Source organism: Methylobacterium haplocladii (genome assembly GCF_007992175.1).
GTDB lineage: Bacteria > Pseudomonadota > Alphaproteobacteria > Rhizobiales > Beijerinckiaceae > Methylobacterium > Methylobacterium haplocladii.
Genome location: NZ_BJZT01000028.1, coordinates 56886 through 111822, shown reverse-complemented (window position 1 = coordinate 111822; position 54937 = coordinate 56886). Strand labels below are relative to the sequence as shown.

Genomic DNA, 54937 nt, shown 5'->3' with positions numbered 1-54937 from the left:
AGGCCAGCAACCTGCTCTCGCCGGTCTACGGCCGCAACGACATGTACGGCGGCAGCAACCTGCCCGACCCGATCACCAACGGCCCGTTCATCGGCGCCCGTGGCGGCGCAATCCGCAACGTCGATTTCTCTGCGATCGACGCGATCGACCCGACCTCGTACGTCTCGCGCACGGGCCGTTCGCCCTACTAAGACGAAGCGTCTTCGGATTTGGAAACGGGCCCCTTTTCGGGGCCCGTTTTCGTTCGGGGTCAGGACGTGCGGTCGGCCTTAGGCCGCCCCACCCGCATCGAGTTCACGAACGATCGCATCGCCCATTTCTGCGGTGCTGATCGCGGCATCGCCCGCCTTGGCGATGTCGCGGGTGCGGGCGCCGGAGGCGAGGGTGCGCGTGATCGCGGCCTCGATCCGGTCGGCGGCGTCGCCGAGGCCGAAGGAGTACCGCAGGCACATGGCGAGCGAGCCGATCATCGCGATCGGGTTGGCGAAGCCCTTGCCGGCGATGTCGGGAGCCGAGCCGTGGACGGGCTCGTAGAGCGCCTTACGCGTACCCTTGGCATCGACGGCACCGAGGGAGGCGGAGGGCAGCATCCCGAGGGAACCGGTCAGCATCGCGGCGATGTCCGAGAGCACGTCTCCGAACAGGTTGTCCATGACCAGCACGTCGAACTGCTTCGGGCGGCGCACCAGCTGCATGGCGCAATTATCGGCGAGCACATGCTCCAGGGCGATGTCGGAATGGTGCTCGCGATGGATGCGGGTGACGACCTCCTTCCAGAGGACGCCGGTCTTCATGACGTTGTTCTTCTCGGCCGAGGCGACGCGGCCGGAGCGCTTGCGGGCGAGGTCGAAGGCGACGTGGGCGATCCGCTCGATCTCGGCGGTGGTGTAGACCTGCGTGTCCACGGCGCGCTTCGAGCCGTCCTCCAGCGTGGTGATTGCCTTCGGCTCCCCGAAATAGACGCCGCCGGTGAGCTCGCGCACGATCATGATGTCGAGGCCCTCGACGAGTTCGGGCTTCAACGCCGAGGCCTCGGCGAGCGCCGGATAGCAGATCGCCGGGCGCAGGTTGGCGAACAGGCCGAGATCCTTGCGCAGGCGCAGCAGGCCGGCCTCGGGACGGAGCTCGTAGTCGACGCCCGCCCATTTCGGGCCGCCGACGGCGCCGAGCAGGATCGCGTCGGCCGCGTCGGCCTTGGCGAGCGTCGCGTCGGAGAGCGGCGTACCGTGTGTATCGATCGCCGCGCCGCCGACGAGGTCGGTCTCGGTCTCGAACGTCGCGAGGCCGGCTTTGCCGAGCCATCCCACCACCTTCTCGACCTCGGCCATGACCTCGGGGCCGATGCCGTCGCCGGGCAGGAGAAGGAGCTTGTAGGTGGTCATGGTCGCTCCGGCGTGATGGCGCCCGTGCTCAGGTCGGCCGGGCCAGTATCTGGCGGCTGTAATGAGCCGATCCCGGTGCTGGCAAGTCCGGAGACGAAGGATCAGTTGAGAGCCGGCCGCCGCAGGGACCGGCGCTCGCCGTCGATCAGGCCCGGCTGCGGCATGTGCCCGAGATCACCGCCGGCGATGCCGAGGTCGAACGTCCGAAACGTGCCACGGCCCGCTGCCTTGGCGGCATAGAGGGCGGTATCGGCCCGGATGAACAGGTCGGACGGTGTGCAGGGCCTGCCGACGGGGGCGATTCCGACGGAGGCCCCGATCCGGAAGGCGTGGGCGCCGGACTGCATCGGCTGGCTCAAGGAAGCGACGATCGCCTCCGCCAGCGCCTCGGCCACCCCCTCACGGAGGCTGCAGCCGATCAGCACGGCGAACTCGTCGCCACCGATCCGCGCAACGAGTTCGGCCCCGGCGCACACCGCGCGTAGCCGGCGGGCGGCCTCCTGCAGGCAGGCGTCGCCGAGTGCGTGGCCGAAGCCGTCGTTGATGCGCTTGAAGCCGTCGAGATCGATCAGCAGCAGTGCGCCGATGGGCGCGCGGTCGCGGGGATCCGTGCCGAGGTAGGCGAGCCGGGCCTCGAAGCTCGCGCGGTTGGCAAGCCCCGTCATCACGTCGAAGTCGGCCAGATAGCGGGTCCGTTCGAGCAGCAGGGTCTGTTCGGTGATGTCCTGCTTCATGCCGAACAGCCGCACGGGCACGCCGTCCCGGCACTCCGTCGCGGCGGTCAGCCGGATCCAGCGGCGGCGGCCCTTCAGCGTGATGATCTCGGCATCGAGCCGAAAGTCGCGGCGTCCGGCGATGGCTGCAGAGCGGGTCCGTTCGAGCACCGCGCGCGAGCCCGGCGTGTAGCAGTCTAGCGTCGTCCGGCGGGCGAGGCGCGTGCCCCGTGGGATCTCGAAGAGGTCGTAGACCTGATCGGTCCAGGTCAGGCTTTCGTCGTGCAACGCGCATTCCCAGATGCCGACCCGGGCACCGGCAGCCGCGCGCTCGAACGTACCGCGACCCTGGACGAGTTCCTCGGCCTGCGCGCGCATCGTGGCGGCCTGAACGTCGAGACGGTGCCTGAGACGCGCGATGATGACGTCGTCGCGTCGCCGTGCGGCCACCGGTGCGAGCTCCGCCGCCAGATCTTCGAGCGCCCTGACATGGACGGGCGACAGCCAGCGCGGCTGCGCGTGGAACAGGCTCAGCACGCCGAACGGGCAACCCGTCTCCGACAAGAGCGGGATGCCGGCGAAGAAGCGGATGCGCGGCCTGTCCGCGGCGCGTCCGGCCGCATCGTCTTCCAGATCGATGTCCGGGACGACCACCGTCCCGGCAGCGGCCAGCGCCTGCAGGCGGCAGGCGGCGGGATTATCGGACCAGGGAATCGGCGCGCCGGCATGGAACTCGGCCGGTCGGCCCTCGTCGTCGCTGAAGCGGACCATCGCCGCGCGTACGCAGAAGCTGCGGCGGATGCGTTCGAGCAGCGATGCGAGCGGGTCCGGGCTGCCGACACTCATCAATCGAACGACGCGCGTCCTTGCCGAGCCGAACCGGAAGGTGGCCCGGTTCGTGAGATATCAGAGGTTTAGGTCCGAAGCGTTAACGCCTGCTTAACCTTCGCCCGTGCAGCCGCGGTTCGAGTACCGAGCAGGCCGGCGGCGAAACACTAAGAGACGCTCGCGAGACCCGGCGACGGTCTACGCCTTGCGGGCGACGGTGAACCGCGCCGCCTCGCGCAGGATGGACGCGCGCTCGCCCCAGGGAGCCACCGCCTCCTCACAGATGCCGACGAGGCGGTCGCACTCGGCGCGGGCGCCGTCGAGGCCGAGGCGGTCGACGAGGGTCGCCTTGCCGGCATCCTTGTCCTTGCCGGTGGCCTTGCCCATCGCTTCGGGAGAGGCCTCGCGGTCGAGGATGTCGTCGGCCACCTGGAAGGCCTGCCCCAACGCCTTGCCGTAGCGCAGAAGCGCCGCGCGCTGCGCGCGGTCGGCATGGCCGACGATGGCGCCGGCCTCGACCGAGAAGGCGAGGATCGCGCCGGTCTTCATCGCCTGCATGCGCAGCGTATCGTCGATGTCGAGGGAGACGGCGCCGAAGCGGCCTTCCGCCGAGAGGTCGAGGAGCTGGCCGCCGACCATGCCGCCGAGGCCCGACGACTTGGCGAGGCCGAGCACGAGGTCGGCGCGGATCGCGGGATCGGGCTGCCACTGCGCGTCGGCGGTGATCTCGAAGGCCAGCGTCTGAAGTGCGTCGCCGACGAGGATCGCGGTGGCCTCGTCATAGGCCTTGTGCACGGTCGGCTTGCCGCGGCGCAGGTCGTCGTCGTCCATGGCCGGCAGGTCGTCGTGGACCAGCGAGTAGCAATGCACCAGCTCGACGCCGGCACCGGCAGCCATGGCGCCCTCTTCGGAGCCGCCGAGCATGCGTGCGGTCTCGATCGCCAGGAACGGCCGCAGGCGCTTGCCGCCCCCGAGTACGGCGTGGCGCATCGCCTCCATCAGGCGGGGAGGGCGGGCAATCTCGCCAGCGCGCAGCGTCTCGTCGAGGAGCGCCACCAGAAAGCGCTCGACATCGTCGGCGACCGTGGCGAGCCTGTGGGAAAACGGCTCGGCCGACGCGTTCGCCTTGACCGGGGCGTCGGAACGCTGCGTTGAGGTCATCGGGACAGGCCTGGTTCGGGGATTGGCGCGTGCGGCGTGCTTAGGGCGGAACGCGAGGAGGAAACCTGCAGGCCGGATCCGCAGGAGCGCAGCCTGCGGCGGATCGAGCCTCCACGCCGGGGATCGCGAGCCCGGCGCATCGCCCTGCTGGCCATGCGCTTCGCTCTCGTCCTCGTCGCCCTCACGCTTGTGCTGACGCTCGTCTATCGCGTGGTGATGCCCGTCTCAACCCCGATGCTCGGGCGATGGTTGACGGGTCGATCGGTAACGCGGGACGCCGTCCCCCTCGACCGGATCGCGCCCGCCCTGGTCCGCGCGGTTTTCACTGCGGAAGACCAGAAATTCTGCATGCACCGCGGGGTCGACTGGGGATCGCTGACCGACGTTCTCGACGACGAGGGCGGCCCGAGCCGCGGTGCCTCGACCGTCACCATGCAGACGGTCAAGAACGTCTTCCTATGGCCCGGCCGCTCCTACATCCGCAAGGCCATCGAAATCCCGATCTCCGTTCTCGCCGACCTCGTCTGGGGCAAGCGGCGGACCATGGAGATCTATCTAAACGTCGCCGAGTGGGGCGAGGGCATTTTCGGGGCCGAGGCCGCGGCCCGGTACTGGTTCAACAAGAGCGCGCGGGACCTGAAGCCCTCCGAGGCGATGCTGCTCGCCGCGACGCTGCCGAATCCGATCGAGCGCAATCCCCGAAAACCCTCGGCAGCAACCCGGGCCAAGGCCCAGCGCATCCAGTCCGCCTACGGCGCCATGGATGATTACATCGGCTGCCTCAGCCCTCGATAGCGGCGGTCGCGTTCATCCTGTAGTGGCTCCGGAACACCCTGAAGCCCGAGCGGAACCGGATGGCCGACGACCCCACTTTCGAGTTGACCCTGGAGCGGATCGCCCTGCTCCGCCGGATGGTTGTCGCCTGGAACGGCACCGGCTCCGGCGCGCCGATCGTCCATCCGGACGCCCCCTACGGCAGCACCGACCGCGACGGCGACATCTTCAACGTCACCGGCGACGACGACGGTGCCGACGAAGAGCACCGTGCGCTCGGCGAAGCCCTCGCCGTGTTCCTGCAGAACGCCGTGCTGAAGCCGGGACGCTACCAGTACCACAACACCCTGGCGAAGCTCTCGACCAGCGATGTCGGCGACGTGTTTCGCGACGAGGCCACCGGCGAGACGCCCGAGCACGTCACCTTCGACGTGTCGCCCGAGCACATCGCGCTGGTGCAGCGTCTTGCGGTGCTGTGGGATACGGCCCGCGACGTGCCGGCGATCGATGTGGCGCAGCCCTATGGGGCGGCCGTGGAAGCGCCGGCCCTGCACCACGAGATGCAGCCGGCTTTGCAGATCTTCCTGCGGTATGCGGATCTGGGGCCGGGGTTTTTCAAGGCCGCCGGCGGGCGCTGGGTAACGGTCGATTGAGACACGTTTTTGGTGGCGCAGCACGAGGAGCCCGAAGCGTCTATCTTCAGCTCACGGCGTGCAGCGAGGCGGTTCGGCAGCCCCCGGAACCAATCCCACCTCCAACCAGCGATCGCGCGACCAGACCCGGCTCCCCGGCGGCCCCGACACGACGATTCCCATCATCAGCGTGCGAAAGCCCTCGGGAATCCGCGCCGAGACCCAGACGCGCTGCCAGCAGTCGCGGCGGGTGAGGTCGGCGTCGCGCCAGCCGAGCCGGTAATGGCCGATCGCCGCGCCGATGCGGTCGCCCTGGAAGTCGGATGGTACCCAGAGCCAGGCCGAGTAGGTGTAGATCGTCGAGGGATCGAGCTGCGCCGCTTCCTGATAGGCTCCGAAGACCTGCGGCTCCGTGCGGCCGGCTTCCACCACATCCGTCGAAGGGCGCCGGCCGGAGCGGGCCAGAAGGTTGATGCGCTTCGGGGCGGCGAGGCTGTCGGCGGGCCCCTTGCGCACGAGCCGGTGGATCCTGGCGCAGAGATCGAGCCAGGATTCCAGGTCGATGTCGTAGGCCGCCTCGATAGGTGCGAGATGCGGCAGCGTCGCGCGGATCAGGCCGTCTTCTGCGGCGGTGGCCGTGACGGCGTTCCCTTGCCTCACGTGCACGAAGGTGCTGCGCCCATGGCGACGCAAGGACTGAAGCAGCCTCCGAGCATCGTCGTCGGTCTCGTCGGCAGCGGCTTTCCGGACGAAGATCCGGTCGTCCTCGCCCAAGTCTTCGAGCAGCTTGCGCTTGAGAAATCCGACCTTGGCCGTCTCGCGCTTGAGGAATTTGGCAGCGTCCTGGTCGGCGGGGAGGTCGGAGATCAGGTAGTCGAAGCCGTAGCGCCGGCTCCGGCATGACGGCCGGCCTTGTCCGTCGGGATAGATCTCCAGGTCACCCGGGCTTCCGAACAGTTCGAAATCCGTGTCGAGCGCCGCGATCAACAGAGCGAGTTCGGTTCGCGAGAACCGGAACAGGCCGAGGGGCTCGACGCCGCAGGCGCGCTGGACGAGACCGAACTCGCAGTTGTTGCCGAGGCTCGTGAAGCTGCCGACGATCTCCGGCATCGGATCGATCGCGGCGGGCCGCGAACGCCAAAACCGGCCGAAGATCATCGGGACACCGTCAGGCGTCGTCGCGCTTCTTGCGCTGGGCGAGGGTGCGCAGCCGCAGGGCATTGAGCTTGATGAAGCCGGCCGCGTCGCGGTGGTCGTAGGCGACGGCGCCCTCCTCGAACGTGACGAGGTCTTGGTCGTAGAGCGAATGCGGGCTGGTGCGGCCGATGACGTGGACTCCGCCCTTGTAGAGCTTCAGCCGGACCTCGCCGCTGACCTTCTCCTGGCTCTTGTCGATCAGCGCCTGCAGCATCTCGCGCTCGGGCGAGAACCAGAAGCCGTTATAGATCAGCTCCGCATATTGCGGCATGATCTGGTCCTTGAGGTGCGCCGCACCCCGGTCCAGCGTGATCGACTCGATGGCGCGGTGGGCCGGCAGCAGGATGGTGCCGCCCGGCGTCTCGTACATGCCGCGGCTCTTCATGCCGACGAAGCGGTTCTCGACGAGATCGAGCCGGCCGATGCCGTTGTCGTGGCCGAGCTGGTTGAGCTTCGCCAGCAGCGAGGCCGGCGACAGCGCCTCGCCGTCGATCGAAACCGCATCGCCCTTCTCGAAGCCGATGGTGGTGATGGTGGGCGTATCGGGCGCTTCTTCCGGCGAGATCGTGCGAGAGAAGACGTAGTCCGGCACCTCGTCGGCCGGATCCTCCAGCACCTTGCCTTCCGAGGAGGCGTGCAGGAGGTTGGCGTCCACCGAGAACGGGCTCTCGCCACGCTTGTCCTTGGCGATCGGGATCTGGTGCTGCTCGGCGAAAGCGATGAGCTGTTCGCGTGATTTCAGATCCCATTCGCGCCAGGGGGCGATCACCGTGACGTCGGGCTTCAGCGCGTAATAGCCGAGCTCGAACCGGACCTGATCGTTGCCCTTGCCGGTGGCGCCGTGACAGACGGCGTCGGCGCCGACCCGCTCGGCGATCTCGATTTGCTTCTTGGCGATCAGCGGCCGGGCGATCGAGGTGCCGAGGAGATAGACGCCCTCGTAGACCGCGTTGGCGCGGAACATCGGAAACACGTAGTCCCGCACGAATTCCTCGCGCAGGTCCTCGATAAAGATGTTTTCCGGTTTGATGCCGAGCAGCTCGGCCTTCTTGCGCGCCGGCTCGAGCTCCTCGCCCTGGCCGAGATCGGCCGTGAAGGTCACGACCTCGCAGCCATAGGTGGTCTGCAGCCACTTCAGAATGATCGAGGTGTCGAGGCCGCCGGAATAGGCGAGCACGACCTTCTTCACGGGGGAGGAGGCAGGGTTGGCGTCGGTCATGGCGGAGACAATCGCATCGGGCGGCCGGAAGCTGGCGGCTTAACAGCGGAGCCGCGAGCGGCGCAACCATGGCCGCCGCGCGGCGTTCCTGCCCGTGCTCGATGGCCTGTTCGTTGCGCGATCCGCGACGCAAAACGGCCTTGCGGCAGCCACGCTCGCGCAAGACACTACGTAGACACCCGACTCCCCGGAGATTCGACGAATGGCGCGACGGCCGACCCTCGAATTCTGGTACGAGTTCGCTTCCACCTATTCCTATCTCGCCGCCATGCGGGTCGAGGCGCTGGCCGAGGCCGCGGGGGTCGACATACGTTGGCGGCCGTTCCTGCTCGGGCCGATCTTCGCGGCACAAGGCTGGACGAACTCGCCGTTCAACATCTTTCCCATCAAGGGCCGCAACATGTGGCGCGATCTCGACCGAGAGGCCGCACGCTATGGGATGCCGCCGGTCACCCGGCCGAACCCATTCCCGCAGAATTCGCTGAGCGCCACCCGCGCCGCGATCTACGGGGCCGAACAGGACTGGCTGGTGCCGTTCACCAAGGCCGTGTTCGAGACGGAATTTGCGAGAGGCGGCTCCATCGCCGAGCCGCACGCGGTCGTCGCGATCCTCGATAAGCTCGGCCTCGACGGAACGGCCATTCTCAAGGCGGCCTCCTCAGAATCCAGCAAGGGCCGTCTCAAGCTCGCCGGCGAGGAGGCGCGCTCGCGCGGTATTTTCGGCGCGCCGAGCTTTCTGACCGAGGATGGCGAACTGTTTTGGGGGAACGACCGGTTGGAGCAGGCACTCGACTGGGCGGCGGGCAACCGGCCGGGCGGGATGCGGTAGTCGCCGATGGCTCCGGGATTGCAGTCGATCGGACGTCATGGCCGGGTCTGGTCGATCCGGGTCCTACTCTTCGCATTCACCCTCTTATCCGCTACGGCTCCGGCGCCGGCGCAGCAATTGAACCTCGGTCTCGACGACCTCTCGGAGTCTCAAAGGAAGCAATTGTGGGAGCGCGTCGACCGCTACGCGGGATATGCGGCGATCCTCCACCTGTGCGGCATCGAGACGAAGTTCGACACACGGTTCGTCGACACGGTACGCAGTTGCGTCGATCCGAAAACGGTCACGAAGGTGACCGCATTTTATCGCGTCATCTACAATCGGACCTTGAAGACGGCCAACCAGAAGCCTTGCGACGACCCCTATTTCGCGAAGAACAATCTCGTAGAAAAACTGCGGCTTACGCTGGAAGACCAGATTTCAGCGGCCGGGAAGTTATGCAACACCTATAAGGTCATACGGTAGGTTGGCGGCCTCATTCGACTTGTTCCATCGGCGGCAGGAAATTCCAGTCGCAACTTGGACGCCTGCGAAACATCAACTTTCGCGCTTCACAGTCTTTGTCGGAGATGAGCAACTCCAGCTTCGGCTCCTCCTCCTTGGACACGACGGTTCCATCGCAGCGGCCGACATGGACCCTGCCGACGGTTCGAAAATAGGCGACGGACTTCGGTGATCGCTCCACCCAAAGGTTGTCCTCGGGACGGGTCCAATCGCGAATGTTTGCCGCCGGGTCGGACGATTCGGCGGCGATATAGCGGAAGGCGTTGACGCGCGTGGCGTCCGTTTCGGCGTTTTGGGCAGCCATGTCGCAGACTGCCGGTCGGAGCGCCGGCACGGACACGATCGCTGCGACGGTCAGCGCGCCAGCGACGGCAAGACCACCCAGGCCCCACAACAGACCGGGGCGCTTCCAGATTGACGGATCCGCTCCTTCAGGTGGGTCGGGCCGAATTGACGGACCGCCGCCGACCGGCTCACCGAGTAAGTTTTTTACCGTGAGCGTCAACTGCTCGAAGTGCTGCTCCATCGGCGGAGGAAATGCATTGAGCCAATGCGGCGTACTAAGATAATACTCCATCGATTCGCTGGGAACCACGTCCTCTATTCGAAAAGGGATGACGGGAATCCCGGCGCTGATCGCTCGCTCGACCTCTCGGGCAACCTGTTGCGACTTGTTCGATTGCTTGGAAAAAACCAGAAGAAGGACTTTACTGGACTTGATCGCAGCGACGATTGCCTCGGCCCATGATTTGCCGCCAACGATATCGCGTGGCGCAATCCAGCACCGTATGCCGTTGCGCTCCAGAACGTTGCACGCGGCATCGGCTGCCGGCTTGTCCTTGCTGGAGTAACTGATGAAAACGTCGTGCTGCATCGTTTCAGCGATGACAGGGACCATGCGAACCAGCAACCGTGACGCGTTGGCCCGAATGACGATCGCCGATTGACGAGATCACGACCAAGATGCGGTCGTCCCTGAGATCGATCCCTCGCAAGATAGTGCCTGCCGCCCCGCTCGACACCTCAGGAGCCTAGCGCCCGTGCGCCTTTGCATCGTCGCCGTCGGACGCATGAAGAACGGCCCCGAGCGCGATCTCGCCGCGCGCTATCAGGAGCGCGCCATCGCCCTCGGCCGGGGACTCGGCTTTCCCGCCTGCGACCTGTTCGAAATCCCCGAAAGCCGCGCTCGACGGGCGCCGGACCGGCAGGCCGAGGAGGCGCAGGCCATCCTTGCGCAGGTCCCGGCCAACGCGGCGCTCATCGCCTACGACGAGCGCGGCCGCTCGGATCTCGCCAGCGAGACGATCGCCGAGCGAGTCGGCCTGTGGCGGGATGCCGCACGTCCAGCCCTCGTCATCGCCATCGGTGGAGCGGATGGGCTTGACGGCAGCCTACGACGCCGAGCCGACCTTATTCTTGCCTTCGGCGCCGCGACATTACCGCATGGTCTGGTGCGCGTGCTCGTTTGGGAGCAGGCCTACCGGACGCTCACCATCCTGGCGGGCCATCCGTATCATCGCGGTGAGGCTTGATCTTCGAAGGCGGCTGGCGACGACGATGCAGCGACGGGCGTGCCGGATCGCGGGGTTATGGACGGTCGCCTTCCTGGGGCTGGCCGTATCTTCGCATGCCGAAGAGCTGAAGGACGCCGAGGCGATCCAGCGCACGACCGACGAGAAGAACCGGCGCGCCGAGAGCCTCAAGCAGATCCAGAACGCGCTGAATGCCAGCGCGGCCAACCGCACCAGCCTGGAGACCGAAGTCGCGGCGATCGGTAGCGACCGGGCGAAGCTGAACCTCGCGCTGCTCGACGCCGCACGTCAGGCCCAGGCGACCGAGGACCGGCTGAGCCGGCTGGAAGAGCGCCTCAAGACGCTCGGCGACAGCGAGGGCGCGATCCGCAAGTCGCTGGATGCGCGCCGCAGCGTGATCGCCGAGATCCTGGCTGCGCTGCAGCGCATGGGCCGTCGGCCGCCGCCGGCGGTCCTGGTGCGTCCGGAGGACGTGCTCGCGGTGATCCGCACCTCGATGATGCTCGGCGCGGTGGTACCGGAACTGCGCGGCGAGGCGGAGACGCTCGCCGCCGATCTCACCGAACTGGTCCGCGTGCGCGGCCTGATCGCTGCCGATCGCGAAAGTTTGAAGACCGATCTCGGCGGCTGGGCCAAGGAGAAGCAGCGCCTCGACGCCCTGGTGGAAGCCCGCCGCAAGCGCATGGCCGAGGTCGAGGGCAACCTCGCCACGGAGCGTCAGCGCACGGCCGAGCTGGGCACGCAGGCCAAGACCCTCAAGGAACTCGTCGACCGCATGGAGGGCGAGGTGGCCTCCGCCCGCCGCGCCGCCGCGGAGGCCAAGGCCGCCGAGGAGCGCGAGGCCAAGGCGACGCAGGAGCGTTTCGCCGCCGCGGGTTTTCGCGATCCCGCCCGGCTCGCGCCGAAGATGAAGTTCGCCGATACGCGCGGCGAGGTGCCGAGGCCGGTCAGCGGCAACCTGATGCGCGGCTTCAACCAGCCCGACGGCAACGGCGGCACCATGCGCGGCGTGTCGTATATGACGCGGCCGAAGGCCAGCGTATCATCGCCGGCGGATGGCTGGGTGTCGTATGCTGGACCGTTCCGCTCCTACGGGCGACTCTTGATCATCAACGCGGGCGACGGCTACTATCTGCTGCTCGCAGGCATGGATCGGATCGACGTCGAGGTGGGTCAGTTCGTGCTCGCAGGAGAGCCGGTCGCTGCCATGGGCGAGGGCGGCACGGGCGCTTCGGTCGTAAATACGTCGCAAACTGCGTCATCGAAAGACGATGATCGGGGCGACCCAGTCCTGTACGTCGAGTTCAGAAAAGACGGCGGCTCCATCGATCCGGAGCCTTGGTGGGCCAGAAGCCCCAGCGAGAAGGTTCGCGGATAATGCGCAAGGTGTCCCTCGTCCTGGTCGGCGCGTTCCTCGGCGTCGGCGTGTCCGCGGTATCGACCCATACCCAATTGCTTTCGGGTACGAGCGCGGTGGCGGCCTCCGCCGAGACCTACCGGCAGCTGAGCCTGTTCGGCGACGTGTTCGAGAAGGTCCGCACCGACTACGTCGAGAAGCCCGAGGAATCGAAGCTGATCGAGACGGCGGTCAACGGCATGCTGACCGCCCTCGATCCGCATTCGAGCTACATGGACGCCAAGGCGTTCCGCGACATGCAGACCACCACGCGCGGTGAGTTCGGCGGTCTCGGCATCGAGGTCACCATGGAGGACGGCCTGATCAAGGTCGTCTCGCCCATCGACGACACCCCCGCCTCGAAGGCCGGGCTGCTCGCCAACGACATCATCACCCAGATCGACGAGGATCAGGTCCAGGGCCTGACCCTGAACCAGGCCGTCGACAAGATGCGCGGCCCCGTGAACTCGCCGGTGAAGCTCAAGATCTCCCGCAAGGAGGCCAAGGAGCCCCTCGACGTCACGCTGAACCGCGACATCATCAAGATCCGGCCCGTGCGCTCGAAGGTCGAGTCGAACGACGTCGGCTACGTCCGGCTGACCCAGTTCAACGAACAGACCTTCGACGGCCTCAAGACCGCGATCGACAAGCTTCAGACCGACATCGGCAACGACAAGCTCAAGGGCTACGTGCTCGACCTGCGCAACAACCCGGGCGGCCTGCTCGATCAGGCCGTGATGGTGTCGGACGCGTTCCTCGACCGCGGCGAGATCGTTTCCACCCGCGGCCGCAACCCGGACGAGACCCAGCGCTTCTCGGCCAAGGTCGGCGACCTCGCCAAGGGCAAGCCGATCGTGGTGCTCGTGAACGGCGGCGCTGCCTCGGCCTCCGAGATCGTCGCCGGCGCCCTGCAGGATCACAAGCGCGCGACCATCATGGGCACGCGCTCCTTCGGCAAGGGCTCCGTGCAGTCGATCATCCCGCTCGGCGGACAGGGCGCGCTGCGCCTGACCACGGCGCGCTACTACACGCCGTCGGGCCGCTCGATCCAGGCGAAGGGCATCGAGCCGGATCAGGAGGTCCTGCAGGACGTGCCGGACGAGCTGAAGGGCAAGGACGAGACCAAGGGCGAGGCCGGCCTGAAGGGCCACCTCAAGCAGAAGGACGTCGAGGAGCGCGGCGGTTCGTCGGCCTACATCCCGCCGGATCCGGCCAAGGACAAGCAGCTCATCGCCGCCGTCGACTTCCTGCACGGCATCCAGAAGGGCGCCGCCAACGTCACCAAGCCCTCGACGCCGAACTGAGCATACCGCTCGCGAGGTAGCGACGACCGACGGTCGTCGGGTAAGCGCGGTAATCTTGCCGCAGCTTAGCGAAGCGTTAACCATGACGGCCCGCAATGTCGGTCGAGACCGATGCTGCGGGCCGTCTCGCGTTCGAGGCGTCCCGCTGCTGCCCCTGGCATTGGGACCCCGGTGAGCGAGCCCTCCGACGATATCCTGACCCGTCCGCTCGGCTTCGATGCGCCGAAGCCGAGCCGTCTCGCGGTCCTGCGCCCGTATGCCCGCTACGTCGCGCCCGGGCTCGGCGGCGTGGCTCTGCTCGGGATCGGACTGCTTGCCTTGACCGGCGACCCCCAGGGCGGGGAGCCGCAGGCCGTCGCGACGATCGCCGTCCGCGAGGCGATCCCCCAGGCCCGAGCTGGCACACCCTCCGACACCGTCGAGGCGCACACGGACGCCCCATCCGCGCCGCCGTCGCTCCAGAGCAGCGCCAGCGAAGTCGAAACCGCGTCGGGCGTGACCGTGACCCGGCCCGCCGGCACCTCCGCGCCGCCGGATGCGGTGATCATCCGCGTGCCGGCGCCCGATACCGTCCGCCTCGCCACCGCGCCCGACGCCCGCCTGACCGAGCGTGGCCGTCATGGGGTGATGCCGCGGATCGGGGAGGGACGGCTGCGTCCCCTCGATGCCTATGCCCGGCCCGACGACGGCTCGGGCAGCGCCCGCATCGCCATCCTGGTCTCCGGCGTCGGCACGGGCCAGGCTGCCACGGCGGCGGCCATCGCGCGCCTGCCGCCCGCGATCAGCCTCGCCCTGTCCCCCTATGCCTCCGACCTCGACAAGGTCGCCGCCCGCGCCCGCGAGGCCGGTCACGAGATCCTGCTCCAGGCCCCGATGGAGCCGTTCGACTATCCCGACAGCGACCCCGGCCCGCAGACGATCCTGACCTCGTCGCGCCCGGCCGAGAACCTCGACCGGCTGGCCTGGGCCATGAGCCGGTTTTCCGGCTTCGTCGGCCTCGTGAACTTTATGGGCGGCAAGCTCCTGAGCGACCCGTCCTCGCTGGAGCCGATCCTGAAGGAGATCGGCAGCCGCGGCCTCGGCTTCGTGGACGACGGCGCCTCGCAGGGGTCGAAGGCGACGGCGAGCGCCCTCAAGCTCAAGACCCCTGCGGCCCGCGCCGAGATCGTGCTCGATGCCATGGCGCGTCCCGAGGCAATCGACCGCGAACTCGCCCGCCTCGAAGCGCAGGCGAAGAAGAACGGCTTCGCCATGGCCTCGGCCAGCGCCCAGCAGCTCTCGATCGATCGCATCGCGCGCTGGGCACGCGACCTCGAAACACGGGGCATCCGCCTCGTGCCGGTCAGTACGGCCCTGCGCGGCAAGCCGCCGGCGACCAAGGTCTCCATCGTCGAACCGTGAACGCCCGAACGACCGGCCTGCGCATCGTCGCGCCTGCTGCGGCTTGCGAATATTCCAAGGATCCGGCTATTCGCCGGTCCATCAGATTGCGGCCGGGCAAGCGCGTCGCCTATGGTCGCGTCATCATGACGATGTCCGCTCCAGAGACCCGCGACCGGCGCGAGGCGGCTTACCGCCCCTGTGTCGGCATCGCGCTGTTCAACCGCGACGGGCTGGTCTTCCTGGGCCAGCGGCGCGGTCAGGCCGCGGCGGCGCAATCCTGGCAGATGCCGCAGGGCGGCATCGACAAGGGCGAGGCTCCCCTGGACGCGGCCCTGCGCGAATTGCACGAGGAAACCAACGTCTCGGCCGGGTCGGTGACGCTGCTCGGCCAGACCGACGGCTGGCTCACCTACGATCTGCCGCGCGAGGTGCTGAAGCGCTCGTGGAAGGGGCGCTATCGCGGCCAGACCCAGAAATGGTTCGCCTTTGGTTTCACCGGCGACGACGACGAGATCGACATCGAGCGGCCGGCCGCCGGCACGCAGAAGCCCGAATTCGACGCATGGCGTTGGGAGCGACTGTCGGTGACGCCGGACCTGATCGTGTCCTTCAAGCGCCCGGTCTACGAGAGCGTTGTCGCGGCGTTTTCCGGCCATGTAACGTGGCGGGCGCCGGCGTGATCACGCGCCTGCCACGCCCGTCCGCCAGCTGACGCGGGCCGAGGCATGCGCTGGTGGCTGATTCCGATCGTACTGGCACTCGGCTGGTTCGCGTACACGCTGACCCCGCTCTGGGCGCTGTACGATCTCGCGCGCGCGGTGCAGGCCGGCGACACGGCCTATGTGGAGAACCACGTCAATTTCCGTACGCTGCGCGTTTCTCTCACCCGGCAGCTCGCCGCGGCGGTCAAGAGCGGCAGCAGCGAGTTCGAGCAGCGCGAGCGCCAGCGCATCGTCGACGCCGCCACGGCCCTGGCGCTGCCGCTCGCCGAAGCGCTGGTGACGCCGCAGACCACCGTCGATCTCCTCGACGACGGCTGGCCCCAGAGCCTCGACCTGCCGAACCCGCCGGCCCTGCTGGCGACCGGCGGCCTGCGTGTGGACAAGCTCGGCCGGCTCGGCGCTTTCTACACCGCCTCCGAGTTGCGCGGCTTCCGCACCGTCGTGATCGCCGTACCGCCCGACCGGACGGGACCCGACCAGTTCAAGATCCGGATGCGGCTGCGCAACTGGTCGTGGCGGCTGATCGAGGTGGAGCTGTCGGAGACGCTCCGCGCCCGCATCGTCGCCAGGATCTCGCGGGCGACCAAACGGGGTGGCGAGCAGGGGACGGAGGCGCCGGCACTGCGGTCTGGCGATTGACCCTGATACCGGTTGCCGCTGATCCAGCCGGGTCGCGCGCATCGCCTCTCCCCGCACGCGGGGAGAGGCGATGCGCGCACGACCGAAACGACCGACGACGATATGAGACGTCTCGCGATATCACTTCGCCTTCGTAGGCGCCTTCGGCTCGCGGGCCTCTTCGATCTCGTCCGCTTTTTCCTCGTCGGTATCGCCGCCGCGCTCGATCGTCTTCACCGGTTGAGCCGTGAGCTGCTTGAGGATGACGACGAGGCGCTCGCATTCCGGTTCGAACTTGAAGGCGTCGAGCACGATCGCAGCGTCGCGGAGCGTGCGCAGGTCGCGCACGGTCTGCTCGTTGGCCGCCTTCCGGAGTTCCTTCTTATCCGCGATCTCGTCTTCGAGCTTCAGCCCCTTCACGTCGCAGGCCGCGGAGGCGGCGAAGCTGCCGGCCAGAAGGATCGTCAGGGCCGTCGGGAGCGCGAAGCGCATCGGAGAGTGTCCTGAGTGCGGCGCGGGCGCATGCGCGCTCACGCGTGATGGGGGCTGGGGAACCGGCGCAGGATGTCGTTGGTGAGCGCGACGATCTCGCTCGGAAGATAGGGCTTCGGCACGAAGACCGAATCACAGACCGCCTCGCTCGGCGACAGGCTGCCGCAGCCGCCCGAGGTGTAGACCACCGGCAGGTCGGGGTGCTGGCATCGTGCGCGGTGGGCGAGCACGAGGCCGTTCGTATTGCGGGCCAGATCGATATCGGTGAAGAGCAGGTCGACCCGCTCGTGCGCGAGAATCTCCTCCGCCTCCATCGCGTCGGCGGCGGTGAGCACGCGGTAGCCCTCGTCGTGCAGGGCCTCGGCCGTGAGTTCGCAGACCATGAATTCATCCTCGACGACGAGGACGACGCGATCCGCCAGCCCGTCGAGGCGGAAAGCGGGGGCGGCGGGAAAACAGGCGAAAGGCAGCATGAGGGTACTCCAACTCACCCGAAAGCCTGCAACGGCAAAGCTTTCAGATCGCCGGACCAACGGCTCCGCTTGCGCCGTCGTTCACCGTGATTCCCTCGATTTGCGCCGAACTGGTAACCGAATCGTTAACCTTTCGGGGCCGGCGGTTAAGAACTGCATTCCATGCCTCCGGACGCGGTCGCGCGGCCGAAAGGCGACGCATCGTCTTTCGACATTCCCCGGCGGCACGCCGTGAGCCGGTCCGTTCTCCTCGGCTTCGGACTGACGCTGACGGCGCTCGCCGGCTTCATCGACGCCATCGGTTTCATCCGGCTCGGTGGCCTCTACACCTCGCTGATGAGCGGCAACACGACCCAGCTCGCCGTCGCGATCGGGCACGGAGAGGGACACACGGCGCTCCTGCCCTGCCTGCTCATCCTCGCATTTCTGGTGGGAGCGATGCTGGGAGGCGCCATCGCGGCGCTCATGTCCGAACGCTGGGCGACACCCGCCATCCTCGCCTTCGAAGCGCTTGCGGTGGCGACGGCCTTCGTCAGCGCGCAGGAGCGGTCGCATCTCGGGATGGCGGCGTTGTTCCTTTCGCTCGCGATGGGCACGCAGAACGCCGTGCTCGCCCACATTCAGGGCTTCCGGGCGGGTACGACCTTTGTGACCGGGGCGCTGTTCGCCTTCGGGCAGAAGTTCGCCCTGGCACTCGCCGGGCGCGGGCCGCGCTTCGGCTGGGTCGGCGACGGCCTCGTCTGGCTATCGCTGTTGGTCGGAGCGGTTGCCGGCGCCTTAGCGCATGTGCAACTCGACATCGAAGCGCTTGCCATCCCTGCGGCGATCCTGGCGGTGCTCGCGTTCTGGGCGGCCTTCGTCACTGTGACGAGCGGAACCCTGACCGCCGAACCGCCTCCATCGACTCCCTTGCCGTCTCGAAAAGGCCCGCGCGGATGACGTCCAGCGTTCCCTCCCTCACCGAACACGTGGCACCGCTGAGCGCGGGCTCGCACGTCACGCTTGCGCACTGGCTCAAGGACACGCTCGCCCTGGCGACGGCCGAGGGCGGCGTCGTGCTGGCGCGCGAGGGCGAGCAGCGCACCGTGACGCCGCATGGCGAGGCCGGCATCCTCGTGGCGACCGGCGATGCGCGCCGCCTCGTCACCGGCGGCGATGACGGCCGCGTGATGTCCGTTGCCGGAGATGGCGTGGTCGGGGAGGTCGCGACCGCCAAGGGCGGCGCCTGGATCGACGCGCTGGCGCTGCACCCGGATGGCGGCGTCGCCTATTCCGTCGGCAAAAGCGTCGTCTCGCGCGACGCCAAGGGCCGCGAGCGGACGTTCGCCGCACCGACGAGCGCCCGCGGCCTCGCCTTCGCGCCGAAGGGCTACCGGCTGGCGGTCGCCCACTACAACGGCGTCAGCCTCTGGTACCCGAACCTCGAGACGCCGGCCGAGTTCGTCGAATGGAAGGGCTCGCATCTCGACGTGACCTGGTCGCCGGACGGCCGCTTCGTCATCACGACGATGCAGGAGAACGCGCTGCACGGCTGGCGCCTCCAGCCCGACCGCGGCCACATGCGGATGTCCGGCTACCCAGCCAAGGTGCGCTCCACAGCTTGGTCGCATGACGGCGACTGGCTGGCGACGAGCGGGGCCGAGGCCGCCATCGTCTGGCCCTTCGACACCAAGGAGGGACCGACCGGCAAGGCGCCCCGCGAATGCGGCGTGCGCCCGGCCCGGGTCGCCCGCGTGGCCTTCCACCCCAAATCCCTCGTGCTCGCCATCGGCTACGAGGATGGCTGCATCCTGCTCGTGCGCTTCGTCGATGCCGCCGAACTGCTGGTGCGTCCCGCCGTCCAGGACAGCGCGATCTCGGCGCTCGCCTGGGACGGCGGCGGCGGCCGTCTCGCCTTCGGCTGCGCCGACGGGCAGGCCGGCATCCTCACACTGCCGCGCTGAAGCCGGCATGGCGCTGTTTGGATTCGGTCGGCCGCGTCCGGGAGACGCCAAGCGAGAGGCGGAGCGCGATCGGATCGAAGCCTGGGCGCGCGCCGCCGGCGGCTACGGAACGACCGTCGTGGTGAAGGTCAACGAGATCGTCTGCGCCGATCCGGCCTGTCCGGGCTTCGAGACCGTCATCCTGGTGATGGCACCGGGGGTGCGCAGCATGGCGCGCAAGATCGCCATGCCGCTGGCCGATGTCACGCGACAGGACGTCCTTCGTGCGATCCGCCTGGACCACTGACGATCGCGGCTGGAACAGGCGTCCCGCTCATGCTCTTTCCATCGAACCCTTCAGGAGACGGCCCGTGTTCCGTGTGATCCGTACGTTCGGCCTCGCACTCGGCATCATCGGTGCGATCATCGCGGCACAGGCGCCCGAATTCGCGCAGCAATACGCCCAGCGCCTGGGGGGCGCGATCGAGGAACTGCGGCGCCAGATCGCGACGCTCGATTCGGATGCGCAAGCCACCGGCAACACCCGCGAGAGCGCCATCGAAAACCTGCGCAAGAACGCCGACGCCCTGGTCGCACGCCGGGGCGAGGCCGTGCGCGGCGATGTCGAGCGCTTCCGGGCACTCGACGCACAGAAGCAGGCCATCGACGCCGCTGCATCGCCGCTCGGCAAGACCGTGGCGGTCGCCCGCAATCCCGACGTGGCCGTGGCGTGGGCCGCCTATCGCGACTACCGGCCGGCCGTACCGACCACGACGGACGGGCTGATCGCCGGCCTCGTCGGGTTCCTTGTCGCCTGGGGCGGCTGGCGCGTCGTCACCGATTTCGGGCGCAGTCTGAGCCGGCGCAGGAAACGTCCGACACCGGCGACGCGGGCAATTTGACCGCCACGATCCGTGCCTATCGGGGCACAGGTGTTGCAGGAGCCCTACAGCCCTGTCAGGACGGCTGAACTAGGAGAAGCATGACGGCGCCAGCATCCGCTCGCCGCGCCGGCCCCGGTTCGAATATGGCGCGTGCGCCCACCACCACTGCCGATCCTGCCCTCGACGCCGCCGCCCTGTTGCGCCGTATCGGGTTCTTCACGCTGTTCGTGATCGTGCCTGTGGCGGCTCAGGTCTCGCGCCGCGCGACCGTCGTGCTCGCACCGATCACCGTAGTCCTGCTCATCATCGCCAGCGCCATCGACGGCAAGCAGCGGCCGCCCGGCGGCGGCATCGTTCGCCTCCTGCGCGCGCCGGCCTTCCTCGCCGGCACGCTGGTGATCTTCTGGTCGGCGCTTTCGCTCGCCTGGACGCCGTTCCCCGGCCCGGCCACCGAACGTCTCGCCAACCTCGTCGCGACGATCGTGCTGACGCTCGCCGGCTATCTCGCCCTTCCGGACCGGATGCGCTCGGCGAACCTCTACCTGCTGCCCCTCGGCGTCGGGGCGGCGGCGGTTGTCGCGATCCTGATCGGGTTGTTCAGCGACGCCATGATGAGCGACAGCGGCGACGGCGACGGCGCCCTGGAGCGTGGTTCGGTGCTGCTCGCTCTGCTCGCCTGGCCTGCCGTGGCCTGGCTGCGCTCACGCCGCCGCGACACCGGAGCTCTGGCGACCGTGCTGCTCGTCGCTGGAGCGCTGCTGCTGGCGCCGGGGCTGACGCCGCTGCTGGCGCTGGGCGTCGGCGCACTCGCCTTTGCCCTCACCAATGCCCGGCATGCCCTCGGCGTGCGGGTGACGGCCCTGACGGCTGCGCTGCTGCTGGCCACTGCGCCGCTGCTGCCTTTCCTGATCCGGCCGATCGGGGCCGCCCTGTTCGGGCCGACGGCCCCGAGCGCGCTCTCCCTCAAGGTCTGGCAGAAACTCGTCACGACCGAACCGGTTCGATTCATCACCGGGCATGGCCTGGAAACGGCACTCCGCGGTCGCTTCGTCGGCCTGTTGCCCGCGAACGCCCCGACCACGATGCTGTTCGAGTTCTGGTACGAGCTTGGGATCGTCGGCGCTTTCGCCGCCGCCTTCGCCCTCTACGCCTCGATCCGCCGAGCCGGTCGCGACAGCTCGCTCCTGGTCCCCGGCGCCATCGCAGCCTTCGTCACCGCCTTCACCATCGGTTGCATCGGCGTCGGCCTCACTGCGATCTGGTGGCTCACCTCCATCGCCGTCGCCGTACTGGCCTTCGTGGCGATCGAGCGCGGGCAGTTCCGGTCGAGCCGGCCGAAGGCGAGCCTTTTGTTGAAGGCGCAGGGGTAGCGAGACGCTTCGGAGCCGGCGGCTGCGCTGCAAGGACCAGCCGGCCCGTCACGCCATTCGCTCCGATCCTCGTCCTGAGCGCTCGCGCAACGGGTCCCGCGAAGCATGAGTGTCGTCCGGCACGCCAGATGATGTCATCACGCGCGGTGGAACCGCCGAGGCCGCGCGAAAAAAATCACCCCTCGGCCTGCGCCTCGATCCGCGCCATATCCTCGTCCGAGAGGCCGAAATGGTGGCCGATCTCGTGGACCAGGACGTGGGTGACGAGGTGGCCGAGGCTCTCGTCGTGCTCGGCCCAATAGTCGAGGAGCGGCCGGCGGTAGAGCCAGACTGCGTTGGGCATCTGGCCGGTCGTGGTCTCGCCGGCCTGGGCGAGGCCAGTGCCGCGGAAGAGGCCGAGCAGGTCGTATTCCGACTCGCACTCCATCTCGTCGAGGGTCGCGTCGTCGGGAAAATCGTCGACATGGATGCGCACGCCCGCGCAGAGCCGCCGGAAGGCGTGCGGCAGTTGCGCGAAGGCATCGAAGGCGATGGCCTCGATCTCCGCGAGGCTCGGGGCGCGTTCTCGGGAGCGATCGCTCATCGGGTCTCGATCGTGGCTACGGGCAGGACGCAAGCCTCGAGGAAGCCGGCGAGATCGCTGGTGATGTGGTCGATATGCGGCTCCTGCACCGCCTCCTGCTCGAAACGCTCGCGGAACGGGTCGGGCACGGGGGGCACCACGAGGACCGTCGCCATGCCGAGATCGTGCGGTACCACGAGGTTGCGGGCGATGTCCTCGAACAGGGCCGAGCGCCGCGGGTCGACGCCGTGCCGATCGAGGAAAAGCTCGTAGGTCGAGCGCTCGGGCTTCGGCACGAAGCCGGCGGCGGCGATGTCGAACACGTCCTCGAAATGATCGAGGATACCGAGCTTCGCCGCCACGTTCTCGGCATGCCGCCGCGAGCCGTTGGTCAGGATCAGCTTTCGCCCGGGCAGGCGCTCGATAGCCGAGCCGAGCGCCGCGTCGAGGCGGATCGTCGAGTGGTCGATGTCGTGGGCGAAATCGAGGAAATGGTGCGGGTCGACCCCGTCCTCGACCATCAGCGCCTTCAGCGTCGTGCCGTAGCGATGGTAGAAATGTTTTTGCAGGGCACGGGCCGAGAGGCCGTCCAGCCCGTAGAGTTGCATCACGTAGAGCGTGATGCGCTCGTCGACCTGGGGCCAGACCTGCGCGTCGCTCGGATAGAGCGTGTTGTCAAGGTCGAACACCCAGGTGTCGACCCGGCCGAAGCCGCGGCCGTTCGAGATGCCGACGTCGATGTCGCCCTGGACGGCCAAGGAACGCGTCATGTGCTGCCGAGATGAGGGCGGCCGGACGGACCGCCCTTCAGGATAGGCGCGCGGAAGCGCCAAGGGAAACGTGACCGCTGACAAGTGTGGCCTTCGACCGTGGCCGGCCGAAGGCATCCGCCGCAGGACCGGCGACGCGCAGTCGCGCTCGCCGACGGACGGAGGGTCGAAACCGACGGCCGTCGGCGTTACCCCCGCCGGATCAGCGTGCCGGCACCATAATCCGTAAACAGCTCCAGCAGCGCCGCGTGCGGCACCTTGCCGTCGAGGATGACCACTGCCTCGACGCCCTGCTCCAAGGCGTAGATGCAGGTCTCGACCTTCGGGATCATGCCCGCGGTGATGGTGCCGTCGGCGATGAGCCGCCGACAATCCTCCACGGAGAGTTCGGGGATCAGGTTCTTGTCCTTGTCGAGCACGCCCGGAACATCGGTCAGCAGCAGCAAACGCTTGGCCCGCAGCGCGCCGGCGATGGCGCCGGCGAAGGTGTCGGCGTTGACGTTGTAGGTCTTGCCGTCCGGGCCGTAGGCGACGGGAGCAAGGACCGGGATCAGCTCGGCCTTCAGCACCGCGTCGAGCACGCCGCGCTCCACGTGGTCCGGCTCGCCGACGAGGCCGAGGTCGATCTCGGTCTCGGTGTCCGTCTCCGGGTCGCGCAGGGTGCGCATCGCCCGCTTGGCGCGGACCATGTTGCCGTCCTTGCCGCACAGGCCGATCGCCCGGCCGCCCTCGGCCGAGATCCAACCGACGATCTGCTTGTTGATCGAGCCGGCCAGAACCATCTCGACCACCTCGACGGTGGCCTCGTCGGTGACACGCAGGCCGCCCTTGAATTCGGACTGGATGCCGAGCCGGTTCAGCATCCGGCCGATCTGCGGCCCGCCGCCGTGCACGACGATCGGCTTGAGGCCGGACTGCTCCAGCAACACGATGTCCTCGGCGAAATCCTCGGCCGCGGCAGGATCGCCCATGGCGTGCCCGCCATACTTGATGACCACGATCTCCTGATCGTAGCGCTGCATGTGGGGGAGGGCCTGGGTCAGGACCTCGGCGCGCACATGGACGTTCGGCAGCGGATCGGTCATCGCGGTCCTGTCGGCTCCGTGGCTGAGGGCTGTCGCGGCCGGGCTTCTAGCCCAGGCGGGTGACGATGCGAAGCGGCGCCGCCGGGAAATCCGCGTGGGGGCCGCGCGGCTGCGCTGCGATCGTCAGATCACCGGCACGCCGCGTTGCTTGGCGTGGTCGCCCGGCTCGACGTGGATCGTCACCACGGCGCCCTCGATCTCGCCCTCGATGGTTTCCTCCAACCGATCGCAGATGGCATGGGAATCGGCGACCGTCATCTCGCCCGGTACCACGAGGTGGAAATCGATGAAGGTGGCGCTGCCGGCGTGGCGGGTGCGCACATCGTGAGCTTCCAGGGCGCCTTCGCTGTGGTGCGAGATCAGTCCGCGCAACTTCTGGATCATCTCCGGCGAGGCCGCCTGATCCATGAGGCCGTTGATCGAATCCCGCATCATCGTCCAGCCGGACCACAGGATCTGCAGGGCGACGAGGCCTGCCACCAGCGGGTCGAGCACCAGGGTATCGGTGACGAGCACCAGCCCGACGCCGACGATGACACCGCTCGAGGTGACCACGTCCGCGAGGATATGGCGGGCATCGGCGATCAGCGCCGGCGAGCGCCAGCTGCGTCCGCGCCGCAGCAGCACCCAGCCCCAGACCGCGTTGATCGCGGTGGCGAGCCCATTCACGGCGAGGCCGATGACCGGCGCGTCGAGGGGTTTCGGCGTGACGATGCCCTGATAGGCCTCGCGCAGGATCAGCAGGGCGGCGACGATGATGAGCGTGCCCTCGATCACCGCCGAGAAGTATTCGGCCTTGTGGTGGCCGTAGGGGTGCTCGTCATCCGCCGGACGCGAGGCGACGCGCAGCGCCACGAAGGCGCAGATCGCCGCGACCACGTTGATGATGCTCTCCAGCGCATCGGAATACAGCGCGATGCTGCCTGTCAGCCAGAACGCACCGAACTTCAACGCCGTGACGAGGGCGCCGATGGCGGCACTCAGCAGAGCGGCTTTCTCGGTGCGGGTCATGTTGCGACCGGGCGCTCGCTGGAAGAGTGGGAGGAGGGGCGGCCATAGCCGCGGCTTCCTCCGAAGGCCACGGCAAAGGTTTTAGCCGGGGCTATGGACGCCGCGATCGGAGCCCGGCTTGCCGCCACGCTGGAGCGCGACGATATCCTTCGAAAGGGCGGCTCGAGGCTCGTCCCGCAGTTCGGTTCGAGGAGGGGAACGCGTCATGGCTCTGATCCACTGCACCGCTTGCGACCATCGGATCTCCGACATGGCCGTCGCCTGCCCGTCTTGCGGACATCCGTCCAGACCCGACCGACGGGGCGCCCTGAATGTCCTCGGCTCCGTCGCCGGGACCTACATCTCCGCGACGACACTCGCGAGCCTCGCGCTCGGCGTGGCGATGTTCGTCTGCACGGCAGCGGTCCTGATCACGTTGATCCTGCACAGCCGCTGACGGGCAAGAATGGAAGCGCCATCGGCGTGAAGGCGACGCCGCGTGCAGAGCGCCTCACCTCGCTTCGGGGAACGAGCCGTGCCCGTTGCCGGAGTACGGCGAGGCGGCAGCCGAAGGTGAGGGAGCGGGTTCGGAGGGGTCTGATCCGAAACCATCTCCTTGATTTTCGCTTCGGCGCCTCCCTCAGCTCGAACCCGGGTCCCGTCCCCGCGCGGCCTCGCGCCTGCGGCTCGTCTCGGCCAGCGCGCGGGCGCGCTCGGCCCTGCGGGCGTAGCTGCGGGCCATCCATTTGATCGCGGCACGCTCCTGCAGCTCGTCGAACCGTGCGGCCTCGCGCTCCCAATAGGCGACGAGCTGGCCATCGAGGGTGACGCGCTGGGGGCCGATTGCGTCACTCATGCAGCGATCCTCGTCCACGGCCCGGGTGGGATCGACCGGGACCGGATAGCGAACGAGGCCGCATCGCTGCGGTTCCGTACGCAGCCGCAGCCGAAAATTTGATTCGCCACCACCTTCCGTGCTGTTGGCGCGGCATGCGCGTGGACCTGTTCGATTTCGACCTGCCGGAAGCTCTCATAGCCCTGCGTCCGGCGAGCCCGCGCGACGCCGGGCGGCTGCTCGTGGTGCAGCCGGGCGAGCCTTTCGCGGATCGCGGCGTGCGCGATCTCGCCGGGCTGCTGCGGGCGGGCGACGCCCTCGTCTTCAACGACACCCGCGTGATCCCCGCGCGGCTCAACGGGGTCCGGCATCGGCCCGGCGCCCCGGGCCAGCGCGTCGAGGCGATGCTGCATCTGCGCGAGGCGCCCGATCGCTGGCGCGCCTTCGCCCGTCCGGGCAAGCGCCTCGCGCCCGGCGATCTCCTGCGGTTCGGAAGCGATGGCGGCGCGAGCGAGACCTGCGAACTCGGCCGCCTCGACGCGACCGTCGCGAGCAAGGGGGAGGGCGGCGAGATCACGCTGCGCTTCGACCTCTCCGGCCCCGCGCTCGACGAAGCCATCGCCGCACAGGGCGCCCTGCCGCTGCCGCCCTACATCGCCGGCAAGCGCCCCGCTGACGCCCGCGATGCCACCGACTACCAGACGATCTACGCCCGCGAGCCCGGCGCCGTGGCAGCGCCCACCGCGGGCCTGCATTTCTCGGAGGCGATGCTGGCGGACCTCGACGCCGCCGGCATCAGGCGGCACGCCGTCACGCTCCATGTCGGCGCAGGCACGTTCCTGCCGGTGAAGGCGGAGGATACCGACGCGCACCGGATGCACGCCGAGATCGGTGTTCTGTCGGGCGAGACGGCACATGCCCTCAACCGGATCCGCGCCGAGGGCGGACGCATCGTCGCCGTCGGCACCACGGCCCTGCGGCTGCTGGAGAGCGCGGCGGACGCGGACGGCACCATCCGCCCCTTCGCCGGCCCCACCGAGATCTTCATCACGCCGGGCTACCGCTTCCGCGCCGTCGACGCCCTGATGACGAACTTCCACCTGCCGCGCTCGACCTTGTTCATGCTGGTCTCGGCCTTCTCGGGGCTCGAGACGATGCGGGCGGCCTATGCCCATGCGATCGGGGAGGGGTACCGCTTCTACTCGTATGGGGATTCGAGCCTGCTGTTTCCGGCGACGGTCTGATAGGGCGTAACGCCGACGCGCATCTCCCTCTCCCGCCGAGGGGAGAGAACTTTTCCCGCGCACGATGCAGGAAGCCGCTTCGAGCACATGTCCGATCTCCCGACCGATTTCCGTTTCTCCGTCCACGCCACCGACGGCGCCGCCCGCACAGGCGCTATCTCCATGCCGCGCGGCACCATCCGCACACCCGCCTTCATGCCCGTCGGCACGGCGGCGACGGTCAAGGCGATGTATCCGGAACAGGTGCGCGATCTCGGCGCCGACGTGGTGCTGGGCAACACCTATCACCTGATGCTGCGGCCGGGCGCGGAGCGGATGGAGCGGCTCGGCGGCCTGCATCGGTTCATGCGCTGGGACGGGCCGATCCTCACGGATTCCGGCGGCTTCCAGGTGATGTCGCTGTCGGCGCTCAGAAAACTCGACGAGAAGGGCGTGACCTTCCGCTCGCATATCGACGGAACGGCGCATCACATGAGCCCCGAGCGCTCCATCGAGATCCAGGGCCTGCTCGGCTCCGACATCCAGATGCAGCTCGACGAATGCGTGCGCCTGCCGGCCGAGCGCGAGGCGATCGAGAAGGCGATGCGGCTCAGCCTACGCTGGGCGGAACGCTGCCGGGTCACGTTCGGCGAACAGCCGGGCAAGGCCCTGTTCGGGATCGTGCAGGGCGGCGACATTCCCGATCTTCGCGTCGAGAGCGCGCGAGCGCTGACGGAACTCGACCTCAAGGGCTACGCCATCGGCGGCTTGGCGGTCGGCGAGCCGCAGGCGGTGATGCTCGCGATGATCGAGACGGTGGAGCCGCACCTGCCTTCTGGCAAACCCCGCTATCTGATGGGCGTCGGCACGCCGGACGACCTGATGCAGGCGGTCTCGCGCGGCATCGACATGTTCGATTGCGTGATGCCGACCCGGGCCGGCCGCCACGGCCTCGCCTATACCCGCCACGGCCGTATCAACCTGCGCAACGCCCGCCACGCCGAGGACACGCGTCCGCTCGACGAGCAATCGACCTGCCCGGCGACCCGCGACTATTCCCGCGCCTATCTCCACCACCTCGTCCGCTCGGACGAGATCCTGGGGATGATGCTCCTGACCTGGAACAACCTCGCCTATTACCAGGAGCTGATGGCCGGGATGCGCGCGGCGATCTCGGCCGGCCGGCTCGCGGATTTCATCGGCGAGACGAAGGCCGAGTGGGCGCGAGCCGAGGCCGAGCGGGCGGCCTGAGCTTCAGCCCCGCTTCTGCGCCTTGGTGTAGCTGGCGATGGCGGCACGGCAATCGGGCGTGAGCTTGGCGTTGTTCTGCTTGAAGCAGGCCTTGAGCTCCGGCGTATCGGCCGCATAATCGCTGCAATAGTTCAGGTAGTCGCCGGTGCAATACTGCTTCAGCGTCTCGCGGGTCGCAGGTGCGGCGGCAGGTGCGGCAAAGGCCGCCGTGGCGCCGAGGCCGGTGACCAGAGCAAGGGTGATACGGACAAGCATTCGGACAACTCTCATGCGCCGCGGTCCAGCCGGGCGGGGGGACTGAAATCAGTCAATCTCGACGAGAGTGCGACCGTCCTCCGGTCGGATCGCGGCCCCGGTCGTCCTCGCCTGCGTCGGCGTCCTTTGGAAGGCGGAGCCGCCGCACCCGCAACTCGCCGATCTCCAGCCTGCCGATCCGCGCATGGCCGATCGACAGGCGACCGATCGCGAAGGCCCCGAGGGCCACCGCACCAAGGGCGAGGGCGCCCAGTGCAACGGCCCCCACGGCTCGGGTGCCGAGTGCTTGGGTGCCAGGCCTCTGCGGCGTCCGGGCCGAAATCTCGTCTGGCATGAAACGACCTTCGCGATCGGATCGGAAGGGAAGCACAGGCCGGTCACGGACGGGCCAGTACACGATAGACTCCACCGGCATCGTCGGCACCGCCCTGCGTCGCCGCCTTCAGGGAGCCGATAATCCGTCCTGCGACCGGCAGGCGATAGTGCAGAGCGTCCCAGTAGTTTGTATCGTCGGTGGTGACGGAGGAAGGATAGCGGAAATCGACGACCGTCGCACCGCGCATCTCGCCGATCCGCGCGACCTGCGCCTTGCAGGCGGCCTCACGCTGGCCCTGCGGCGTCCCGGGGCGGCCCTGAGCCGCGACGTTGACCGGCATGAAGGCGACGAGCTTCAACGCCTCTGCCGGAGTCTTCCGAAGCAGTGCGTCAAGCCAGGCGAGAGCCGGCATCGGGCCATCCGATGCCGGGGCCTTGGTCTCGGAGGCATCCGTGTCGTCGAGCGCCGTCGCGCCGGAATGGATATGCGCCGCAGCCCGGGGTGCGTCGTAGCTCCACTCCGGCGGGGTGAACACGGCGAAGCCGTCGCCGCGGATCCGCTCCGGCGCGAGCCCGAGCCGGTGTAATAGCACGCCGCCCGCGATGGTGAGGCTGCGCCAGTTCACCTGCCTCATGAACCCGCCGTTCGCGGTGTCCTCGTAGAGCCAAGCCGGAAACGGCCGAAACGTCAGACGCCGCCTGTCGGCCTCGGCCTCGCACCAGGTGGTGTCGAGGGCGAAGATCATCGCCTTGGGGCGGACATGGCGCAGGACAAGCGCCGCGACTTCGCTCTGCTCGTAGGGCGTCGCGGCGTTCATCGCGAGGTTGGCGAAGCGGGCGCCGAAGGCCCGGTCGAGGTCGCGCGGGTCGAGGAGTCGGGCCGTCGAGGTGCCGATCACGGCCGCGTCGTAGGCGCCCGAGCGCACGATCTGCGGGTATAGGAAGCGTTGGTTCGAATCCATCAGCGGACCGGGCGGCCGGCCGGGTGCCGCACGCAGTCCGTAGGGGTCGAACAGCGCGACGAAGCCGATCGCCGCGAGGCCGAGGACCGCGACGGCCGCGGAAAAACTCGCTCCGAAGCGGCGCCAGGCCGCCTCGGGTGTGATGTCAGATCGCGGCACCGCGCCTCAGTGCAACTTCACCCGCGCCACGCCGCGGCGTGTCAGCGCCCGCGCCACGGCGTCGAGGCTCGTCTTGATCACGCCGTTCACCGCCATCTCGTGCATCTTGTAGAGCGAGCGGTACATGACCCGGGCGAACAGCCCGGCGATGAACATGTTCTTCCCCTGTATGAAGCCCATCAGGTTGCCGACGGTCGTGTAGTGGCCGAGCGACACCAGCGAGCCGAAGTCGCGATACTTGAATGGCTTGGTGGTCTTGCCGGCGAGCCGGTTGGTGATCTGCTTGTACAGGTACGCGGCCTGCTGGTGCGCCGCCTGCGCGCGCGGCGGGATCGGCGTGTCCGAGCCCTGCTCCACCAGATAGGCGCAGTCGCCCATGGCGAGGATGTTCGGGTCGCGCGTCGTCTCCAGCATCGGCGTGACGACGAGTTGATTGCTGCGCGTGGTCTCGAGGCCGCCGACGCCCTGCAGGAAGGGCGGCGCCTTCACGCCGGCCGCCCAGACCACGAGTTCGGAGGGAATGAACCCGCCATCGGCGAGTTGGACGCCCTCGGCCTTGACCTCGGTGACGCGCGCCTTCACGCGGACCTCGACGCCGATCTTGGAGAGCAGCGTCATCACCTCGCCGGACAGTCGCGCAGGCACCGCCGGCAGGATGCGGTCGGCCGCCTCGACCAGAGTGATCTTGAGGTCCTTCGACGGGTCGATCTTGTCGAGGCCGGTCTTGGCGACTTCGCGGGTGGTACGGTGCAGCTCGGCCGCGAGTTCGGTGCCGGTGGCGCCGGCGCCGATCACGGTGACGTGGAGCTGTCCCGGCCGCACCGGGCCGACCTGCGTGTGGGCGCGCAGCATGCCGTTGACGAGGCGCTGGTGGAACCGCACGGCCTGGTCCTGGGTGTCCAGCGCGATGGCGTGCTCCTTCACCCCCGGCGTGCCAAAATCGTTGGTGGTCGAGCCCACTGCCATGACGAGCGTGTCGTAGGGGATCTCGCGGACAGGCGTGACCTCGCGGCCCTCGCTGTCGTAGCTCGCTGCAAGGTGAATGACACGGCGCTCGCGATCGAGGCCCGTCATCTCGCCGATGCGATAGCGGAAATGATGGGCGTGCGCGTGGTGGAGGTAATCGACCGCGTGGTGGCCAACGTCGAGGCTGCCGGCGGCGACCTCGTGCAGCAGCGGCTTCCAGATATGGGTGCGCGCCCGATCGACCAGGGTGACGTGGGCCTTGCCCTTGCCGAGCGTGTGCCCGAGCTTGGTCACGAGCTCCAGGCCGGCCGCCCCGCCACCGACGACGACGATCTTGTGCCGGTCCGTGACCGCTTCACCCGGAACCATCCCCGTACCCCGTGTTTGAGCCGTCGGCCCTGCCGCCGCCATGCCCCATGGCAGCGAAGGCCTACGTTGGAACGTCTATACATCACGCCTGCGCGATCGGCCTATCGCACGCATGCGAGAGGGGGTCGCAGTCCGGGTTCTAGCTCGCTGGCGCGCCCGGCTGCTTCAGCGGATGCGCGCGGGCGACGGCGTCGAGGGCGAGGCATGCCTCGGCAACCCGCTTCACGGTAGGGTAAGGCGCCGTGTCGACTCCGAAGATGCCGGTGCCGGCCCAGAGACTGGCGAGGCAGAGATCGGCGTGGCTGACCGCGTCGCCCTGCGTGAAACGGCCGGTGCCGGCTTCGGTCGAGAGCCGCTTCTCCAGCGTCTCCAGCCCTGAAGCGAAAGCGAAGTGCAGGAATTCCAGCCCCTGTTCCTTCGACAGATCGTAGGCCTTCATCAGGTGCTTGCGCACCCGCGGCGTGTAGAGCGGATGCGTGTCGCAGGCGATGAGCTGCGCCAGCGAGCGGGCGCGGGCGCGATCGCGCGGATCGGCCGGCAGCAGCGGCGTCTCCGGATGCGTCTCCTCCAGATAGTCAAGGATCGCCAGCGACTGCGTCAGCGGCGGCCCGTCATCGACGAAGAGCGCGGGCACCGCACCCTGCGGGTTGATCGCAAGAAACTCGGGCTTCCGGTGATCGCCGGCGTCGAGATCGAGAAAGACCTCCTCGTAGGCAATGCCCTTGAGGTTGAGCGCAGCCCGCACGCGGAACGACGCTGCCGAGCGCCAATTGCCATACATCTTCATGGACTTGCCTCTCCCTGATGAGGTGCTGCGAGAACCGGTCAGGTTCCGCCTCTTCAACGCTCGCCCTCACCCTCAAGGCGAGGGTAGGACGCTCCCGAGGGGGACAGACCCTCACACCACAACCGTAATCGCCCGCGCCGCCCGCGTCAGTCCCGTGTAGAGCCAGCGCGCCCGGTGCTCGCGGAACGCGAAGGATTCGTCGAACAGCACCACCTTGTCCCACTGCGAACCCTGCGCTTTGTGGACGGTCAGCGCGTAGCCGTAGGTGAACTCGTCGGTCTCGCGACGCATGGAGAACGGGATCTCCTCCTCGCTGCCCTCGATGATCTGGCGCAAGACCTTGATGTCGACGGCACGGCGGCGAACCGCCGGATCGTCCTCGGAGACGACGTCGAGGCGGATGGTGTCGGGGCGCGGCGGCGCGCGCAGCGCCTGCACCGTCCAGGTGGAGCCGTTGAGCAGGCCCTTCGTGCGGTCGTTGCGCAGGCAGACCAGCTTCTCGCCCACCGACGGCATCGGGTCGGTGTGGCCTGCGAGCTCGCGCAGGCGGTTGTTGTAGAGCCGGCGGGTCTTGTTCATGCCGACCAGCACCTGATCGCAATCGAGCACCTCGGTCGGGTCGAGGGTGCGGCGGGAGACGACGCGGCTGTCGCCGAAGGTGCCCAATTCCAGCCGGCCGCCTTCGCGCACCGTCATCGCCATGCGCACGATCGGATCGTCGGCCGCCTGCCGGTGGACCTCGGTGAGCATCACGTCGGGCTCGGCCTCGGTGAAGAAGCCCCCGCCGCGCACCGGCGGAAGCTGGGCCGGGTCGCCGAGCACCAGCACGGGCTTGTCGAAGGCCAGGAGGTCGTTGCCGAGGTCGGAATCGACCATCGAGCATTCGTCGATGACGATGAGATCCGCCTTGGCCGCCGGACCCGAGCGGTTCAGCGTAAAGGTCGGGCCGCCCTCGTCACCCTCCTTCGTGCGGTAGATCAGGCTGTGGATCGTCGCGGCGTCGTGGCAGCCCTTCTGGCGCATCACCGAGGCCGCCTTGCCGGTGAAGGCGCCGAACAGCACGGTGCCGTCGACGTCGTCCGCGATGCGCCGCGCTAGGGTAGTCTTGCCGGTGCCGGCATAGCCGAACAGGCGGAAAACCTGATCGCCGCCGCCCTTCATCCAGTTCGCGATGGCCTTGAGCGCCGCCTCCTGCTGCGGGGCGTAGGCCTTCGGCAGATCGGCCGTCACGGCCAGCGCACGGTCGGCGGCAGCGAGGACAGGATCGAGGCGACGTTGCCGCCGGTCTTCAGGCCGAAGATGGTGCCGCGGTCGTGCAGCAGGTTGAACTCGACATAGCGTCCCCGCCGGACCTGCTGCTCGACCCGGTCGGCCTCGGTCCAGTCCTTGGCGAGGTTCGAGAAGACGATCTCGGGATAGGCCTTGAGGAAGGCCTGTCCCACGTCCCGCGTGAAGGCGAGATCGGCCTTCGGGTCGCCGGTCCAGTGATAGTCGTAGAAGATGCCGCCGATGCCGCGCGGCTCCTGACGGTGAGGGAGATAAAAATACTCCTCGCACCACGCCTTGTACTTTTCGTAGTTCGCGGCCGGCGCGTGTGCATCGCAAGCCTCTTGCAGGGAGGCATGGAACAGCCGGGTGTCGGGGTCTTCCTGATTGCGACGGCGCTCCAGCACCGGCGTCAGGTCGGCCCCGCCGCCGAACCACGCCTTCGTGGTCACCACGAAGCGCGTGTTCATGTGGACCGTCGGCACGTTCGGGTTCCACGGATGGGCGATCAGCGAGATGCCGGTGGCGAAGAAGCGCGGATCCTCGGAGGCACCCGGCATCTGCGCCCGGAATTCCGGCGCGAACTCGCCGTGCACCGTGGAGATGTGGACGCCGGCCTTCTCGAAGACGCGGCCTTTCAGCATCGACATGACGCCGCCACCGCCCGGGGCGCCGCTATGGTCGGTGCGCTGCCACGGCGTCTTTTCGAATTTTCCGGCCTCCGCCGGCGCGTCCGCATGGAACGGGCCGGCCGCCTGATCCTCCAAGGTCTCCAGCGCCGTCACGATCCGGTCGCGCAAGGTGGCGAACCACGTGGCCGCGTCGGCCTTGATGGCAGCGAGGTCGCTCTCGCTCGGCAGGGGGAGGGTCATTGCGGGCTTCTGCATGGCCCCAGCGATGTCACATCCCGAGCGGGAGGCGTCAATTCGCTAAGTCGCGAGTCCGACTTCGACGAGGTTGTCGCTGAAGGTCGGCGAATGGCCCATTCCGCCGTAGGTAGACGAACTCACCACGTTCACCGCGCCGTTTCGGTTGAGCGAGTGCCAGTAGCCGAGGGACGCCACGACGAGACCCGGCGGCACGTCCTCCGTCACCTGGGCCTGGCCATGGAACGTGCCGCGCTCGTTGAACACGCGCACCAGCGCCCCCTCCGTGATCTGCCGCCCAGAGGCGTCCGACGGGTTGATCAGGATCGCCTGCTCGCCCTGGCGGGCGATCTTGTGGGCCTCGTTCGCATATTGCGAATTGAGGAAGCCGTGGCTCTTCGGGGAGACGATGTTGAGCGGGAAGCGCGCGGCGAGCGCCCCGTTGGTCTCCGGCCGCTCGTTGGCCGGCACGTAGCCGGGCAAGGGATCGAGGGTCTCGCCACCCTGCTCGGCCTCGTACATCTGCCGGAAGGGCGGGGCGACGAAGTTGCCGTTGTCGAGGGCCCCCTGTGAGAAGAATTCGCATTTGCCGGACGCCGTCGGGAAGTTGCCCTCGGCATGGGGCGTGCGCGTTTCGGGATCCCCAATGTTCAACCGGTACCAGCCCTGCTCGCGGAAGTGGTCCATGCTGGCGCCGGCCATCTTCGGGCTGTCCCAGTCGAGATACCACTCCATGAGCTCTGTTTCGCTCATGGAGAATTGCGGTTCGTCGAAGCCGAAGCGCTTGGCGAGACGGCGAAACAGCTCGGCGTTGGAGACGGTCTCGCCGGGCGGCTCGATCGCCTTCTGATTGAGCGTGAAGAAGAAATGCCCCCACGAGAACATCATGTCGTCGTGCTCGGCAGCCATGGTGGCCGGCAGCAGGATGTCGGCGTAGCGGGCGGTGTCGGTGACGAAATGCTCGCTCACCACCGTGAACAGGTCCTCACGGGCGAGGCCCTTCTTGATCGCGGCGGTCTCGGTCGAGTTCGAGACCGGGTTGGCGTTGTAGACCATCAGCGCGTGGATGCCGGGGTCGAGTCCGGCCTCGCCGTTGAGGACTGCGCCGAGCTTCAGCACGTTCACGGCGCGCGTGCCCTGCGGAATCCAGTCGGGCCGGCAGACGCGGTCCCAATGCACCGGGAACTCCCACAGCGGCATCTGGTAGACGCCGCCGCCCGGGTCCTTCCAGGCCCCGGTCAGCGCCGGCAGCGAGAAGATCGCGCGCAACGCCTGCGCCCCGCCGGCGCTGCGCTCGACGGCGACACCCGGCCGGATCGCGGCGTTGCGGGTGGTCGCGTATTCGTGCGCCAGCATGCGGATGTCCGCGGCCGGCACGCCGCAGATTTTCTCCGCGTATTCCGGCGTGAAGGGCTCTGCCCGCTCCTTCAACTGGTCGAACCCGACCGTGTGGCTCTCGACATAATCCGCATCGATCAGATTGCCGTTGATGATGCAGTGGATCAGCGACATCGCCAGCGCACCGTCGGTGCCGGGCTTCGGCATGATGTGCCAATCGGCTTCCTTCGCCGTACGCGAGCGGTAGGGATCGATCACCACCACCTTGGCGCCGGCGCGCTGCGCCTCCTTCACCACGTGCCAATGGTGGATGTTGGTGGAGATCGAGTTGCAGCCCCAGATGACGATGTACTTCGATTGGGTGAAGCTCATCGGGTCGAGGCCGTTGGTCGGCCCGACGGTCAGGAGCCAGGCCGTGCAGGAGCCCGAGCCGCAGAAGGTCTTCTCCGCGACGCTGGCGCCCAGCTTGTTGAAGAAGGCGTCGCCGACGGTGAGGCCCTGCACCACGCCCTCGTTGCCGAGATAGTTGTAGGGAAGGATCGCCTCCCGGCCGTGGGTCTCGCGGACCTCGGTGAAGCGGGCGTGGATCTCGTCCAGCGCCTCGGTCCAGGTTATGCGGGTGAACTGGCCGGAGCCTTTCGGACCCGAGCGGCGCATCGGATAGAGCACGCGGTCGGGATTGTAGTGGTGCCGATCGAAATCGTTGATTTTGCCGCACAAAGCGCCGCGGGTCATGGGATGGTCGGGGTTGCCCTTCACGCTGATCAGCCGGCCCTCCTCGATCGTGTAGATCATCGAGCAGGTATCGGGGCAGTCGTGCGGGCAGGCGCCGAGCTTCGTGGTCTGGGTGGCAGGCATCGGCGTATCTCTCCCGGCGGGCGCCTTGGGGCGCTTTTGTGCCGGCAGGATTTCGCGCGGGCGCGCTCAAGTCAATTATAATTCTAAGAAGGGGACCGACCGGCCAGGGCGTTCAGCCGGCTGAGAACCGCAGGAATGTCACGGCCGTCTCGCCGTAGTAGCGCCGCTCCAGTTGCGAAAAGCCGGGGAGGGGAGCGAGGACCACGCCAGCCGCCTCCTCGACCAGCACCAACGCGGCGGGCTCAAGCCAGCCACCCTCGGCAGCTGAGACGAGCGCCCTCGGGGCGAGGTCCCGGCCGTAGGGCGGATCGCAGAAGACCAGGGAGAACCGCCCGCTCGCCTGGGCCAGACCGAGCTTCGTGGCATCGCGCCGGTAGAGGCGGGTGGTGCCCTCGAGTCCCAGGGCCTCGATGTTCTCGCGGATGAGCCCGCGAGCTTCGGCACCCTCGTCGACGAGTTGCGCGTAGGCAGCGCCGCGCGACAGCGCCTCGAAGCTCAACGCTCCGGTGCCCGCGAAGAGGTCCAGGACGCGGGCACCCGCGACCGCATCCTCGTAGGCATGGGCGAGGACGTTGAAGAGCGCCTCCCGCAGCCGGTCCGAGGTCGGCCGGATCGCGTCGGTGCGCGGGCCGCGCAGGGTGCGCCCACGCAGATCTCCCCCGACGATCCTCATTCTTTCACAGATCCGCGAACCGAAGCGGCCGTGCGCTCACCGCCTCGGGCAGTGCACGGTCGTTCGTTCGAGATCATTTCCCCGCACGCGGCGGACGGCCACCGCCGGAATTCGGCTTGCCGCCGAAGCCGCCCGGACGCCCGCCGGGCTTGCCGCCCTTGAAGCCGCCGCCGGGGCGACCGGCGCCCGCCTTGAAGCCCCCGCCACCCGGGCGGTCGCCGCCGCCGGGACGATCGCTGCGGAAGCCACCCGGACGATCGCCGCCGGGCTTGAAGCTGCGACCGGCGCCGGGGCGTCCGCCCGGGGGCTTGTCGGTCCGGAAACCGCCACCGGCAGGGCGGTCGGAACGGGCACCGGAGCCGGACCGGCCTTCGCCTCCCTTGAAGCCGCCGCGATCGCATGCGGAACGGTACCCGCCCGGGCGCTCGCCACGACCGGCTGCGCCGTCGGGACGGTCCCGGCCACCACCGAAGGAGCGCGGACGCTCGTCGCCACGATTGGCCCCGCCCTCGGGACGATCGCGGCCACCACCGAACGAACGCGGACGCTCGTCACTCCGATTGGCCCCACCCTCGGGACGGTCGCGACCGCCGCCGAAGGAACGCGGACGGTCCTCTCCGCGAAAACCACCCGAGCGCTCGCCGCCCTGAGGGCGGTCGCGCGGCGGGCCGCGACGCTCGCCGCGATCCTCGAAATTGTCGCGCCGGGGCGGCCGCGCATCGGCACGCGGCGCGCGGTCGTCGCCCGAACGCTGCGGGCGCTCGTCCTGCGTGCGGAAGCGGGTACGCTTGTGCGGCTCGGGCGCCGGAGCCTCGGGGCTCGGCTGCAGTCGCTCGACCAGCACCCGGCGGTCGCCGGCGGCCTGGATCGCACCGACGCGCTCGCGTCCGCGCTCGGCCGCCACGGCCCGTGATGCCTTCGGGTCGGCACCGCGGCGGGGGATCTTGGTGCCGTGCGGCTTCTCGACATCGGCATCGGCGCGCCAGATCGACTCGCGGGGACCGGCACTCATCCCGCCGGTCGGTACTCGAGCAGGGGCGGCGGGACGCGCCGGTCGCGACGGGTCGCGGCCCTGGCGGTCGAAGCTCGGCCGGCCATAGCTCGGCTCGCGCGAGCGCCCGCCCTCGCGGGGGGACTTCTGGCCCTGGCCACCAGAGCGCTCGGGCGCGGCGGCGGCGGGCTTCTTCGGCTTGCCGAACGGCGCGATCGGCTCGCGCGTCGGGCTCTCGAAATCGACGCCGGCCTGCTCGGCCAGGGTCTTGCCGAGCTGCTCCTTGAGCACCTTGGTGCGGATCTCTTCCACGAGGCCCACTTCGAGATCGCCGAGTTGGAACGGACCGAACGAGAGCCGGATCAGCCGGTTCACCGACAGGCCGAGATGCTCGAGGATACGCTTGACTTCGCGGTTCTTGCCCTCGCGCAGCCCCAGCGTCAGCCAGAGGTTGTCGCCCTGCGCCCGATCGAGATGCGCCTCGACGGGGCCGTATTCCATCCCGTCGATGGTGACGCCCTTGCGGAGCTTGTCGAGTTCCACCTGGGTAATCTCGCCGAAAGCTCGCACACGATACTTGCGCAGCCAGCCGGTGTCGGGATGCGCGATGACCTTGGCGAGACCGCCGTCGTTGGTCAGCAGCAGCAGGCCCTCGGTGTTGATGTCGAGCCGGCCGATGGCGACGACGCGCGGCAGTTCCTCGGGCACGACATCGAAGACCGTCTGCCGGCCTTCGGGGTCACGCGCCGTGGTGACGACGCCACGAGGTTTGTGCAGGATCCAAAGTCGCGTGCGCTCCCGGGCCGGCAGAGGCTCGCCGTCGACGGTGATGCGGTCGGCATCGGTGACGTTGATCGCCGGCGACGCCAGGATCTTCCCGTTGAGGGTGACGCGGCCCGCCTCGATCATCGCCTCGACGTCGCGGCGCGAGGCGATGCCGGCACGGGCGATCGCCTTGGCGATCCGTTCACCGTCCGGTGTCGCGGGCAGCGCTTCGGGGCTCGCGGGAATCGTCTCGTCGCCGCGCGCGGGCTCCGCCACGGGGATGTCGTCTTCGGAATTGTCGTTCATGCCCGATGCCATAACAGAGCATGCCGCCTGTTACGAGACGCGTGTTGGGCGGCCATGGGCACGCCCGCGATGTCGCCGCTGCATGGGCCGCTGCCGTCATCGCAAATCGCAAAAGCGGCCGACGCCGCCCGTATTCATCCGATCCGGCGGGCCGCTTCGTCAGATCCGCGGTGCGCGTCCGCGTACGGCACCGGACACCGCGGAGATCAGGAACAGTGCGATCGCCACGAAGAATACGATCTTGGCCGCTTCCATCGCAGTGCCCGCGACGCCGCCGAAACCCAGGATCGCCGCGATCAGCGCGACGACGAGAAACGTCACTGCCCAACCGAGCATGGTGCCCTCCGATCAATCCGTCCCGAGCACAATGGCCAAGCTGTGGCAATCGTTCCTGCGTCGACGGCATTTTCTCGCACGGCTTCGATGGACCGGGACTGAACGCATGCCGCGCGGCTACCGCAGGCGCTTTCCCGCGACGGTTGCGTAGACGTTCAAGCTGCAGCGGCAGATGCAACGGACCGCTTCGCGGCGGCGTCGGCGATCATCCGCGCGATATCCTGAACCGGTCGCGGCGGGCTGAACAGGTAGCCCTGCATCTCCTGCGCCCCCTCCGCGCGGACCGTGGCAAGCTGCTCCTCCGTTTCGATGCCCTCGACCAGCGTGGTGATGCCGAGGCTCGCGCCGAGCCCGACGATGGCGCGGATAATGGCGCCGGCATCCGAGCGGCCTGCGGAATCGCGCACGAACGACCGGTCGATCTTGATCTTGTCGAAGGGGAAGCGCCGCAGGTAGCTGATGCTCGAATAGCCGGTGCCGAAATCGTCCATCGAGATGCGGACGCCGAGACGACGCAGGGTATGCAGCGTCTCGAGGTTCGACTCGGTGTCGTCGAGCAGCACGCTTTCGGTGATTTCGAGTTCGAGCCGCGTCGCCTTCAGGCCGCTGGCCGCGAGCGCCATGAGGACTCCTTGCGCGAAGTTGCGGTTGCGCAGTTGCAGCGCGGAGACGTTAACGGCGACGCTGATGTCGTCCGGCAGCGCAGCGGCATCACGGCAGGCCTGATTGAGCACCCAGTCGCCGAGCGGCACGATCAGGCCGGTTTCTTCCGCGAGCGGAATGAACACGGTCGGGCTGACGAGCCCCCGCTCGGGATGCCGCCAGCGCACCAGAGCTTCCACGCCCTTGATCCTGTTGTCGTCGAGGTCGACCAGCGGCTGGTAGTGCAGTTCGAACCGGCCATGGACGAGGGCCTCGCGCAGTTCGCGCTCCATGACGGTGCGCTCGCGCGCCGTCTCGTCCATCTGCGTCTCGAACAGGCAATGGGTGCCGCGGCCGACGGCCTTGGCCTCGTAGAGCGCCATGTCGGCGTCCTTGAGCAGACGCTCGATGTCGCGTCCCTCGCCGTCGGCGAGCGCGATCCCGACGCTCATGCCGATCTCGATGTTGAAGCCGTTGAGCTCGTAGGGGGCGCTGACCACGGCGATCAGGCGCTGGGCCAACGTGACCGCGCCGGAGATGTCGGCGACACGGTGAAGCACGGTGAACTCGTCGCCGCCGAGACGGGCGACGACGTCGCCACCCCGGATGTGGCTGCGCAACCGTTCGGCCACCGCCCTGAGGAGCTTGTCGCCGAGTGCATGCCCGTAGCTGTCGTTGACGGGCTTGAAGCGGTCGAGATCGAGGCAAAGCACGGCCAGCGTCGATCCATCATCCGTGCGGCTGACCATCTCAGCGCCGATCTCGCGGAGCGCCGAGCGGTTCGGCAGGTCGGTCAACGCGTCGTGGCGCGCCATGTGGATGATCCGCGCTTCGTTGCGCCGACGCTCCGTCACGTCCTCGAAGGTCGCGACCCACCCCCCGCCGGCCATGATGCGATGGGTCGCCGCGACGACCCGGCCGTCGGCCAGTTCGCGCAGGACCGACTTGGTCGCGTCCGCGGACAGGGAGGTGCGGGTGCCCTCGCTCACGGAATCGACGGTGGCGCCGGCTTTGTAGCGCTCGAGCGCGACGAGGGTCTCGATGATCTGACGCTGGGTCATGCCGGGCGCCAGCGCGGCCTCCTCCAGGCCGAAGATCTCCAGGTAGCGGTGGTTCCACACGACGAGGCGGCTCTCCGCATCGAACATGCACAGGCCCTGGGTCATGTTTTCGAGCGCTGCGTCGAAGAGCCTGTTCTGTTCGACGAGTTGCGCGTTGGCGCCCTGGAGCTGGGAAAGCGCCGTCGCCAGCGCAGAACGGGTGCGGTGCTGATCGCTGACGTCGCTGCCGACGCCGCGATAGCCGAGGTAGGTACCGTCGGCGTCGAAACGCGGACGCCCGCTGATCTCGAACCAGCGCGGTGCGCCGTCCGGATGCCGGAAGACGTAAATCCGGTCGCGGAACGGCTGCTGCGCGGCCATTGCCTCGGAGACTTCGTGAAGGCTGTAGATGTTTTCGCCGGCCGCTCCGTCCTCGACGGAATAGGCCTCACGGGTGAACCCGAGCATGGCCGCAACCGGGTGCCCCATGAACCGCTCGGCCTCGGCGGACAGGTAAGTGAACCGCCCGTCCTGGTCGGTTTGCCAGAGCCAGTCGGCGGAGATCTGAGCGACTTCTTCGAGTGCGTGCAGAGGCATGAGACTACCGGAGGAGACGCCGGAATTTCACCTGTAACCGTTAAGAAATGTTCATGCCGAAGTTGTAGGCAAAGTGCCTGAGAAGTGGTCGAAGGGCCCGCATCATAGACCCGCGATTCTCTTCGATCCGTGATCCTGCGATGCAAAGAGATTCGCGTGTGGAGCCGCCGCGCGGACTCTACGTTGTTCTTGTTCCAGCAGCAGGAAAACGTTCGATGGCCGGGGACGACACCGAAAATCTCTTTCCCGGCTTCGAAGCGCTGTGGATCGACACACCGGCGGGACGCTGGTTCGCCCGCGCCGGCGGATCGCCCGACGCGCCGCCGCTGCTCCTGCTGCACGGATTTCCCCAGACGCACGCGATGTGGCATCGCCTCGCACCGACCCTGGCGAAGACCCATCGGGTGATCTGCCTCGATCTCAAGGGCTACGGCTGGTCGGACGCGCCGGTGGGCACAGGCGACCATTCCACTTACGCGAAGCGGACGCTCGGCCGCGAGATCGTCGACCTGATGGAGCGGATCGGCCACGTCCGGTTTGCGATGGCCGGCCACGATCGCGGCGCGCGCGTCGCCTATCGCGTCGCCCTCGACGCGCCCGGCCGGGTCGAGCGTCTGGCGCTGCTCGACATCGTGCCGACTACGATCCAGTGGCAGCGGATCGCAGCGAAGCCCGGCGCGAATCCGCACTGGCCCTTCCTCGCCAAGCCCGCACCGGAGCCGGAAGAGGCGATCGGCCGAGATCCCGACGCCTATTACGAAGGCCTGCTGCGGGACTGGACGAGCAAGCACGATCTGTCGTCCTTCGCACCGGGGGCGCTGTACCTCTACCGGCAGAGCTGGAACGTGCCGGAGCGTATCCATGCCATGTGCGAAGATTATCGCGCCGGCGGACCCGAGGGACCCGACCGCGCCGCAGACCAGGCCGACCTGGCGGCCGGCGAGACTCTGGCGATGCCCGTCCTCGTCCTGGCCAGCCGCGACTACCTCGACAAGGACAAGCCCGAGAGCGCGCTCGCGGTGTGGCAGCGGACGTTCGCGCCGAAAGCCACGGGCGCCTCGATCGCCGGCGGCCACTTCCTGGCCGAGGAAAACCCCGACGAGACGCTCGCGGCGCTCATGGCCTTCCTGCGAGGCTAGCCGGCCTCAGTCTCGCCGCGCCTGGAAGAACTCTTTCAGGAGCGCTGCAGCCTCCGCCTCGCGGAACCCGCCATAGACCTCCGGCACATGGTGGCAGGTCGGCTGGTTGAAGACACGGGAGCCGTGCTCGACACCGCCGCCCTTAGGGTCGGCGGCGCCGTAATAGAGCCTGCGGATGCGGGCGAAGGCGATGGCGCCGGCGCACATCGGGCAAGGTTCGAGGGTCACGTAGAGATCGCAGCCGGTCAGCCGCTCGTCACCGAGCGCGGCGCAGGCGGCGCGGATCGCCAGGATCTCGGCATGGGCCGTCGGATCGTGAAGCGTTCTCGGCCGGTTGCCGGCGACCGCCAGCACGACGCCATCGCGTACGACCGCCGCACCGACGGGCACCTCGCCGAGAGCCGCGGACTGGCGGGCGGCCTCAAAAGCGAGGCTGAGCGGATCGAGGCGCACGGCACCCTCAGCCGGCGTCGGTCTCGGCCTCGCGGCTCACTGCCCGGTAGCCGATGTCGCTTCGACAAAAGCCCTCCGGCCAATCGATCCGGCTGACGGCGGCATAGGCGCGGGCCTGTGCCTCCCGAACGCTTGGAGCGACGGCCGTCACGGCGAGGACCCGGCCGCCATCAGCATAGAGGGACCCGCCCTCACTGCGCGTGCCGGCCTGGAACACGATGACGTCGTCGGCTCCAGCCTCCGCGACGCCGCGGATCTGCGAACCGCGCACGACCGTCCCCGGATAACCGGCCGCTGCCATCACGACGGTCAGCGCAGATCGGCTCGCGTCGAAGGGCAGGGAGATGCCGGATAGATCGCCGTCGCAGGCCGCGATCAGCGCGGGCACCAGATCGGCGGCGAGACGCGGCATCAGCACCTGCGCCTCCGGGTCGCCGAAGCGCGTGTTGTATTCGATGAGCTTCGGCCCGTCGGTGGTCAGCATCAGCCCGGCGTAGAGGATGCCGGTGAAGGGCGTGCCGCGCTCGGACATGCCGCGCAGGGTCGGTGCAACGATGCGCTCCATCACCTCGGCCTCGAGGGCGGGCGTGAGGATCGCCGCCGGCGAATAGGCGCCCATGCCGCCGGTATTGGGACCGCGATCGCCGTCGAAGGCGCGTTTGTGGTCCTGAGCGGTGCCGACGGGGATCGCGCGGGTGCCGTCGCAGAGGGCGAAGAAACTCGCCTCTTCGCCGAACAGGCATTCTTCGATGACCAGGGCGGCGCCGGGCGCATCGAGGATGGCGCGGACAGCCGCTTCCGCCTCGCGAACACTTTCGGCGACGACGACGCCCTTGCCGGCGGCCAGGCCGTCGGCCTTCACGACGATCGGCGCGCCCTTCGCCTGCAGATGGGCGAGGGCGGGTTCGATCTCGGTGAAGCGCGCGAAGGCGGCGGTCGGGATGCCGTACGCGGCGCAGAGCTCCTTGGTGAAGCCCTTGGAGCCCTCCAGTTGCGCGGCGGCCCGGGTCGGGCCGAACGCGCGGATCCCGGCGGCCTGAAGGTCGTCGACGAGTCCGGCGACTAGCGGCAACTCCGGCCCCACCACGACGAGGTCGATCTTTTCGGAGCCGCAGAACGCGACCACCGCGGCGTGATCGGCGACGTTGAGGTCCGGGCGGTTCTGCCCGTGCTGCGCCGTGCCGGGATTACCCGGCGCCGCGAACAGAAGGTCGCAGAGTGGGGATCTGGAGATCGCCCAGGCAAGCGCGTGCTCGCGCCCGCCGGATCCGATGAGCAGGATGTTCATGCCCCACCCATCACCGAAAATGGCGGGCGGGGCAAAGGCCGATTATGCCGGGACGGGCATCCGTCCACGGCTGCCGTACCTATGCCTTCGGCTTGCCGACGAGAACCGGGTCGGTGTTGGCGCGCTCCGGAAAGAGACGCTTCAGGTCCTGCAGCTTCGGGGCATCGTTGGCGACGATGTAGCCGGCGTCCGGGTTCAAGGCCATGTAGTCCTGATGGTAGTCCTCGGCCGGGTAGAAGGCTGCGCCCGGCTCGATCTTGGTGGCGATCGGGCGGCGATAGACCTTCGCGGCGTCGAGCTGAGCGATGTAGTCCTTGGCGACCTTCGCCTGCTCGGCATCGCTGGGGAAGATCGCGGTCCGGTACTGGGTGCCCGTATCCGGCCCCTGACGGTTCACCTCGGTCGGATCGAGGGCGACCGAGAAGTAGATCTGCAGCAGCTCGTCGTAGCGGATCACCGCCGGGTCGTAGGTGATCCTGACGGCCTCGGCGTGCCCGGTGCGGCCGCGCCCGACGGCGCCGTAATTGGCCGTCTCGCGGGTGCCGCCGGCATAGCCCGACACCGCCTGCGTCACGCCCTTCACGTGCTGGAACACGCCCTGGACGCCCCAGAAGCAGCCGCCGGCGAGCGTGGCCGTGCGCAGTTTGCCCGGCGTCTCGGTGGACTTGGCCGTGGACTCCGGAACGCGCTGGCCGGCTTCCTCCGCGAAGGCGATGCCCTGCGGCAGGGAAAGCGAAGCGATCAGGCCGAGGCCGACCGTGCCGCCGAGGGCCAGCGGCCAGGCGACCGCAGTAGATTTCAGATACTTGGACAGGGTCATCGGGACCTCCGTGGATACAAAAAAGGGCAGGCGGATCAGGCCGCCTGGAAGCTCAAGGCCGCGCCGTTCATGCAGTAGCGCAGGCCGGTCGGCTTCGGGCCGTCGTTGAAGACGTGGCCGAGATGGCCGCCGCAGCGGCTGCAATGCACCTCGGTGCGGGCCATGCCGTAGGCCCGGTCGGTGCTCTCGCCGACGGCGCCGGGCATCGGCTGGTAGAAGCTTGGCCAGCCGGTGCCGCTGTCGAACTTGGTCTGCGACGAGAACAGCGGCTGGCTGCAGCCGGCGCAGCTGAAGGTACCGGCGCGCTTCTCGTGGTCGAGGGGGCTGGTGCCGGCGCGCTCGGTGCCCTGCTTGCGCAGGACGTTATAGGCGATCGGGTCGAGCTGGCTGCGCCACTCCGCGTCGCTCTTCACAACCTCGAAGGCTGCAAGCGCAGGGTCGGACAGCTTCAGGCCCGACAGCAATCCGGCGAGCGAGGCTCCGGCGAACAGGGTCTGACGGCGGTTCATGGGCGCTTCTCCCGAAACGGGGATGGATCATCTCCCCATTCGTACGATCTGCGCGCCGGTTACGTTTCAGCTCGGACGGTAGAACCGCCTGCGACGCGCCGTACCGGGTCGTGGACCGAGACGGGCGGAGGATAGACGCGCGAGGCTGGCCGAAGAAGGTGGATTGCAGAGGCAACCCGTCGCAGGCGGAGGCTTCGAGATCCAGAAAACCACATCCGTCATCGCGAGCGGGCGAAGCGAAGCGAAGCGATCCAGGGCCACGTTCGCAACGTATTGAAGGCGGCCCCGGACTGCTTCGTCGCTGCGCTCCTCGCAGTGACGAGAGAGCCGGCCTCAGCTCTCCTTGAAGCCATATTCCGGCACGCCGTCCTCATTGTCGTAGTACTTGTACGGCAGGAACTTGCCGGAGAGGTTCATCTTCACCCGGTCGCCCTTGTTGTTGGGCTCGCGCTCCATGGTCATGTTGAAGTCGATCGCCGACATGATGCCGTCGCCGAAATCCTCCTGGATCAATTCCTTCCAGGTGGTGCCGTAGACCATCACCAGTTCGTAGAAGCGGTAGATCAGCGGATCGGTCGGCGGCATCTGTGGGATCGAGCCGCGATAAGGCGCCTCGTTCAGCATCCGCTCCTCGGCTTGGCTGAGGCCGAACAGCTCGGCGGCCTTCTTGGCCTGAGCCTTCGGCAGCTTCATCTGGCCCATGCAGGCGGCGGTGATCAGGATTGGCGAGATGCCGCCGATCTCCGCCTGGATGTGCTTCCAGGTCCAGCCCTTCTCACGCTTGATGTCGAGGAGCTTTTCCGTGAGGTCTTCGCGCTTCATGCCGTGTCTCTTGCCTGGATGACCGTGCGGCGCTGTGGCCGCCTCTCCGATCCGCCGTCGCGGTCGGAACGGCACCGTGCCTGCAAGTTCTTCGCCATCAACGCCGCGAAGCGCGCCTCAATCCACCAGCGCGGCGTAGGTCAGCACCCGCAACTCGCGCCGGATCGGCAAGGCGGATGAGGGGATGAGCTGGGCGAAGAGAACCACGGCGAGATCCTCGACCGGGTCGATCCAGAACGAGGTGCTGGCGAGGCCGCCCCAGGCGACTTCGCCCGGCGTGCCGACGATCTGCGCTTTGGCCGGGTCGAGCATCACCGAGAAGCCGAGACCGAAGCCGATGCCGGCGTAGGACGATTCCGAAAAACGCGGCTGACCCATGGCGGCCATGTCGCCGGGCAGGTGGTTGGCGATCATCAGCTCGACGGTCTTGCGGCCCAGCAGGCGCACGCCGTCGAGTTCGCCCCGGTTCAGGATGAAGCGGCAGAAGCGCAGGTAATCCGGTGCCGTGCCGGTGAGGCCGCCCCCGCCCGAGGTCACCGGCCGGGGGGCGAGGAAGCGGCTGCCCTCGGAATCGTCGTAGACCTTGAGCTGGCCGGTGCGATCGAACGCGTAGTTGGCGGCGAAACGTTTGCGCTTGTCGGCAGCGACGAAGAAATCGGTGTCGTGCATGCCCAGGGGTTCAAGCACGCGCTCACGCAGGAACTCCGAAAACGGCACGCCCGAGACCACGGCGACGAGGTGCCCGAGGACGTCGGTCGCAACCGAATAATTCCATTCCGCACCGGGCTGGGCGAGCAGCGGCTGCTTCGCTACCCGCGAGACGAGATCGGCCAGGGAATGCTCGGAGGCCTGAAAATCGATTCCGTGCACCCGGTAGAGCGCATCGACCAGCGTCGCCTCCATGAAGCCGTAGGTCAGGCCGGAGGTGTGGGTGAGCAGGTCGCGGATGGTGATCGGCCGCAGGGCCGGCACGGTCTCAAGCTTGACCCGGTTGCCGCCTACCGCGACGCGCATCTCGGCGAATTCGGGCAGGAAGCGGCTGAGCGGATCGTCGAGCTGGAAGCGGCCTTCCTCGTACAGCATCATCACCGCCACCGAGGTCAGCGGCTTCGTCATCGAATAGATGCGGACGATCGTGTCGGTGTCGAAGGGCCGGTCGCGGGCGATGTCGGCCCTGCCGTGGGCGCGGGCGAACCCGACCTTGCCGCGCCGGGCGAAATGCACCGACAGGCCGGCGAGTTTTCCCTCATCGACATAGCGCCGCATCCAGGCGTCGATGCACTCGAGGCGGTCGGGACAGAGGCCGAGGTCGCGGGGATCGGTGTCGGTCATGTTCTGAAAGTAGCCCTCGCGCGGCGCTCAAACACTCCGCCGTCATCCCGGGGCGCCGCAGGCGAACCCGGGATCCAGACCCGCCGGGCCCGTCAAGCATGGCTCAATCGGCGGCTCTGGATTCCGGGTTCCGCTGCGCGGCCCCGGAATGACTGAAGCGTTGAACAGCCGAAAACCCCATCACAGCAATTCCCGCAACCCCTTTCCGTACCGCTCGAAGTAGAAGGGGATCGCGCGGAACGGCTGGAAGTCGAGCGCGGCCGCGGCTTCCAGGTCGTCGAGCACGGCGCGGGTGATGCGGGGCAAGTCGAGCTTGCGGGCCTCGTCGAGGCCGACCCAGGCGATCTCGGTCAGTTCGGAATCGGGGCCGACGATGCCCGGGCGCTCGGCGGCCACGGCCGTGCGGTCGGCGACGAAGAACCGGGTGTCGAAGCGGCGCGGGCGACCCGGCGGCGTGATGGCGCGGGCGAGCAGGTGCAGCGCCTCGAGATCCGGAAACACGCCCTCCTCGGCGAAGGCCGTCCAAGCCCCCTCGGGCACGGAGGCCGGCGGCCCGTAGTCACGCGAGCCGACCAGCAGCCCGGTCTCCTCGTAGGTTTCGCGGATGGCGGCGAGAGCGAGAGAACGGCCGAGCATCGGCGACGGTCGGACGAGGCGCGCGTCGAGGGCGTCTTCGCTGCGCTGGGGCAGGGCGCCCGCGACGATCATCCGGCGGTCCGAGGGCTCGACCCGCCCTCCAGGGAACACGAACTTGCCGCCCATGAAGGCGAGGCCGACATGGCGCCGGCCCATCAGCACCCGCGGCTTCTTCTTCGCGCGATCGACGAGGATCAGCGTGGCCGCGTCGCGGGGACGGAGAGCCGGAGCCGCGCGGCTCCGCGTCTCAGACCCGGCCGATGCCGGCGGCGGGGGCGGTGTCGCCTGATCCAACGCGCGTCTCCTCGGCTCCGGGCCGCGGGGGAAGGGAGGTCTCGAAGCCGTGCATACGCATGGCGTATTGCAGGCCGATCACGGCGCCCTTCACGGGCTGCAGCAACCCGAGCGCCAAGCCGAGCGTCAGACCGGGCCACAGGGTCGCCGAGACCCAGAGCGGCAGATCGTAGCCCATTTCGATCTTCAGGATCAGGTAGCCGACGATGTGGCCGACGATGAAGATCACGAGGTAGGGCGGCAGATCGTCGGCGCGGTGTCCGTCGAGCGAAAGCCCGCAGGCCTCGCATGCGGGCCGGACCTTGAGGAAGCGGCCGAAGAGCCGGCCCTCGCCGCAATGCGGGCAACGGCAGACGAAGCCGAGCGCCATGGCCGGGATCAGCTTAGTCCGCTCGACCGTGCTGGGAACGGCGACCGGCGGCGGATCGATCTCGTGCTTCGTCTCGAGCGGCATGGTCCCGTCCTACACCACCCCCCTCAGCCGCGCGACCCGCGCTTGCGGTTGGGTGTGTTGCGGCCGGCCGCAGGAGGCTTGCCGCGCTTCGATGCCGTGCCGGGAGGGCCGTAGCTCGTCTGCTTCGACTTGGCCTTGTGGAATTTCGGGCGTCCGCCCGGTCCCGGTCGACTGGAACCCGAGCGTCCTTCCGACAGGATCTCGAATCGCAACGCGCCGGCCACGGCCGCCGCTTCGACGAGCTTCACCTCGACGGTATCGCCCAAGCGAAACGTCTCGCCGGTCCGGTCGCCGACCAGCGCGTGTCGGGTCTCGTCATGCCGGTAGAAGTCGGCGCCGATGGTCGAGGCCGGGATAAAGCCGTCCGCCCCGGTCTCGGCCAGCTTCACGAACATCCCGGCGCGGGTGACGCCGGAGATGCGGCCCATGAACGTCGCGCCGATCCGATCGGCGAGGTGGTGGGCGATCAGCCGGTCGATGGTCTCGCGCTCGGCCGCCATGGCGCGGCGCTCAGCGGCCGAGATCTGCTCGCCGACGGCATCGAGCATGCCGACGGTCGTGTCGGACGGCAGGCCGTCCGAGCCGAGCCGGCCCGCCGCGATCAGGGCGCGGTGCACGATGAGATCGGCGTAGCGGCGGATCGGGGAGGTGAAGTGCGCATAGCGGCGCAGGTTCAGCCCGAAATGACCAAGGTTCTGGCTCGAATAGATCGCCTGCGCCTGGGTGCGCAGGATGACCTCGTTGATGAAGATCGCGTGCTCGGTCTCGGCGACCGAGCCGAGGATGCGGTTGAACAGCGAGGGCCTGAGCACATCGCCCCTCGGCAGCTTGATGCCGATGGAGGCGAGCACCTCGCCCAGCGCCCTCAGCTTCTCCAGCGCCGGCTCGTCGTGGACGCGGTAGATCAGCGGCGACTTCGCCGCCTCCAGCGTCTCCGCCGCGGCGACGTTCGCCTGGATCATGAATTCTTCGATGAGGCGGTGCGCCTCCAGCCGCTCCGGCACGATCACCCGGTCGACCGAGCCGTCCGGCGCCAGCAGCACCTTGCGCTCCGGCAGGTCGAGGGCCAGCGGGCCGCGGGCGTCGCGCGCCTGCTTGAGCGCCTCGTAGGCGGCGTAGAGCGGGCGGAGAACCGGCGCCAGCAAGGGCGTCGTGGTGTCGTCGGGCCTGCCGTCGATGGCGGCCTGCGCCTGGGCGTAAGCCAGCTTGGCGCGCGAGCGCATCATCACGCGGTGGAAGGTGTGCCGGCGCTTGGTACCGTCGGCGGCGATGACCATGCGGACAGCGAGCGCTGGCCGATCCTCGTTCTCACGCAGCGAACACAGGTCGTTCGAGATGCGCTCGGGCAGCATCGGCACGACCCGGTCCGGGAAATACACCGAGTTGCCGCGCATCAGCGCCTCGCGGTCGAGGGCGCTGCCGGGGCGGACATAGGCCGCCACGTCCGCGATCGCCACGGTGACGATGAAGCCGCCTTCGTTCTTCGGATCGGGATCCGGCTCCGCCATCACGGCGTCGTCATGGTCCTTGGCGTCGGGCGGGTCGATGGTGATCAGCGGCACGTCCCGCCAATCCTCGCGGCCCTTCAGGCCGACCTCCTTCACGTCGTCGGCCTCGGCTTGCGTGTCCTTGGCGAAGACGTGCGGGATGTTGTGGAGGTGCAGCGCGATCAGGCTCACCGCCTTCTCGGAGCCGAGGGAGCCGAGGCGCTGGCGCACACGGCCCTTCGGCAGGCCGAAGCGGGTCTCGCTCTCCAGCGAGACGCTGACGAGATCGCCGTCGCGGGCCTCGCCCTCCTCGCCTGGGGGGATCGCGATCTCGCGGCCCTGCGAACGCTTCTCGACTGGCACGAGACGCCCGCCGTCACGACCGTTGTTGCCCCCCTGGCGATAGATGCCGATGACCTCGGACTTGTTCTTCCCGATCACCTTGACGATGCGGCCGGTGTAGCGGTTCGACGTGTCCCCATCCGGCTCGACACGGATCAGCGCGCGGTCGCCGATGCCGGGGGCGGGGCGGTTCGCCTTGCGGCCGCCGCGGGGCATTTGGACGGTGATGCGCGGAGCCTCGCCATCCTTGGCCTCCCACTGGGCCGGGCGGGCCACGAGTTCGCCGTCGCGATCCCGCGAAAAGATGTCGGCGAGCACGACCGGGGGCAGGCGGCCGGCCTTGCTGAACCCGCCGCGCCCACGCTCGATCGCGCCGTCCTCCTCGATCTCCTTGAGGATGCGCTTCAGCTCGATCCGGTCCGAGCCCTTCACGTCGAAGGCCTTGGCGATCTCGCGCTTGCCGACCTTCTCGGTGGAGTCCGCGATGAACGCGACGATCGTCTCGCGCGAGGGAAGGGCGCCGGTGGCCGGTGCGGGTGCGGTGCGTCTGGTCAAAGCGGGGAGGGCTCGCTGCGCCGGGCTCATGCGGCCGGCGCGCTGGATCGGGAAGGGATCGGCCCGCAGGCCATCGACCGAAACATGGGCTTGCACCCGTCCCGCGGCAACGCCTTCGTCATTCAGGGCTGGGGATCAGCCGGTGGAGGCCGCGTTGGCGATGCGCTCGACAGCTGCGTCGACGTCGAAGGCGGGATCGACCAGCTCCGCCAGCGTGAATGGACTGGCCTGCGGCAATGTGAGGTTCACGCGCCTCGCCTCGGCTACCATGTCCGGTGCCTCGGCGGCGCGGATGCCGAAGGTCCAGGCGCCGTCGATGCGGACCGTAGCGGGATCCGGCGGGTCGGCCGCGAGGGCGGCGAGCCCGGCTCGTGCGGCATCCCGGAATTCGAGGCTGCGCCGATCATCGGAGATCAGCGCCGCCCTGACGAGGTCGGCCAGACACGCGCTGACCCGCTCGACGCTCTCGTTCATCCGCAATCCCGATCCGTACACTTTCGGTCCAGGCCGGGCGGCGGCAAGCCGGGTGCCACGCGCGCTGCGACACTTAATAAGGCGTTCCCTCCGCGCGCTTCGCCTTCAGCGCCTCGGCATACCAGACCAATTCGTCGAGAAACTTCTTCGCAGCCTTGCCGAGCCACTCCTCGGCCGGCTCGCCGCCCGCGCTCAGTGCCTTCTGGATACGCGGAATCGGCAGCAGCGAAGGGATGCTCGGCGCGCCGAGCTCGGCCATCATTGCGCGAAGCTGCATCGCGGCGCGCACGCCGCCATACTGGCCGGCCGAGTAGCAGACGATGCCCGACGGCCGCCAATAATACTCTTCGAGAAAGTGATCGAGGGTGTTCGAGAGGGCTGGCGGGATCGAGTGGTTGTACTCGCCCGAGACCACCACGAAGGCGTCCGCGCGGCGATAGAGCGTCGCGAGATCTTCGAGCGCCCGGGGCGCCTCGCCCTTCGGATATTCCTTGTACATCCGGTCGAGGAGCGGAAGCTTGAGTTCCGCCGGGTCGACCAGAGGTGCCTCGAAACCGCGGCCTTCCAGCTGCGCAACGAGAAAGCGCGCGGCGCGGATGCCCTGGCGGTCGGATCGAACGCTGCCGAGGATGACGGGGACGACGAGGGACATGGGTGGCTCCGGATTCGCGACGCCGGCGATCATAGGAGCCCGGACCGGCGCCGTCGCGTCCCGACCCGGGCATGAAAAAAGGGCCGGATCACTCCGGCCCCGTGTCGTCTCCAAAACTCCGAGATGCTCAGAGCGAGTAGTACATCGTGAACTCGACCGGGTGCGGAGTCATCTCGTAGCGCATGACCTCCTGCATCTTCAGCTCGATGAACGAGTCGATCTGGTCGTCCGAGAACACACCGCCGGCCTTGAGGAAGGCGCGGTCCTTGTCGAGATTCTGCAGGGCTTCGCGCAGTGAACCGCACACCGTCGGGATCTTCTTCAGCTCCTTCGGCGGCAGGTCGTAGAGGTCCTTGTCCATGGCCGGACCCGGATCGATCTTGTTCATGATGCCGTCGAGGCCGGCCATCAGCAGGGCCGAGAAGGCGAGGTAGGGGTTCGCCATCGGGTCGGGGAAGCGGACCTCGACGCGCTTGGCCTTCGGGTTCGTTGTCCACGGGATGCGGCAGGAGGCCGAGCGGTTGCGCGCCGAGTAGGCGAGCAGCACGGGGGCCTCGTAGCCCGGCACTAGGCGCTTGTAGGAGTTGGTCGACGGGTTGGTGAAGGCGTTGAGCGCTTTCGCGTGCTTGATGATGCCGCCGATGTACCACAGGCATTCCTGGCTGAGGTCGGCGTACTTGTTGCCGGCGAAGAGCGGCTTGCCGTCCTTCCAGATCGACTGGTGCACGTGCATGCCCGAGCCGTTGTCGCCGTAGACGGGCTTGGGCATGAAGGTCGCGGTCTTGCCGTAGCTCTGAGCGACGTTGTGGATCGCGTATTTGTAGATCTGCATATGGTCGGCGAGCAGCGTTAGCGTATCGAACTTCATGCCGAGTTCGTGCTGGGCGGAGGCCACCTCGTGGTGGTGCTTCTCGACCTTGACGCCCATGGACTGCATCGCGGCCAGCATCTCGCCGCGCATGTCCTGCGCCGAATCCTGCGGGGGCACCGGAAAGTAGCCGCCCTTGGTCTGGATGCGATGGCCGAGGTTTCCGCCCTCGTAGTCGGTGAAGCCGTTCGAGGGTAGCTCGGTCGAATCGAGCTCGAAGCCGGTCTTGTAGGGGTCGGCGCCGAACTTGACGTCGTCGAACACGAAGAACTCGGCCTCGGGGCCGACGAAGATCGTGTCGCCGATACCGGTCGACTTCAGGTAGGCCTCGGCGAGCTTGGCGGTCGAGCGCGGGTCGCGCGAGTAGGGGGCGCCGGTGGAGGGCTCGAGCACGTCGCAGACGATCGACATGGTGGAGGCCGAGAAGAACGGGTCCATGCAGGCCGTGACCGGGTCGGGCATCAAGAGCATGTCGGACTCGTTGATGGCCTTCCAGCCGGCGATCGAGGAACCGTCGAACATCGTCCCTTCGGAAAACAGCTCGTCGTCGACGAGCGAGACGTCGAAGGTGACGTGCTGCCACTTGCCCCGCGGATCGGTGAAACGGAGGTCGACGTATTTGACGTCGTTGTCCTTGATCGCCTTCAGGACTTCGGCTGCGTTCTTCATCGTCGGCGTTCTCCTCGGACAGGGAGCGTAGGCAAGGGAGCGTGGCCACCCCGGTCGAGGGATCATCCCGCGTTCGCAGCCGCATCGGGCGGCCGGTCACGCCGGAATGCTCGCGACGATGGGGCTCGGACGGATCCTCAAGAGCGCCGGACGCGCGAGCGTGTCGGACGGACCCTGGTCCCGTGCGCCCTCCCGTCACGCACGTTGGCCGGGGGCACTGATATCCCCCGAGCGCCCACGTTGCCAGACTCAGTCGTTGGGGAATGTGCCGCTTTTTAAGGCATTCGTTGGGGTAAATCGTTCTACGGCAGCGATGGACCGGAGCAACGCCGTGCTTCCTGCGGGCACGGCTTGCCCGTTCATGCGCCAACAGCACAGCCCGCCGGGCAGCTTGAGCTGGCACGCATCATGCAAGCCTGCGCTCGTCGGCCGACGACCCGGTGGCGCCCGGGCGTGCTCAGACCGAGCCTTATTGGCGAACGAGAGAATGCAGGGATGACGAAATACAAGCTCGAGTATCTATGGCTCGACGGCTACACGCCGACCCCGAACCTGCGTGGCAAAACGCAGATCAAGGAATTCGACAGCTTCCCGACGCTCG

57 protein-coding genes (2 of these 57 only partly in view) are annotated in these 54937 nt (G+C 68.2%); 21 read left to right on the top strand and 36 right to left on the bottom strand.

Annotation, left to right across the window (positions count from 1 at the left end; genetic code table 11):
* Nucleotides 1-191: the 3' end of a hypothetical protein gene (locus tag MHA02_RS13320; protein ID WP_147079382.1), read on the top strand. It extends 223 nt beyond the left edge of the window; 191 of the gene's 414 nt are visible here — the last part of the coding sequence; the start codon falls outside the window, past its left edge; its stop codon occupies nucleotides 189-191.
* Between the two features lie 78 nt (nucleotides 192-269).
* Here MHA02_RS13320 and leuB read toward each other — a convergent pair whose 3' ends face one another.
* The 3 genes from leuB to MHA02_RS13305 form a co-directional block, all read right to left on the bottom strand.
* A complete protein-coding gene (leuB, locus tag MHA02_RS13315; protein WP_147079380.1) occupies nucleotides 270-1382 on the bottom strand; it encodes a 3-isopropylmalate dehydrogenase in 1113 nt (370 codons plus the stop codon).
* Nucleotides 1383-1483: 101 nt separating this feature from the next.
* The gene (locus tag MHA02_RS13310; RefSeq protein WP_147079378.1) at nucleotides 1484-2941 is read right to left on the bottom strand and encodes a diguanylate cyclase domain-containing protein; all 1458 of its coding nucleotides are present in this window, start codon (nucleotides 2939-2941) and stop codon (nucleotides 1484-1486) included.
* A gap of 180 nt (nucleotides 2942-3121) precedes the next feature.
* A complete protein-coding gene (locus MHA02_RS13305; RefSeq protein ID WP_147079376.1) occupies nucleotides 3122-4084 on the bottom strand; it encodes a polyprenyl synthetase family protein in 963 nt (320 codons plus the stop codon).
* 36 nt (nucleotides 4085-4120) lie between these two features.
* On the opposite strand from MHA02_RS13305, the gene mtgA reads away from it, so the two are divergent.
* Together mtgA and MHA02_RS13295 are read left to right on the top strand one after the other, a co-directional pair.
* Entirely contained in the window at nucleotides 4121-4879 is a 759-nt protein-coding gene (gene mtgA / locus MHA02_RS13300) for a monofunctional biosynthetic peptidoglycan transglycosylase (protein ID WP_373318368.1), read from the top strand.
* Between the two features lie 59 nt (nucleotides 4880-4938).
* The gene (locus tag MHA02_RS13295; protein ID WP_147079374.1) at nucleotides 4939-5511 is read left to right on the top strand and encodes a hypothetical protein; all 573 of its coding nucleotides are present in this window, start codon (nucleotides 4939-4941) and stop codon (nucleotides 5509-5511) included.
* A gap of 51 nt (nucleotides 5512-5562) precedes the next feature.
* Here the strand turns inward: MHA02_RS13295 and MHA02_RS13290 are convergent, their stop codons facing one another.
* Both MHA02_RS13290 and MHA02_RS13285 read right to left on the bottom strand, forming a co-directional pair.
* Nucleotides 5563-6600 (bottom strand): hypothetical protein, encoded by a 1038-nt coding sequence (locus MHA02_RS13290; RefSeq protein ID WP_147079373.1) that lies wholly within the window; start codon nucleotides 6598-6600, stop codon nucleotides 5563-5565.
* A gap of 58 nt (nucleotides 6601-6658) precedes the next feature.
* Nucleotides 6659-7906, bottom strand: coding sequence for an argininosuccinate synthase (locus MHA02_RS13285; protein ID WP_147079371.1), 1248 nt, complete (start codon nucleotides 7904-7906; stop codon nucleotides 6659-6661).
* Nucleotides 7907-8108: 202 nt separating this feature from the next.
* Here MHA02_RS13285 and MHA02_RS13280 point away from each other — a divergent pair, with 202 nt between their 5' ends.
* Nucleotides 8109-8735, top strand: a complete 627-nt coding sequence (locus MHA02_RS13280) for a 2-hydroxychromene-2-carboxylate isomerase (RefSeq protein ID WP_147079369.1) — start codon at nucleotides 8109-8111, stop codon at nucleotides 8733-8735.
* Nucleotides 8736-8741: 6 nt separating this feature from the next.
* On the top strand, nucleotides 8742-9200 hold the full coding sequence (locus MHA02_RS13275; protein WP_147079367.1) for a hypothetical protein: 459 nt from the start codon (nucleotides 8742-8744) through the stop codon (nucleotides 9198-9200).
* A 10-nt stretch (nucleotides 9201-9210) separates the two neighbouring features.
* Here the strand turns inward: MHA02_RS13275 and MHA02_RS13270 are convergent, their stop codons facing one another.
* Nucleotides 9211-10113 carry a toll/interleukin-1 receptor domain-containing protein gene (locus MHA02_RS13270; protein WP_210245068.1) on the bottom strand — a complete coding sequence of 301 codons (903 nt, stop codon included), beginning with the start codon at nucleotides 10111-10113 and terminating at the stop codon, nucleotides 9211-9213.
* Nucleotides 10114-10279: 166 nt separating this feature from the next.
* Between MHA02_RS13270 and rlmH the strand changes: the two genes are divergently transcribed.
* The 6 genes from rlmH to MHA02_RS13240 all read left to right on the top strand — a co-directional run bounded on the left by rlmH (nucleotide 10280) and on the right by MHA02_RS13240 (nucleotide 16215).
* A complete protein-coding gene (gene rlmH / locus MHA02_RS13265; protein WP_147079363.1) occupies nucleotides 10280-10771 on the top strand; it encodes a 23S rRNA (pseudouridine(1915)-N(3))-methyltransferase RlmH in 492 nt (163 codons plus the stop codon).
* 25 nt (nucleotides 10772-10796) lie between these two features.
* Entirely contained in the window at nucleotides 10797-12149 is a 1353-nt protein-coding gene (locus MHA02_RS13260) for a murein hydrolase activator EnvC family protein (RefSeq protein ID WP_147079361.1), read from the top strand.
* A complete protein-coding gene (locus MHA02_RS13255; protein ID WP_147079359.1) occupies nucleotides 12149-13471 on the top strand; it encodes a S41 family peptidase in 1323 nt (440 codons plus the stop codon). Before MHA02_RS13260 ends, MHA02_RS13255 begins: the two co-directional genes overlap by 1 nt.
* A 171-nt stretch (nucleotides 13472-13642) precedes the next feature.
* Complete coding sequence (locus MHA02_RS13250; RefSeq protein WP_147079356.1) at nucleotides 13643-14872, top strand: divergent polysaccharide deacetylase family protein; 1230 nt, start codon at nucleotides 13643-13645, stop codon at nucleotides 14870-14872.
* A gap of 131 nt (nucleotides 14873-15003) precedes the next feature.
* On the top strand, nucleotides 15004-15534 hold the full coding sequence (locus MHA02_RS13245; protein WP_238180323.1) for an RNA pyrophosphohydrolase: 531 nt from the start codon (nucleotides 15004-15006) through the stop codon (nucleotides 15532-15534).
* 45 nt (nucleotides 15535-15579) lie between these two features.
* Nucleotides 15580-16215, top strand: a complete 636-nt coding sequence (locus tag MHA02_RS13240; protein WP_147079352.1) for a DUF2939 domain-containing protein — start codon at nucleotides 15580-15582, stop codon at nucleotides 16213-16215.
* A gap of 120 nt (nucleotides 16216-16335) precedes the next feature.
* Here the strand turns inward: MHA02_RS13240 and MHA02_RS13235 are convergent, their stop codons facing one another.
* Together MHA02_RS13235 and MHA02_RS13230 are read right to left on the bottom strand one after the other, a co-directional pair.
* A complete protein-coding gene (locus MHA02_RS13235; RefSeq protein WP_147079350.1) occupies nucleotides 16336-16686 on the bottom strand; it encodes a photosystem reaction center subunit H in 351 nt (116 codons plus the stop codon).
* A gap of 38 nt (nucleotides 16687-16724) precedes the next feature.
* On the bottom strand, nucleotides 16725-17159 hold the full coding sequence (locus MHA02_RS13230) for a response regulator (protein ID WP_147079348.1): 435 nt from the start codon (nucleotides 17157-17159) through the stop codon (nucleotides 16725-16727).
* Nucleotides 17160-17390: 231 nt separating this feature from the next.
* Between MHA02_RS13230 and MHA02_RS13225 the strand changes: the two genes are divergently transcribed.
* The 5 genes from MHA02_RS13225 to MHA02_RS13205 all read left to right on the top strand — a co-directional run bounded on the left by MHA02_RS13225 (nucleotide 17391) and on the right by MHA02_RS13205 (nucleotide 21335).
* Nucleotides 17391-18098: a YoaK family protein gene (locus tag MHA02_RS13225; protein WP_147079346.1), complete on the top strand. Its 708-nt coding sequence runs from the start codon at nucleotides 17391-17393 to the stop codon at nucleotides 18096-18098.
* A complete protein-coding gene (locus MHA02_RS13220) occupies nucleotides 18095-19102 on the top strand; it encodes a WD40 repeat domain-containing protein (protein ID WP_147079344.1) in 1008 nt (335 codons plus the stop codon). Before MHA02_RS13225 ends, MHA02_RS13220 begins: the two co-directional genes overlap by 4 nt.
* A gap of 7 nt (nucleotides 19103-19109) precedes the next feature.
* Nucleotides 19110-19388: a hypothetical protein gene (locus MHA02_RS13215; protein ID WP_147079342.1), complete on the top strand. Its 279-nt coding sequence runs from the start codon at nucleotides 19110-19112 to the stop codon at nucleotides 19386-19388.
* A 64-nt stretch (nucleotides 19389-19452) separates the two neighbouring features.
* Entirely contained in the window at nucleotides 19453-19983 is a 531-nt protein-coding gene (locus tag MHA02_RS13210) for a DUF2937 family protein (RefSeq protein ID WP_147079340.1), read from the top strand.
* Nucleotides 19984-20108: 125 nt separating this feature from the next.
* Nucleotides 20109-21335: a peptide ABC transporter permease gene (locus MHA02_RS13205; RefSeq protein WP_147079337.1), complete on the top strand. Its 1227-nt coding sequence runs from the start codon at nucleotides 20109-20111 to the stop codon at nucleotides 21333-21335.
* Between the two features lie 175 nt (nucleotides 21336-21510).
* Here the strand turns inward: MHA02_RS13205 and MHA02_RS13200 are convergent, their stop codons facing one another.
* The 4 genes from MHA02_RS13200 to MHA02_RS13185 all read right to left on the bottom strand — a co-directional run bounded on the left by MHA02_RS13200 (nucleotide 21511) and on the right by MHA02_RS13185 (nucleotide 24763).
* Nucleotides 21511-21918 carry a metallopeptidase family protein gene (locus tag MHA02_RS13200; protein ID WP_147079335.1) on the bottom strand — a complete coding sequence of 136 codons (408 nt, stop codon included), beginning with the start codon at nucleotides 21916-21918 and terminating at the stop codon, nucleotides 21511-21513.
* A complete protein-coding gene (locus MHA02_RS13195; RefSeq protein ID WP_147079333.1) occupies nucleotides 21915-22667 on the bottom strand; it encodes a pyrimidine 5'-nucleotidase in 753 nt (250 codons plus the stop codon). Before MHA02_RS13195 ends, MHA02_RS13200 begins: the two co-directional genes overlap by 4 nt.
* A gap of 188 nt (nucleotides 22668-22855) precedes the next feature.
* Nucleotides 22856-23752 carry an acetylglutamate kinase gene (argB, locus tag MHA02_RS13190; RefSeq protein WP_147079331.1) on the bottom strand — a complete coding sequence of 299 codons (897 nt, stop codon included), beginning with the start codon at nucleotides 23750-23752 and terminating at the stop codon, nucleotides 22856-22858.
* 123 nt (nucleotides 23753-23875) lie between these two features.
* Nucleotides 23876-24763 (bottom strand): cation diffusion facilitator family transporter, encoded by an 888-nt coding sequence (locus MHA02_RS13185; RefSeq protein ID WP_147079329.1) that lies wholly within the window; start codon nucleotides 24761-24763, stop codon nucleotides 23876-23878.
* A 205-nt stretch (nucleotides 24764-24968) separates the two neighbouring features.
* Here MHA02_RS13185 and MHA02_RS13180 point away from each other — a divergent pair, with 205 nt between their 5' ends.
* Nucleotides 24969-25199, top strand: a complete 231-nt coding sequence (locus tag MHA02_RS13180; RefSeq protein ID WP_147079327.1) for a hypothetical protein — start codon at nucleotides 24969-24971, stop codon at nucleotides 25197-25199.
* A gap of 183 nt (nucleotides 25200-25382) precedes the next feature.
* Here the strand turns inward: MHA02_RS13180 and MHA02_RS13175 are convergent, their stop codons facing one another.
* Nucleotides 25383-25598 carry a hypothetical protein gene (locus MHA02_RS13175; protein ID WP_147079325.1) on the bottom strand — a complete coding sequence of 72 codons (216 nt, stop codon included), beginning with the start codon at nucleotides 25596-25598 and terminating at the stop codon, nucleotides 25383-25385.
* Nucleotides 25599-25732: 134 nt separating this feature from the next.
* On the opposite strand from MHA02_RS13175, the gene queA reads away from it, so the two are divergent.
* On the top strand, nucleotides 25733-26821 hold the full coding sequence (gene queA / locus MHA02_RS13170; RefSeq protein WP_147079323.1) for a tRNA preQ1(34) S-adenosylmethionine ribosyltransferase-isomerase QueA: 1089 nt from the start codon (nucleotides 25733-25735) through the stop codon (nucleotides 26819-26821).
* Nucleotides 26822-26908: 87 nt separating this feature from the next.
* Nucleotides 26909-28051, top strand: coding sequence for a tRNA guanosine(34) transglycosylase Tgt (tgt, locus tag MHA02_RS13165; RefSeq protein WP_147079321.1), 1143 nt, complete (start codon nucleotides 26909-26911; stop codon nucleotides 28049-28051).
* 3 nt (nucleotides 28052-28054) lie between these two features.
* Here the strand turns inward: tgt and MHA02_RS13160 are convergent, their stop codons facing one another.
* From MHA02_RS13160 to MHA02_RS13105, 11 genes are all read right to left on the bottom strand, one after another.
* A complete protein-coding gene (locus tag MHA02_RS13160; RefSeq protein WP_147079319.1) occupies nucleotides 28055-28306 on the bottom strand; it encodes a hypothetical protein in 252 nt (83 codons plus the stop codon).
* 377 nt (nucleotides 28307-28683) lie between these two features.
* Entirely contained in the window at nucleotides 28684-29742 is a 1059-nt protein-coding gene (locus MHA02_RS13150; protein ID WP_147079317.1) for a hypothetical protein, read from the bottom strand.
* Between the two features lie 6 nt (nucleotides 29743-29748).
* Nucleotides 29749-31077 carry an NAD(P)/FAD-dependent oxidoreductase gene (locus MHA02_RS13145; RefSeq protein WP_147079315.1) on the bottom strand — a complete coding sequence of 443 codons (1329 nt, stop codon included), beginning with the start codon at nucleotides 31075-31077 and terminating at the stop codon, nucleotides 29749-29751.
* Between the two features lie 139 nt (nucleotides 31078-31216).
* Nucleotides 31217-31864: a maleylacetoacetate isomerase gene (gene maiA, locus MHA02_RS13140; RefSeq protein WP_147079313.1), complete on the bottom strand. Its 648-nt coding sequence runs from the start codon at nucleotides 31862-31864 to the stop codon at nucleotides 31217-31219.
* Nucleotides 31865-31975: 111 nt separating this feature from the next.
* Nucleotides 31976-33094: an ATP-dependent DNA helicase gene (locus MHA02_RS13135; RefSeq protein WP_147079311.1), complete on the bottom strand. Its 1119-nt coding sequence runs from the start codon at nucleotides 33092-33094 to the stop codon at nucleotides 31976-31978.
* On the bottom strand, nucleotides 33091-34017 hold the full coding sequence (gene hemF / locus MHA02_RS13130) for an oxygen-dependent coproporphyrinogen oxidase (protein WP_373866687.1): 927 nt from the start codon (nucleotides 34015-34017) through the stop codon (nucleotides 33091-33093). The genes MHA02_RS13135 and hemF overlap by 4 nt, the downstream gene beginning before the upstream one ends.
* 42 nt (nucleotides 34018-34059) lie before the next feature.
* Nucleotides 34060-36192 carry a molybdopterin-containing oxidoreductase family protein gene (locus MHA02_RS13125; RefSeq protein ID WP_147079308.1) on the bottom strand — a complete coding sequence of 711 codons (2133 nt, stop codon included), beginning with the start codon at nucleotides 36190-36192 and terminating at the stop codon, nucleotides 34060-34062.
* 112 nt (nucleotides 36193-36304) lie between these two features.
* Entirely contained in the window at nucleotides 36305-36865 is a 561-nt protein-coding gene (gene rsmD, locus MHA02_RS13120) for a 16S rRNA (guanine(966)-N(2))-methyltransferase RsmD (protein ID WP_147079306.1), read from the bottom strand.
* 73 nt (nucleotides 36866-36938) lie between these two features.
* Nucleotides 36939-38927 (bottom strand): pseudouridine synthase, encoded by a 1989-nt coding sequence (locus MHA02_RS13115; protein ID WP_147079304.1) that lies wholly within the window; start codon nucleotides 38925-38927, stop codon nucleotides 36939-36941.
* A 159-nt stretch (nucleotides 38928-39086) separates the two neighbouring features.
* A complete protein-coding gene (locus MHA02_RS13110) occupies nucleotides 39087-39263 on the bottom strand; it encodes a DUF1328 domain-containing protein (RefSeq protein WP_147079302.1) in 177 nt (58 codons plus the stop codon).
* Between the two features lie 155 nt (nucleotides 39264-39418).
* Complete coding sequence (locus tag MHA02_RS13105) at nucleotides 39419-41542, bottom strand: putative bifunctional diguanylate cyclase/phosphodiesterase (protein WP_147079300.1); 2124 nt, start codon at nucleotides 41540-41542, stop codon at nucleotides 39419-39421.
* A gap of 215 nt (nucleotides 41543-41757) precedes the next feature.
* Here MHA02_RS13105 and MHA02_RS13100 point away from each other — a divergent pair, with 215 nt between their 5' ends.
* Nucleotides 41758-42681, top strand: a complete 924-nt coding sequence (locus MHA02_RS13100; protein WP_147079298.1) for an alpha/beta fold hydrolase — start codon at nucleotides 41758-41760, stop codon at nucleotides 42679-42681.
* A gap of 6 nt (nucleotides 42682-42687) precedes the next feature.
* Here MHA02_RS13100 and MHA02_RS13095 read toward each other — a convergent pair whose 3' ends face one another.
* The 12 genes from MHA02_RS13095 to glnA all read right to left on the bottom strand — a co-directional run bounded on the left by MHA02_RS13095 (nucleotide 42688) and on the right by glnA (nucleotide 54336).
* Nucleotides 42688-43134, bottom strand: a complete 447-nt coding sequence (locus MHA02_RS13095; protein WP_147079296.1) for a nucleoside deaminase — start codon at nucleotides 43132-43134, stop codon at nucleotides 42688-42690.
* A 7-nt stretch (nucleotides 43135-43141) separates the two neighbouring features.
* Nucleotides 43142-44422: a phosphoribosylamine--glycine ligase gene (gene purD, locus MHA02_RS13090; RefSeq protein ID WP_147079294.1), complete on the bottom strand. Its 1281-nt coding sequence runs from the start codon at nucleotides 44420-44422 to the stop codon at nucleotides 43142-43144.
* 79 nt (nucleotides 44423-44501) lie between these two features.
* A complete protein-coding gene (gene msrA, locus MHA02_RS13085) occupies nucleotides 44502-45242 on the bottom strand; it encodes a peptide-methionine (S)-S-oxide reductase MsrA (protein WP_147079292.1) in 741 nt (246 codons plus the stop codon).
* A gap of 35 nt (nucleotides 45243-45277) precedes the next feature.
* Entirely contained in the window at nucleotides 45278-45751 is a 474-nt protein-coding gene (msrB, locus tag MHA02_RS13080) for a peptide-methionine (R)-S-oxide reductase MsrB (RefSeq protein ID WP_147079290.1), read from the bottom strand.
* 333 nt (nucleotides 45752-46084) lie between these two features.
* Nucleotides 46085-46573 carry a cyanase gene (cynS, locus tag MHA02_RS13075; protein WP_147079288.1) on the bottom strand — a complete coding sequence of 163 codons (489 nt, stop codon included), beginning with the start codon at nucleotides 46571-46573 and terminating at the stop codon, nucleotides 46085-46087.
* 117 nt (nucleotides 46574-46690) lie between these two features.
* Nucleotides 46691-47905 carry a serine hydrolase domain-containing protein gene (locus MHA02_RS13070; RefSeq protein ID WP_147079286.1) on the bottom strand — a complete coding sequence of 405 codons (1215 nt, stop codon included), beginning with the start codon at nucleotides 47903-47905 and terminating at the stop codon, nucleotides 46691-46693.
* A gap of 180 nt (nucleotides 47906-48085) precedes the next feature.
* Nucleotides 48086-48835 carry an NUDIX hydrolase gene (locus MHA02_RS13065; protein ID WP_147079284.1) on the bottom strand — a complete coding sequence of 250 codons (750 nt, stop codon included), beginning with the start codon at nucleotides 48833-48835 and terminating at the stop codon, nucleotides 48086-48088.
* Nucleotides 48789-49289 (bottom strand): DUF983 domain-containing protein, encoded by a 501-nt coding sequence (locus tag MHA02_RS13060; RefSeq protein WP_373318369.1) that lies wholly within the window; start codon nucleotides 49287-49289, stop codon nucleotides 48789-48791. The genes MHA02_RS13065 and MHA02_RS13060 overlap by 47 nt, the downstream gene beginning before the upstream one ends.
* Nucleotides 49290-49312: 23 nt before the next feature.
* The gene (gene rnr / locus MHA02_RS13055; RefSeq protein ID WP_147079405.1) at nucleotides 49313-51703 is read right to left on the bottom strand and encodes a ribonuclease R; all 2391 of its coding nucleotides are present in this window, start codon (nucleotides 51701-51703) and stop codon (nucleotides 49313-49315) included.
* 105 nt (nucleotides 51704-51808) lie between these two features.
* Nucleotides 51809-52147 carry a hypothetical protein gene (locus MHA02_RS13050; RefSeq protein ID WP_147079282.1) on the bottom strand — a complete coding sequence of 113 codons (339 nt, stop codon included), beginning with the start codon at nucleotides 52145-52147 and terminating at the stop codon, nucleotides 51809-51811.
* Between the two features lie 73 nt (nucleotides 52148-52220).
* Nucleotides 52221-52799 (bottom strand): NADPH-dependent FMN reductase, encoded by a 579-nt coding sequence (locus MHA02_RS13045; protein ID WP_147079281.1) that lies wholly within the window; start codon nucleotides 52797-52799, stop codon nucleotides 52221-52223.
* A 127-nt stretch (nucleotides 52800-52926) separates the two neighbouring features.
* Nucleotides 52927-54336 (bottom strand): type I glutamate--ammonia ligase, encoded by a 1410-nt coding sequence (gene glnA / locus MHA02_RS13040; protein WP_147079279.1) that lies wholly within the window; start codon nucleotides 54334-54336, stop codon nucleotides 52927-52929.
* A 495-nt stretch (nucleotides 54337-54831) separates the two neighbouring features.
* Here glnA and MHA02_RS13035 point away from each other — a divergent pair, with 495 nt between their 5' ends.
* A protein-coding gene (locus MHA02_RS13035; RefSeq protein WP_147079277.1) for a glutamine synthetase beta-grasp domain-containing protein crosses the window boundary here: on the top strand, nucleotides 54832-54937 show its beginning. Its footprint extends 938 nt past the window's final position; only the first 106 of its 1044 coding nucleotides appear in the window; its start codon is at nucleotides 54832-54834; its stop codon lies off the right edge, out of view.

Excerpts from the sequence above, each read along its gene's own strand:
- msrA (WP_147079292.1), bottom strand. The coding sequence starts at position 45,242 with ATGACCCTGTCCAAGTATCTGAAATCTACTGCGGTCGCCTGGCCGCTG.
- MHA02_RS13100 (WP_147079298.1), top strand. The coding sequence starts at position 41,758 with ATGGCCGGGGACGACACCGAAAATCTCTTTCCCGGCTTCGAAGCGCTG.
- tgt (WP_147079321.1), top strand. The coding sequence starts at position 26,909 with ATGTCCGATCTCCCGACCGATTTCCGTTTCTCCGTCCACGCCACCGAC.
- MHA02_RS13105 (WP_147079300.1), bottom strand. The coding sequence starts at position 41,542 with ATGCCTCTGCACGCACTCGAAGAAGTCGCTCAGATCTCCGCCGACTGG.
- argB (WP_147079331.1), bottom strand. The coding sequence starts at position 23,752 with ATGACCGATCCGCTGCCGAACGTCCATGTGCGCGCCGAGGTCCTGACC.
- MHA02_RS13185 (WP_147079329.1), bottom strand. The coding sequence starts at position 24,763 with ATGACCCGCACCGAGAAAGCCGCTCTGCTGAGTGCCGCCATCGGCGCC.
- MHA02_RS13160 (WP_147079319.1), bottom strand. The coding sequence starts at position 28,306 with ATGCTTGTCCGTATCACCCTTGCTCTGGTCACCGGCCTCGGCGCCACG.
- MHA02_RS13240 (WP_147079352.1), top strand. The coding sequence starts at position 15,580 with ATGCGCTGGTGGCTGATTCCGATCGTACTGGCACTCGGCTGGTTCGCG.
- MHA02_RS13145 (WP_147079315.1), bottom strand. The coding sequence starts at position 31,077 with ATGGTTCCGGGTGAAGCGGTCACGGACCGGCACAAGATCGTCGTCGTC.
- MHA02_RS13255 (WP_147079359.1), top strand. The coding sequence starts at position 12,149 with ATGCGCAAGGTGTCCCTCGTCCTGGTCGGCGCGTTCCTCGGCGTCGGC.
- MHA02_RS13180 (WP_147079327.1), top strand. The coding sequence starts at position 24,969 with ATGGCTCTGATCCACTGCACCGCTTGCGACCATCGGATCTCCGACATG.
- queA (WP_147079323.1), top strand. The coding sequence starts at position 25,733 with ATGCGCGTGGACCTGTTCGATTTCGACCTGCCGGAAGCTCTCATAGCC.
- MHA02_RS13275 (WP_147079367.1), top strand. The coding sequence starts at position 8,742 with ATGGCTCCGGGATTGCAGTCGATCGGACGTCATGGCCGGGTCTGGTCG.
- MHA02_RS13230 (WP_147079348.1), bottom strand. The coding sequence starts at position 17,159 with ATGCTGCCTTTCGCCTGTTTTCCCGCCGCCCCCGCTTTCCGCCTCGAC.
- cynS (WP_147079288.1), bottom strand. The coding sequence starts at position 46,573 with ATGAAGCGCGAAGACCTCACGGAAAAGCTCCTCGACATCAAGCGTGAG.
- MHA02_RS13050 (WP_147079282.1), bottom strand. The coding sequence starts at position 52,147 with ATGAACGAGAGCGTCGAGCGGGTCAGCGCGTGTCTGGCCGACCTCGTC.
- MHA02_RS13205 (WP_147079337.1), top strand. The coding sequence starts at position 20,109 with ATGGCGCGTGCGCCCACCACCACTGCCGATCCTGCCCTCGACGCCGCC.
- rsmD (WP_147079306.1), bottom strand. The coding sequence starts at position 36,865 with ATGAGGATCGTCGGGGGAGATCTGCGTGGGCGCACCCTGCGCGGCCCG.
- MHA02_RS13115 (WP_147079304.1), bottom strand. The coding sequence starts at position 38,927 with ATGAACGACAATTCCGAAGACGACATCCCCGTGGCGGAGCCCGCGCGC.
- leuB (WP_147079380.1), bottom strand. The coding sequence starts at position 1,382 with ATGACCACCTACAAGCTCCTTCTCCTGCCCGGCGACGGCATCGGCCCC.
- maiA (WP_147079313.1), bottom strand. The coding sequence starts at position 31,864 with ATGAAGATGTATGGCAATTGGCGCTCGGCAGCGTCGTTCCGCGTGCGG.
- MHA02_RS13305 (WP_147079376.1), bottom strand. The coding sequence starts at position 4,084 with ATGACCTCAACGCAGCGTTCCGACGCCCCGGTCAAGGCGAACGCGTCG.
- MHA02_RS13285 (WP_147079371.1), bottom strand. The coding sequence starts at position 7,906 with ATGACCGACGCCAACCCTGCCTCCTCCCCCGTGAAGAAGGTCGTGCTC.
- MHA02_RS13195 (WP_147079333.1), bottom strand. The coding sequence starts at position 22,667 with ATGACGCGTTCCTTGGCCGTCCAGGGCGACATCGACGTCGGCATCTCG.
- MHA02_RS13110 (WP_147079302.1), bottom strand. The coding sequence starts at position 39,263 with ATGCTCGGTTGGGCAGTGACGTTTCTCGTCGTCGCGCTGATCGCGGCG.
- rnr (WP_147079405.1), bottom strand. The coding sequence starts at position 51,703 with ATGAGCCCGGCGCAGCGAGCCCTCCCCGCTTTGACCAGACGCACCGCA.
- MHA02_RS13045 (WP_147079281.1), bottom strand. The coding sequence starts at position 52,799 with ATGTCCCTCGTCGTCCCCGTCATCCTCGGCAGCGTTCGATCCGACCGC.
- MHA02_RS13060 (WP_373318369.1), bottom strand. The coding sequence starts at position 49,289 with ATGCCGCTCGAGACGAAGCACGAGATCGATCCGCCGCCGGTCGCCGTT.
- MHA02_RS13280 (WP_147079369.1), top strand. The coding sequence starts at position 8,109 with ATGGCGCGACGGCCGACCCTCGAATTCTGGTACGAGTTCGCTTCCACC.
- MHA02_RS13235 (WP_147079350.1), bottom strand. The coding sequence starts at position 16,686 with ATGCGCTTCGCGCTCCCGACGGCCCTGACGATCCTTCTGGCCGGCAGC.
- MHA02_RS13260 (WP_147079361.1), top strand. The coding sequence starts at position 10,797 with ATGCAGCGACGGGCGTGCCGGATCGCGGGGTTATGGACGGTCGCCTTC.
- MHA02_RS13215 (WP_147079342.1), top strand. The coding sequence starts at position 19,110 with ATGGCGCTGTTTGGATTCGGTCGGCCGCGTCCGGGAGACGCCAAGCGA.
- MHA02_RS13200 (WP_147079335.1), bottom strand. The coding sequence starts at position 21,918 with ATGAGCGATCGCTCCCGAGAACGCGCCCCGAGCCTCGCGGAGATCGAG.
- MHA02_RS13125 (WP_147079308.1), bottom strand. The coding sequence starts at position 36,192 with ATGCCTGCCACCCAGACCACGAAGCTCGGCGCCTGCCCGCACGACTGC.
- MHA02_RS13295 (WP_147079374.1), top strand. The coding sequence starts at position 4,939 with ATGGCCGACGACCCCACTTTCGAGTTGACCCTGGAGCGGATCGCCCTG.
- hemF (WP_373866687.1), bottom strand. The coding sequence starts at position 34,017 with ATGCAGAAGCCCGCAATGACCCTCCCCCTGCCGAGCGAGAGCGACCTC.
- MHA02_RS13290 (WP_147079373.1), bottom strand. The coding sequence starts at position 6,600 with ATGCCGGAGATCGTCGGCAGCTTCACGAGCCTCGGCAACAACTGCGAG.
- msrB (WP_147079290.1), bottom strand. The coding sequence starts at position 45,751 with ATGAACCGCCGTCAGACCCTGTTCGCCGGAGCCTCGCTCGCCGGATTG.
- purD (WP_147079294.1), bottom strand. The coding sequence starts at position 44,422 with ATGAACATCCTGCTCATCGGATCCGGCGGGCGCGAGCACGCGCTTGCC.
- MHA02_RS13220 (WP_147079344.1), top strand. The coding sequence starts at position 18,095 with ATGACGTCCAGCGTTCCCTCCCTCACCGAACACGTGGCACCGCTGAGC.
- MHA02_RS13070 (WP_147079286.1), bottom strand. The coding sequence starts at position 47,905 with ATGACCGACACCGATCCCCGCGACCTCGGCCTCTGTCCCGACCGCCTC.
- MHA02_RS13310 (WP_147079378.1), bottom strand. The coding sequence starts at position 2,941 with ATGAGTGTCGGCAGCCCGGACCCGCTCGCATCGCTGCTCGAACGCATC.
- MHA02_RS13245 (WP_238180323.1), top strand. The coding sequence starts at position 15,004 with ATGTCCGCTCCAGAGACCCGCGACCGGCGCGAGGCGGCTTACCGCCCC.
- glnA (WP_147079279.1), bottom strand. The coding sequence starts at position 54,336 with ATGAAGAACGCAGCCGAAGTCCTGAAGGCGATCAAGGACAACGACGTC.
- MHA02_RS13270 (WP_210245068.1), bottom strand. The coding sequence starts at position 10,113 with ATGCAGCACGACGTTTTCATCAGTTACTCCAGCAAGGACAAGCCGGCA.
- MHA02_RS13175 (WP_147079325.1), bottom strand. The coding sequence starts at position 25,598 with ATGAGTGACGCAATCGGCCCCCAGCGCGTCACCCTCGATGGCCAGCTC.